Source organism: Nocardia arseniciresistens, from assembly GCF_046764875.1.
Classification (GTDB): Bacteria; Actinomycetota; Actinomycetes; order Mycobacteriales; family Mycobacteriaceae; genus Nocardia; species Nocardia arseniciresistens.
This window is the reverse complement of the sequence record NZ_JBKORD010000030.1, coordinates 1-55566: the sequence shown is the minus strand read 5'-3', so window position 1 is coordinate 55566 and position 55566 is coordinate 1. Positions and strand designations below refer to the sequence as shown.

57 protein-coding genes, 1 tRNA gene, 1 rRNA gene and 2 pseudogenes are annotated in these 55566 nt (G+C 64.2%); 27 read left to right on the top strand and 34 right to left on the bottom strand.

All coding sequences use genetic code 11. The features are described 5' to 3' along the window. Positions 1-652 precede the first annotated feature (652 nt). Genes ACLMAJ_RS36825 through ACLMAJ_RS36815 form a run of 3 tightly spaced genes read left to right on the top strand, consistent with a single transcriptional unit; the run spans position 653 to position 3670 of the window. Positions 653-1366 carry a lysophospholipid acyltransferase family protein gene (locus ACLMAJ_RS36825; RefSeq protein WP_412018556.1) on the top strand — a complete coding sequence of 238 codons (714 nt, stop codon included), beginning with the start codon at positions 653-655 and terminating at the stop codon, positions 1364-1366. Continuing rightward, positions 1363-2148, top strand: a complete 786-nt coding sequence (locus tag ACLMAJ_RS36820; RefSeq protein ID WP_412018534.1) for a PIG-L deacetylase family protein — start codon at positions 1363-1365, stop codon at positions 2146-2148. The genes ACLMAJ_RS36825 and ACLMAJ_RS36820 overlap by 4 nt, the downstream gene beginning before the upstream one ends. Beyond that, entirely contained in the window at positions 2030-3670 is a 1641-nt protein-coding gene (locus tag ACLMAJ_RS36815; RefSeq protein ID WP_412018533.1) for a CocE/NonD family hydrolase, read from the top strand. Before ACLMAJ_RS36820 ends, ACLMAJ_RS36815 begins: the two co-directional genes overlap by 119 nt. Here ACLMAJ_RS36815 and ACLMAJ_RS36810 read toward each other — a convergent pair. Both ACLMAJ_RS36810 and ACLMAJ_RS36805 read right to left on the bottom strand, forming a co-directional pair. Further along, entirely contained in the window at positions 3600-4514 is a 915-nt protein-coding gene (locus ACLMAJ_RS36810) for a hypothetical protein (protein ID WP_412018532.1), read from the bottom strand. The genes ACLMAJ_RS36815 and ACLMAJ_RS36810 overlap by 71 nt on opposite strands. Next, positions 4511-5596 (bottom strand): glycosyltransferase family 4 protein, encoded by a 1086-nt coding sequence (locus tag ACLMAJ_RS36805; protein WP_412018555.1) that lies wholly within the window; start codon positions 5594-5596, stop codon positions 4511-4513. The genes ACLMAJ_RS36810 and ACLMAJ_RS36805 overlap by 4 nt, the downstream gene beginning before the upstream one ends. Before the next feature lie 108 nt (positions 5597-5704). Here ACLMAJ_RS36805 and ACLMAJ_RS36800 point away from each other — a divergent pair, with 108 nt between their 5' ends. Continuing rightward, positions 5705-6637 carry an alpha/beta fold hydrolase gene (locus ACLMAJ_RS36800; RefSeq protein ID WP_412018531.1) on the top strand — a complete coding sequence of 311 codons (933 nt, stop codon included), beginning with the start codon at positions 5705-5707 and terminating at the stop codon, positions 6635-6637. On the opposite strand, the gene ACLMAJ_RS36795 is transcribed toward ACLMAJ_RS36800, so the two are convergent. Then, on the bottom strand, positions 6566-6766 hold the full coding sequence (locus tag ACLMAJ_RS36795; RefSeq protein WP_412018530.1) for a hypothetical protein: 201 nt from the start codon (positions 6764-6766) through the stop codon (positions 6566-6568). The genes ACLMAJ_RS36800 and ACLMAJ_RS36795 overlap by 72 nt on opposite strands. Positions 6767-6833: 67 nt before the next feature. Here ACLMAJ_RS36795 and ACLMAJ_RS36790 point away from each other — a divergent pair, with 67 nt between their 5' ends. After that, the gene (locus ACLMAJ_RS36790; protein WP_412018529.1) at positions 6834-7190 is read left to right on the top strand and encodes a hypothetical protein; all 357 of its coding nucleotides are present in this window, start codon (positions 6834-6836) and stop codon (positions 7188-7190) included. A 202-nt stretch (positions 7191-7392) separates the two neighbouring features. Here ACLMAJ_RS36790 and ACLMAJ_RS36785 read toward each other — a convergent pair whose 3' ends face one another. Further along, positions 7393-7689, bottom strand: a complete 297-nt coding sequence (locus ACLMAJ_RS36785) for a DUF3761 domain-containing protein (protein WP_412018528.1) — start codon at positions 7687-7689, stop codon at positions 7393-7395. A 328-nt stretch (positions 7690-8017) separates the two neighbouring features. Between ACLMAJ_RS36785 and ACLMAJ_RS36780 the strand changes: the two genes are divergently transcribed. Further along, a complete protein-coding gene (locus ACLMAJ_RS36780; protein WP_412018527.1) occupies positions 8018-8224 on the top strand; it encodes a hypothetical protein in 207 nt (68 codons plus the stop codon). 324 nt (positions 8225-8548) lie between these two features. Here ACLMAJ_RS36780 and ACLMAJ_RS36775 read toward each other — a convergent pair whose 3' ends face one another. The 3 genes from ACLMAJ_RS36775 to ACLMAJ_RS36765 all read right to left on the bottom strand — a co-directional run bounded on the left by ACLMAJ_RS36775 (position 8549) and on the right by ACLMAJ_RS36765 (position 10548). After that, positions 8549-8749: a DUF6186 family protein gene (locus ACLMAJ_RS36775; protein ID WP_412018526.1), complete on the bottom strand. Its 201-nt coding sequence runs from the start codon at positions 8747-8749 to the stop codon at positions 8549-8551. Beyond that, positions 8746-9159 (bottom strand): hypothetical protein, encoded by a 414-nt coding sequence (locus ACLMAJ_RS36770; RefSeq protein WP_412018525.1) that lies wholly within the window; start codon positions 9157-9159, stop codon positions 8746-8748. The genes ACLMAJ_RS36775 and ACLMAJ_RS36770 overlap by 4 nt, the downstream gene beginning before the upstream one ends. Positions 9160-9294: 135 nt before the next feature. Then, positions 9295-10548 (bottom strand): GAF domain-containing protein, encoded by a 1254-nt coding sequence (locus tag ACLMAJ_RS36765; RefSeq protein WP_412018524.1) that lies wholly within the window; start codon positions 10546-10548, stop codon positions 9295-9297. Between the two features lie 225 nt (positions 10549-10773). Between ACLMAJ_RS36765 and ACLMAJ_RS36760 the strand changes: the two genes are divergently transcribed. The 5 genes from ACLMAJ_RS36760 (at position 10774) to ACLMAJ_RS36740 (ending at position 18431) form a co-directional block, all read left to right on the top strand. Beyond that, positions 10774-11577, top strand: coding sequence for an alpha/beta fold hydrolase (locus ACLMAJ_RS36760; protein WP_412018523.1), 804 nt, complete (start codon positions 10774-10776; stop codon positions 11575-11577). 967 nt (positions 11578-12544) lie between these two features. Then, the gene (locus ACLMAJ_RS36755) at positions 12545-13474 is read left to right on the top strand and encodes a site-specific integrase (protein ID WP_412018522.1); all 930 of its coding nucleotides are present in this window, start codon (positions 12545-12547) and stop codon (positions 13472-13474) included. A gap of 429 nt (positions 13475-13903) precedes the next feature. After that, positions 13904-14872 carry an HNH endonuclease gene (locus tag ACLMAJ_RS36750; RefSeq protein ID WP_412018521.1) on the top strand — a complete coding sequence of 323 codons (969 nt, stop codon included), beginning with the start codon at positions 13904-13906 and terminating at the stop codon, positions 14870-14872. Between the two features lie 1580 nt (positions 14873-16452). Beyond that, positions 16453-17034 carry a hypothetical protein gene (locus ACLMAJ_RS36745; protein ID WP_412018520.1) on the top strand — a complete coding sequence of 194 codons (582 nt, stop codon included), beginning with the start codon at positions 16453-16455 and terminating at the stop codon, positions 17032-17034. Then, positions 17031-18431, top strand: coding sequence for a hypothetical protein (locus tag ACLMAJ_RS36740; protein WP_412018519.1), 1401 nt, complete (start codon positions 17031-17033; stop codon positions 18429-18431). The genes ACLMAJ_RS36745 and ACLMAJ_RS36740 overlap by 4 nt, the downstream gene beginning before the upstream one ends. Before the next feature lie 229 nt (positions 18432-18660). Here the strand turns inward: ACLMAJ_RS36740 and ACLMAJ_RS36735 are convergent, their stop codons facing one another. Next, positions 18661-19020, bottom strand: a complete 360-nt coding sequence (locus ACLMAJ_RS36735) for a nucleotide pyrophosphohydrolase (RefSeq protein ID WP_412018518.1) — start codon at positions 19018-19020, stop codon at positions 18661-18663. 257 nt (positions 19021-19277) lie between these two features. On the opposite strand from ACLMAJ_RS36735, the gene ACLMAJ_RS36730 reads away from it, so the two are divergent. Together ACLMAJ_RS36730 and ACLMAJ_RS36725 are read left to right on the top strand one after the other, a co-directional pair. Further along, positions 19278-20117, top strand: a complete 840-nt coding sequence (locus ACLMAJ_RS36730) for a protein NO VEIN domain-containing protein (RefSeq protein ID WP_412018517.1) — start codon at positions 19278-19280, stop codon at positions 20115-20117. Between the two features lie 89 nt (positions 20118-20206). Further along, positions 20207-20746 (top strand): HD domain-containing protein, encoded by a 540-nt coding sequence (locus ACLMAJ_RS36725; protein WP_412018516.1) that lies wholly within the window; start codon positions 20207-20209, stop codon positions 20744-20746. Here ACLMAJ_RS36725 and ACLMAJ_RS36720 read toward each other — a convergent pair. Further along, positions 20734-21201: an NUDIX hydrolase gene (locus tag ACLMAJ_RS36720; protein ID WP_412018515.1), complete on the bottom strand. Its 468-nt coding sequence runs from the start codon at positions 21199-21201 to the stop codon at positions 20734-20736. The two genes, ACLMAJ_RS36725 and ACLMAJ_RS36720, sit on opposite strands and share 13 nt — an antisense overlap. Beyond that, positions 21198-21899 (bottom strand): DUF5919 domain-containing protein, encoded by a 702-nt coding sequence (locus tag ACLMAJ_RS36715; protein ID WP_412018514.1) that lies wholly within the window; start codon positions 21897-21899, stop codon positions 21198-21200. Before ACLMAJ_RS36715 ends, ACLMAJ_RS36720 begins: the two co-directional genes overlap by 4 nt. A 110-nt stretch (positions 21900-22009) precedes the next feature. Here ACLMAJ_RS36715 and ACLMAJ_RS36710 point away from each other — a divergent pair, with 110 nt between their 5' ends. Genes ACLMAJ_RS36710 through ACLMAJ_RS36655 form a run of 12 tightly spaced genes read left to right on the top strand, consistent with a single transcriptional unit; the run spans position 22010 to position 30032 of the window. Next, on the top strand, positions 22010-22576 hold the full coding sequence (locus tag ACLMAJ_RS36710; protein WP_412018513.1) for a hypothetical protein: 567 nt from the start codon (positions 22010-22012) through the stop codon (positions 22574-22576). After that, a complete protein-coding gene (locus ACLMAJ_RS36705) occupies positions 22576-23175 on the top strand; it encodes a DUF2637 domain-containing protein (RefSeq protein WP_412018512.1) in 600 nt (199 codons plus the stop codon). Before ACLMAJ_RS36710 ends, ACLMAJ_RS36705 begins: the two co-directional genes overlap by 1 nt. Then, positions 23175-23423 (top strand): hypothetical protein, encoded by a 249-nt coding sequence (locus ACLMAJ_RS36700; RefSeq protein ID WP_412018511.1) that lies wholly within the window; start codon positions 23175-23177, stop codon positions 23421-23423. Before ACLMAJ_RS36705 ends, ACLMAJ_RS36700 begins: the two co-directional genes overlap by 1 nt. After that, positions 23423-24739 (top strand): FtsK/SpoIIIE domain-containing protein, encoded by a 1317-nt coding sequence (locus tag ACLMAJ_RS36695; protein ID WP_412018510.1) that lies wholly within the window; start codon positions 23423-23425, stop codon positions 24737-24739. The genes ACLMAJ_RS36700 and ACLMAJ_RS36695 overlap by 1 nt, the downstream gene beginning before the upstream one ends. Beyond that, positions 24736-25038 (top strand): hypothetical protein, encoded by a 303-nt coding sequence (locus tag ACLMAJ_RS36690; protein ID WP_412018509.1) that lies wholly within the window; start codon positions 24736-24738, stop codon positions 25036-25038. Before ACLMAJ_RS36695 ends, ACLMAJ_RS36690 begins: the two co-directional genes overlap by 4 nt. Then, positions 25035-25208, top strand: a complete 174-nt coding sequence (locus ACLMAJ_RS36685) for a hypothetical protein (RefSeq protein WP_412018508.1) — start codon at positions 25035-25037, stop codon at positions 25206-25208. The genes ACLMAJ_RS36690 and ACLMAJ_RS36685 overlap by 4 nt, the downstream gene beginning before the upstream one ends. Beyond that, positions 25205-25603: a hypothetical protein gene (locus ACLMAJ_RS36680; RefSeq protein ID WP_412018507.1), complete on the top strand. Its 399-nt coding sequence runs from the start codon at positions 25205-25207 to the stop codon at positions 25601-25603. Before ACLMAJ_RS36685 ends, ACLMAJ_RS36680 begins: the two co-directional genes overlap by 4 nt. After that, positions 25600-26280 (top strand): class I SAM-dependent methyltransferase, encoded by a 681-nt coding sequence (locus tag ACLMAJ_RS36675; RefSeq protein ID WP_412018506.1) that lies wholly within the window; start codon positions 25600-25602, stop codon positions 26278-26280. The genes ACLMAJ_RS36680 and ACLMAJ_RS36675 overlap by 4 nt, the downstream gene beginning before the upstream one ends. Next, entirely contained in the window at positions 26280-26906 is a 627-nt protein-coding gene (locus ACLMAJ_RS36670; protein WP_412018505.1) for a hypothetical protein, read from the top strand. The genes ACLMAJ_RS36675 and ACLMAJ_RS36670 overlap by 1 nt, the downstream gene beginning before the upstream one ends. Further along, on the top strand, positions 26906-28597 hold the full coding sequence (locus ACLMAJ_RS36665) for a replication initiator (protein ID WP_412018504.1): 1692 nt from the start codon (positions 26906-26908) through the stop codon (positions 28595-28597). The genes ACLMAJ_RS36670 and ACLMAJ_RS36665 overlap by 1 nt, the downstream gene beginning before the upstream one ends. 11 nt (positions 28598-28608) lie before the next feature. Beyond that, positions 28609-28827 carry a helix-turn-helix transcriptional regulator gene (locus ACLMAJ_RS36660; protein ID WP_412018503.1) on the top strand — a complete coding sequence of 73 codons (219 nt, stop codon included), beginning with the start codon at positions 28609-28611 and terminating at the stop codon, positions 28825-28827. Beyond that, positions 28827-30032: a tyrosine-type recombinase/integrase gene (locus ACLMAJ_RS36655; RefSeq protein WP_412018502.1), complete on the top strand. Its 1206-nt coding sequence runs from the start codon at positions 28827-28829 to the stop codon at positions 30030-30032. Before ACLMAJ_RS36660 ends, ACLMAJ_RS36655 begins: the two co-directional genes overlap by 1 nt. A gap of 46 nt (positions 30033-30078) precedes the next feature. Here the strand turns inward: ACLMAJ_RS36655 and ACLMAJ_RS36650 are convergent. From ACLMAJ_RS36650 to ACLMAJ_RS36635, 4 genes are all read right to left on the bottom strand, one after another. Beyond that, positions 30079-30152, bottom strand: a tRNA-Pro gene (locus ACLMAJ_RS36650). A gap of 94 nt (positions 30153-30246) precedes the next feature. After that, complete coding sequence (locus tag ACLMAJ_RS36645; RefSeq protein WP_412018501.1) at positions 30247-31005, bottom strand: acyl-[acyl-carrier-protein] thioesterase; 759 nt, start codon at positions 31003-31005, stop codon at positions 30247-30249. Between the two features lie 543 nt (positions 31006-31548). Further along, positions 31549-32394: an NmrA family NAD(P)-binding protein gene (locus tag ACLMAJ_RS36640; RefSeq protein ID WP_412018500.1), complete on the bottom strand. Its 846-nt coding sequence runs from the start codon at positions 32392-32394 to the stop codon at positions 31549-31551. 196 nt (positions 32395-32590) lie between these two features. Continuing rightward, positions 32591-33109, bottom strand: a complete 519-nt coding sequence (locus tag ACLMAJ_RS36635) for a L,D-transpeptidase (protein WP_412018499.1) — start codon at positions 33107-33109, stop codon at positions 32591-32593. A 456-nt stretch (positions 33110-33565) separates the two neighbouring features. Between ACLMAJ_RS36635 and ACLMAJ_RS36630 the strand changes: the two genes are divergently transcribed. After that, positions 33566-34294: a DUF998 domain-containing protein gene (locus ACLMAJ_RS36630; protein ID WP_412018498.1), complete on the top strand. Its 729-nt coding sequence runs from the start codon at positions 33566-33568 to the stop codon at positions 34292-34294. A 38-nt stretch (positions 34295-34332) separates the two neighbouring features. On the opposite strand, the gene der is transcribed toward ACLMAJ_RS36630, so the two are convergent. The 12 genes and pseudogenes from der to steA form a co-directional block, all read right to left on the bottom strand. Then, positions 34333-35748, bottom strand: coding sequence for a ribosome biogenesis GTPase Der (der, locus tag ACLMAJ_RS36625; RefSeq protein ID WP_412018497.1), 1416 nt, complete (start codon positions 35746-35748; stop codon positions 34333-34335). Next, positions 35745-36422, bottom strand: coding sequence for a (d)CMP kinase (cmk, locus tag ACLMAJ_RS36620; protein WP_412018554.1), 678 nt, complete (start codon positions 36420-36422; stop codon positions 35745-35747). Before cmk ends, der begins: the two co-directional genes overlap by 4 nt. A gap of 65 nt (positions 36423-36487) precedes the next feature. Continuing rightward, positions 36488-37480, bottom strand: a pseudogene (locus tag ACLMAJ_RS36615) (pseudouridine synthase); the annotation flags it as partial. 852 nt (positions 37481-38332) lie between these two features. Further along, positions 38333-39139 (bottom strand): SMC-Scp complex subunit ScpB, encoded by an 807-nt coding sequence (scpB, locus tag ACLMAJ_RS36610; RefSeq protein WP_412018553.1) that lies wholly within the window; start codon positions 39137-39139, stop codon positions 38333-38335. 20 nt (positions 39140-39159) lie between these two features. Next, positions 39160-40074 carry a segregation and condensation protein A gene (locus ACLMAJ_RS36605; protein WP_412018496.1) on the bottom strand — a complete coding sequence of 305 codons (915 nt, stop codon included), beginning with the start codon at positions 40072-40074 and terminating at the stop codon, positions 39160-39162. Then, on the bottom strand, positions 40071-40946 hold the full coding sequence (locus ACLMAJ_RS36600; protein WP_412018552.1) for a ParA family protein: 876 nt from the start codon (positions 40944-40946) through the stop codon (positions 40071-40073). The genes ACLMAJ_RS36605 and ACLMAJ_RS36600 overlap by 4 nt, the downstream gene beginning before the upstream one ends. A 276-nt stretch (positions 40947-41222) precedes the next feature. Further along, complete coding sequence (locus ACLMAJ_RS36595) at positions 41223-41687, bottom strand: cupin domain-containing protein (protein WP_412018495.1); 465 nt, start codon at positions 41685-41687, stop codon at positions 41223-41225. 182 nt (positions 41688-41869) lie between these two features. Next, complete coding sequence (gene xerD, locus ACLMAJ_RS36590; protein ID WP_412018494.1) at positions 41870-42829, bottom strand: site-specific tyrosine recombinase XerD; 960 nt, start codon at positions 42827-42829, stop codon at positions 41870-41872. 14 nt (positions 42830-42843) lie between these two features. Beyond that, on the bottom strand, positions 42844-43503 hold the full coding sequence (locus ACLMAJ_RS36585) for an NUDIX domain-containing protein (RefSeq protein WP_412018493.1): 660 nt from the start codon (positions 43501-43503) through the stop codon (positions 42844-42846). Then, entirely contained in the window at positions 43503-45224 is a 1722-nt protein-coding gene (locus tag ACLMAJ_RS36580; RefSeq protein ID WP_412018492.1) for a CTP synthase, read from the bottom strand. Before ACLMAJ_RS36580 ends, ACLMAJ_RS36585 begins: the two co-directional genes overlap by 1 nt. Before the next feature lie 230 nt (positions 45225-45454). After that, positions 45455-46399 (bottom strand): copper transporter, encoded by a 945-nt coding sequence (locus ACLMAJ_RS36575; RefSeq protein ID WP_412018491.1) that lies wholly within the window; start codon positions 46397-46399, stop codon positions 45455-45457. Further along, the gene (gene steA / locus ACLMAJ_RS36570) at positions 46396-47610 is read right to left on the bottom strand and encodes a putative cytokinetic ring protein SteA (RefSeq protein WP_412018490.1); all 1215 of its coding nucleotides are present in this window, start codon (positions 47608-47610) and stop codon (positions 46396-46398) included. The genes ACLMAJ_RS36575 and steA overlap by 4 nt, the downstream gene beginning before the upstream one ends. A gap of 223 nt (positions 47611-47833) precedes the next feature. Here steA and ACLMAJ_RS36565 point away from each other — a divergent pair, with 223 nt between their 5' ends. After that, complete coding sequence (locus ACLMAJ_RS36565; protein ID WP_412018489.1) at positions 47834-48253, top strand: SRPBCC family protein; 420 nt, start codon at positions 47834-47836, stop codon at positions 48251-48253. Positions 48254-48298: 45 nt separating this feature from the next. Here ACLMAJ_RS36565 and recN read toward each other — a convergent pair whose 3' ends face one another. The 8 genes and pseudogenes from recN to rrf all read right to left on the bottom strand — a co-directional run. Further along, positions 48299-50068, bottom strand: a complete 1770-nt coding sequence (gene recN / locus ACLMAJ_RS36560; protein ID WP_412018488.1) for a DNA repair protein RecN — start codon at positions 50066-50068, stop codon at positions 48299-48301. Beyond that, positions 50046-51056 (bottom strand): NAD kinase, encoded by a 1011-nt coding sequence (locus ACLMAJ_RS36555; protein WP_412018487.1) that lies wholly within the window; start codon positions 51054-51056, stop codon positions 50046-50048. Before ACLMAJ_RS36555 ends, recN begins: the two co-directional genes overlap by 23 nt. Beyond that, positions 51053-51874, bottom strand: a complete 822-nt coding sequence (locus tag ACLMAJ_RS36550; protein ID WP_412018486.1) for a TlyA family RNA methyltransferase — start codon at positions 51872-51874, stop codon at positions 51053-51055. The genes ACLMAJ_RS36555 and ACLMAJ_RS36550 overlap by 4 nt, the downstream gene beginning before the upstream one ends. Position 51875: 1 nt before the next feature. Continuing rightward, the gene (locus ACLMAJ_RS36545; RefSeq protein WP_412018485.1) at positions 51876-52172 is read right to left on the bottom strand and encodes a hypothetical protein; all 297 of its coding nucleotides are present in this window, start codon (positions 52170-52172) and stop codon (positions 51876-51878) included. Positions 52173-52185: 13 nt separating this feature from the next. Further along, entirely contained in the window at positions 52186-53109 is a 924-nt protein-coding gene (locus ACLMAJ_RS36540; RefSeq protein ID WP_412018484.1) for an HAD-IIA family hydrolase, read from the bottom strand. A 72-nt stretch (positions 53110-53181) separates the two neighbouring features. After that, positions 53182-53496, bottom strand: a complete 315-nt coding sequence (locus tag ACLMAJ_RS36535) for a MepB family protein (RefSeq protein WP_412018483.1) — start codon at positions 53494-53496, stop codon at positions 53182-53184. Between the two features lie 247 nt (positions 53497-53743). After that, a pseudogene (locus ACLMAJ_RS36530) lies at positions 53744-54724 on the bottom strand (tetratricopeptide repeat protein); the annotation flags it as partial. Positions 54725-55453: 729 nt separating this feature from the next. Then, positions 55454-55566, bottom strand: a 5S ribosomal RNA gene (gene rrf, locus ACLMAJ_RS36525); the annotation flags it as partial.

Here is a 55566-nt window from a genome sequence, read left to right as displayed (position 1 = left end):
GGGAGCGCACCAGCCGCGAGAAGCGCGCCAAGGTGCTGGCCGTCCTGGACTCCGCCTTGACGATTAAGGGGTCGAGGAGCATCGAGCCGAAATGTACCGGCAAGCGATTGCGACCGGTGCCATCCGATTTTCGGCGTGCTCGTATGCCCCCAGATGTCACGGATGTGTGGGCGACGGGCGGGCTCGGACGGCGGCGTCAGTTGGCCCAATCGGTCGCAAGGACCGAGGCGCGTTCTGCGGCGAATCGCGGGTGGCCACCGACGATGTCGGCGAGGACCAGTGCGGGATTTCGCGCAGCAGCTCGTTAAATGCTTCAACCCGGCCGGTGTCCGTGATGCCCATACGGCAGCGCCGCACTGCATCTGAAGCCTTTGGTGGACAGTCGTTTGGATGACAACTGATCTACCAGAGGCTTCCCCATGTCCGCGCGGGACTCTACCCAATCCTCCAGGCCCCCTGGTGTATGTCGAGCTGAGAATGAAAAATGCCCACTGGCCGACACGGCGTTCGCCGCCGACGCCGCAGGCCGTTCCGGTCCGTACGGCGATAGCCGTCCGGCAGCACCGAGCGCATGACCCCGGCATGCTCGGTGCCGGTCCGTAGCGGCTAAATTCGAATTGTGAATGAAATCGTTTATCCTGTTGCGGTTTCCATGGTGAAGGCCGGTCAGCGCGTATTGCGCCTGCGGACTCGGATAGTCGATGAATCACACCTGCCTCGTGTCGGAGGTGCGGTGGTGGCCAGCAATCACGTGTCGTATTTGGACCCTTTCGCTATCGCGCTTGCTGCGGACAAGGTGGGCCGGGTGGCTAGGTTCCTCTCGACGCAGGAGCATTTCGACCATCGTGTGTATGGCGCTGCGATGCGCAGTATGCGGCACATCGCAGTGGGTTCCGGCGGTGATGGCGAGGCTTACCGCGCCGCGACCGCCGCGCTCGACGCAGGGGAACTCATCGGGGTGTTTCCGGAAGCGACGATCGCGCGATCGTTCACCGTCCAGCGGTTGCGGACGGGAGCAGCACGGTTGGCGGCAGGGTCAGGGGTGCCACTGGTGCCCGTGGCTGTATGGGGCACGCAGCGGCTGTGGACCACGCACCACCGTGAGCTCAATCAGCAGGGTCTACCACTCACGGTGATCGTGGGTGAGCCGATGTTCCCCGCGGCTGACGACGACCCGGACTACATCACCATCCAGCTGCGTGACTGTATAAAGGATCTTTTGGACCGAGCACAGCGGGAGTACCCCCACTCCGGGACGGGACAGTGGTGGCAACCCCGTCATCTCGGCGGGTCCGCACTCACCCCGGCCGAGGCTGTGGCCCTGGACGCTGCGGAGAATGACGCACGGGATCGGCGCGAAGCGTGACATCCCAAACCCCCGTCGAGTGGCTCGGCGCGCCGGATACACCGTGGGTCTTCGTGCACGCCCATCCCGACGACGAATCACTGTTGACGGCGGGAACGATGCGCAGGGTCAGCGAGGCCGGACGGCGCACGGTCGTCGTGTTCGCGACCGATGGCGCCGCGGGACTTGCGGATTCGCCACCAGGTCCGCAGCTCGCAGCGCGTCGCGAGGCGGAGGCATTGGCATCAGCCGCAGTCCTGGGATGCGACCGGGTGGAATTCCTGGGGTATGCGGATTCCGGACTCGACGGTGACGTGCCAGGCGGCTTCTGCGGCGTACCTGTCGCCCAGGCGGCCGAGCGGCTTGCCGCACTCTTGATCGAGGAACGGGCCGGGGTGGTCACTTCCTATGACGCATCCGGAGGTTACGGACATCCCGATCACGTGCAGGTTCATCAGGTGGTTGCGGCGGCGGCGCGGCAGGCTGCCACACCGTTGTTGCTGGAGGCGACAGTCGATCGCGATCAGCTACTGAGGGTATTGCGCTTGGTAAATGCTGTCGGATTGTTGCCCACAGGGGTAGCGATGGATCGGTTCAGCACGAGCTTTGTTCCCGGCGCGGACATCACCCACCGGGTTGACGTGCGACGCTATGCGAGCGTCAAGCGCGCCAGCATGATGGCCCATGCCAGCCAGGCGGGTGGCGGTGATGGCTTGCGTACCCTGCGTTTGCTGCGGCGGCTACCGATGCCGTTGTTTCGACGGATCTGCGGCACGGAATGGTTTGTCCAGCGTGATGTTTGACCTCCGCATAGAGAGAGACCTGTCCGTTCCGATGCCGGATGGTGAACGCCTGCTCGCCGACCGGTACCACCGTGCGTCGAGTGCACCCGGACCGACCATCCTGGTGCGATCCCCGATGGGACGTCGACCGCTTGGCATCATCTATGGATTGTATTTCGCGCGCGCAGGATTTCAGGTCGTGGTGCAGGACGGCCGCTCGGCCGAGGATGTGTTACCGCTGAGCACCGAGCGTGCCGACGGGTTGGCGACGATCGAGTGGCTTCGCGGTCAGGTGTGGTTCGACGGACGGTTGGCGTTGCATGGAATGAGCGCGATAGGGTTCGCACACTGGGCTATTGCGGCCGACACCCCCGAATTGCGTGCTGTTTCAGTTCATGTCGCGGCCTCATCGGTTGCCGACACGATCTTCACAGGCGGCTCGACTGCGCTGGAGTCCGTGCTGATCTGGTGTTCAAATCACAGCTTCATCACCGCGCTGCGGGCGCCCCGTAGGGCGCGCCGGGCGATCGCGTCGGGCCGCCCGGCCGCGGAGTTGGATGTGCTGACCGGTGGTCGAACGGTCTCCTTCTATCAAGCCGTGATCGCCGACATCGGTGCGGGCAGCCAGTTGCGGAAACTTCTCGACCACGGTCGTGAACCCGCGAAGTGCGCCGGAATCCCAGTGCATCTGGTCGGCGGCTGGTACGACATCTTCCTGCCGGGCCTCGTCCGCGACTATGCCGCCTTGAGTGCGGCTGGTGGTGCGCCGCGACTCACCATCGGACCATGGGGGCATTACAACCTCCGCCAGTTCGTCGTCGCGAATCGTGAAGCCCGGCAGTGGTTTCACGCCCACCTGCGTGGAGGTGAGGATCGCCCGTCTCCCCGGCCCGTTCGCCTGTTCGTCACCGGGGTCCGGCGCTGGCGCGAATACGCTTCCTGGCCTCCACCCGGAACCAGTCCAGTGCGGTGGCACTTGCGCGAGTTCGGGCGGCTGTCGCGTGTGTCTGCTGAGCAGGCGGGGAGCGATCATTTTCGATACGACCCTGCGGACCCCACGCCCGCTCCCCGTGGTCCCGTGATCGTCGGGTTCTCGCGGCCACAGGACTGCCGGCAGATCGAAAGTCGGCCCGACCTGCTGACCTACACCAGCGACCCGCTTGACGCACCGCTCGAGATCATCGGAACGGTGGTCGCCGAGCTTCGGTTGCGCATAGCCACCGCACATCCGCCGCGCGGGCGTGCCGTCTCCGATGTCGTCGTGCGCATGTGCGACGTTCATCCCGGTGGGCGATCATTCAACATCTGCGAAGGCGTACGGCGGGTCGAGCCACCAACCGACGAGGACGATATCCGGGTCGAGTTGTGGCCGATCGCGCACCGGTTCGCCACCGGACATCAGCTGCGCGTGCAGGTGTGCGGAGCAGCGGTTCCGCGCTACATGCGGCAGCCGGACCCGGCCACCTACGAGCTCATTCGCGACCCGAGCGGTCCTTCGTCCCTGATTCTGCCGACGGTCCCCACCGGTCTCGGAACGTGCTGAGGGCGACGGCCTCGTTACGGCCGGACCTGTTCACTGTGTGGTGCAGCGCGCCTACGAACGCGCCCGCCGCCTCGATCGGCACCCCGCGTATCGGTATCACCAACCGCGGCACACCCCGGCGCGCCAGGTGCCCGGAGATCCACACATCGTCCTGCCATCGCATTTCCGGCGGCCAGCCGTCGAAATCGTGGACATCGTCGTCCAGCGCTCCGGGCGGGATCAGATATCCCCACATCCCCATCAGCACATCGACTGTGGTGGCCTCGGGCACCGCGGTTCCGTATACGTGTCCGAAATAGCGTGGGTCGCGGTCGAACCGCACGCTCGATCCCCGCACTCCCACAGCGGCTTTCGGCTCCACGCGATGCGCCGCGAGCAGATCCGCAACGAACGTATCCGGATAGATCGCGTCATCGTCGACCACCACGATGACGGCGTCCGGCTCGGCCAGCAGCGTGGGCAGCAGTTTTGTCGCTGGGCCCAGATCCGTACAGCGCAGCACTTCCACGCCCGACGGCAGTGTCGGCGGTTGCGGGTAGGGGTCACCTGTGCGTAGCGAGTGCCGCGGCCAGGTAAGTACCACCCGATCGGCGGGTTCGGTCTGGTCGAGCAGGCTGCGCAGCACCGGACCCAGGTACTGCACACGGTGCGGCACAGTCGACAACGTGATGATCACGCGCTCGGCGCGGGCAGGCACCGTGCGCGTCGGCGGATCCCGGCGCAACAGCCGTACGGCCCGCGAGAGGTCGTGCGCAAAACCGCTGATCGTCGTGTTGACGAACCGTTTTCGGAGATGTTCGGCGTTGCTCCAGCCGATGCGGGCGACATGTGTTAGCGAGATCATCTGAGCGCGTCCTCCCTGCGGGCCGGACCTACCACGACGCGCCGTGCGGCATCGTCGTAGCAGGTACGCAGCCGATCCAGTACGACAGGCCAACTGAATTCGGCAGGGGGTACGGCTCGATTATGGGCGCTGATGCGATCGCGCAACGTCCGTCGCCGGCCCAGCGATACCAGTGCGGTGACGAGGTCCTCGGTGGAGCTGCCCAGCAGACCCTCGCGGCCATCCTCGACGAAATCTGCTACGCCGGTGCCGGATCGAGCGATCACCGGGACACCGGCCGTTCGAGCCTCCAAGGTCGCCAACCCGAAGGCCTCGCGACGTGTGACATTCAGGTACACATCCGCCGACGCCAAGATCTCGCGCACCGCCCAATGATCCTGCGAACCCACCAGATGCACCCACTCAGCCATGCCATGCCTGCGCAGATAGCGGAGCATCGCACCGCGGCGCGGGCCCGAGCCGACGATCGTGGCGCGCACCCGCACCTCTCCGGCAAGCCGGTCATGCGCCAGCCGCAGCACCTCGAGCAGCTTCAACGGTTGCCTGCGCGTAACCAGCCTGCCTACCGAAACGACATGCAGACCGGTGCCACTCGTGGACGGCACCCTCCACAGATCAGGTGTCACCGCGTTGGGCACTACGACGGGGGTACTGGACAACGCCCGCCCGACCTGGTCGGCGACGACTGTACTCACCGCCGTGAACACCATGCCGTCGTGCCAGCCGGCCAGCCGCCCGAGCAGGCTGTAGCAGGCCCGGACCGGAGGATCCCACATGCTGTGCACCGTGATCACGAGCGGGATACACAACCGAAGCGCGTGGTGCGCGGAGTACACCGCCAGCGGTGACGCCACACTCACGTGTATGTGCACGACGCTGGGCTGCAGTCGCCGAAGTATCCTGCGCACGCCGGTCATTCGACGTGGCCGGTGGACCTGGAACGGCAGATCCGAGTCACTGCCGCCGACGGTCGCGGTGATGACGTGAACTTCCTCGCCGACAGCGGCCTGTGCGCGAGCCAGGGACTCGACCAGCACCTCGATGCCCCCGATGCGGGGCGCGAAAACATCGGTCAGATGCACTATCAACGTTTGCCCCGTGCCACAGTAAGTCCCCCTGGTGTCGACAACATTCGGAAGAATAGTTCTGGCCTACAAGGAATGTCGGAACTTGACGCATAATCCTCGGGCATGGATGAGATGCGGATCATCACCGAGGACGGCGTCGGCCTGCATGTCGAACTCGACGGAGACCCGGCCGGTCTGTACACCCTCCTCTTCGTCAACGGCATCAATACCGGCTTGATCTATTGGGGCCGCCAGCGCGCGACTCTCGCCGACCTGGGCCGCATCGTGCTGTTCGACCACCGTGGGCACGGCCGCTCCGACGAACCGGCGACCGGCCGTGCCACGGTCGCGCAGCTAGGGCGTGACATCGGAACGGTCATCGACGCTGTTGCATCCGAGCGTCCAGTAGTGATCGTCGCGCACTCACTGGGAGGGATGGCGGTGTCCGCCTTGGCCGAACAGCGTCCTGAGCTGTTCGGACGCCAGGTGGCCGGAGTCGCACTCCTGGACTGTGTTCCCCGAGGGTGGGGTGGAATTGCCTTGCGTCTACCTGATTTCGCCGTCGGTCCGGTGGTGCGGATGCTCTGGTGGGCGATACCCCCGTTGCGTCGTCTGCTCACCGACATTAGCGAACGCCGACACCCTGAACTCGCCGGACGTCGGACTGCGCCGACCAGGTGCACGCCGTTCGTCTCGCTACATCGGGCCCGCAGGCTGATTGCTTCCCTGCGAACGATGACGTTGCTGTCATTGCTGGCCGATGTGTCGACCTGTGACCACAGCGCTGGTCTGTCGGCTCTCGGGGGCGCACGGGTCCTAGTCATCGCGGGCGCCCAAGACCGCATGATTCCTTTGCGACACAAGGTGCGCGCCGCTGCCCGGATACCCGGTGCTGAGCTGGTGATCGTGGCCGACGCCGGTCACCTCAGCTCGATCGTCAAACCGGCCGAAGTCGATGGGCATCTGCGCGCCTTCATCAGCGCATTACCGGTCCCGCACGTACAGGTGAACGGCCAAGGGGGCGAAGATGATCGCGATCACGCCGATGCCGAGTAGGCACCAGCCGAGCTCACTGTCCACGGTGCCGTGGTTCATCGCATTCCGGCAGGCATCGATCAGATGAGTGACCGGATTGATCCGGACGAACGTCCGCATCCACTCCCAGCCGGGGAGGTTCTTGGGCATCACCAGCATGCTGGACAGAAATGTCAACGGTGCCCGTGATCACCATGGACATGGGCTGGTGACAGTCGTGTTGGCGGTGGTCGCGGTGCTGAAGGGCAAGGACTTCACGTTGACCGGTGGTGCACTCGTCGCCTTGTACGTCGCGATGCTCGCTTTGCTTGGATCCGCCGTTCTGGCTGTTCTCACCGGGGTCAGCTGGCGGTATCGCGTCACGTCCACCGATTCGATGCGGGCGATGCTGGTCGACCACTGGATCGACAGCGAAGTGGACGCCCGGTACATATCGGCGTACTGCAACCTGGAGACGGTCGAGTCGCTCCGGGCAGGCACCTCCCTCAAGGCTCATCTGCTGCTGGGTGCTGCGGCAATGCAGGTTCTGTCGATTCTGGCGATGGCTACCAGTGCGCTTATCCTCGTGGCGTAACGCCCTATCCCGCCTTGGACGGACCGTGTCAGCTGAAGTACCTGAGGTTGCCGTACAGATGTCAGAAACGCCTCAGCCGAGAGACCGTCTACAGCTACCTGCGGGCCGAGGCAGCCACCGCTTGATGGCCCGATCCTGATCACGCTGAGGGCGCTGCACGCTGCGCGCAGAGGATTCCGGGCCGGGACCTCACGTTCCGGGGTTACGGCAGGGCAACCAACCAGCGGGCAACACCGCCGTGGTGCGAGCAGGTGCCCCTGCGGTGTCGGCTGGAGCTGTAGGTGCCGTCCTCGCACTGGGCGGTCGCCCCGTCGGGGGCGGCGGTAGCCTGCCCTGGGCGCGGGACACAGACACGGTCGACGTTTGCGTATTCGCCTGCGCCGCAAGCGATCAGGGCCGGAGCGGCGGTGGCATGCGGAGCCAAAACCGAAGCCACACCCACGCAGGCGGCGAACAGCCAGGTCGCGAGTGCGGCTCGACGGGCCGGCGGTTTGCTCATTCCGGTAAGACCTCGGAGGCCGGCGTGGCCATGTCGTGGGCTGTACAACAAGAGGCCGACAAGGACTGTTGGACAGCACTACTTTTCGACACGTTTATCGACAGGCGGCGGGTTCGGTCGACCGGGGCTTCCGGACCACACCACGCCGTGGCGGTGGAGCGTCGGAGAACCGAAGCTGCGCTCAAACAGTCACCGTTGCCGATGGCCTGCTGCGGTCGGACATCCCTCAGGGTCGATCCACCCCCGCTCCAGCCGTCTCCCGAGCTGGTGACCGGCAATAGTGGGCAATCAGGATCAAGATCGGCAACCGATCGCGAGAATTGAAGTCATGTCGACCGGGGTAGTTTCAACGTTGATTATGGGCCTGCTGCCACTATTCGGCGCGGGGCTCGGCGCATCGGCAACGCTTATGGTGCAACGGAGTTCGGCGCGTGCAGCGAAGCTCGAGTTCCGCGCGGAGAGTCGCCTTGCCCGCAGAGAGGAGGTGAATTCAGCGATCATCGACTACTTCGAGACAACGCAGCGACTGCACTGAGAGCTCGATATCCGCGAGCGTGGAGGTACCCCCGCCGATACGAAGCCGCTTATCGAAGGCGTTTGGCTAGCAGAGAAGCGGGTCGAGATCATCTGCTCAGACGCTTTGCGGGACCGCGTAGTTGCTCATGCCCGGGGATTGCACGACGCCGTGCGGGACCCTGCGACCTACCCTGACTGGTGGGCTCATGGCTCGTCGCTCCAATGCGACCTCATGGCAGAAGCAAAGGCGGAGCTGATACCGAAGCACGATTGGTGAATGCGTTCAGCAGACACATCCAGCCAGCGGGAGGTTTCGCCTGCGCCAGCATCGTCTCGACTGCCCCTACCGCGCGAGAAAGTGCCAGCCGACCCACGCCCACACGAGCACAGCGGCAATCCTCGCCACCCGGGTGCAGGTGAGGTACGCGATCGTTTCCCCCACGGGCGCGACCAGATCCCGGCGCACATGCGTGACCACGACCACGCCGAGGGTAACCACCAGCACCAGCACGAACCCGACGATGACGAGCACCCGATCGCTCATCTCGACACCAGCCACCAGCCGGCACCCAGCCACACCAGCCATCCGGCGAACCGCAAAGGCCACTGCTCCAGTGCCGGATCCAGCAGTGTCGACAATGTCGGGTGTACGTCACTCGGCCGCGTCCAATCCGATTGCCGCGCAAAGGCATACACTTCCCACACCGACGCCGTGACCAGCAGCATCGACCAGACGGCCACTCCGCGCCGCAGCCGGGCGGTACGTGGAATCTGCTCGGGCCGCGCGTGGAACGCCCGCACCGAAACCACGACCACCGGCACCACCACCAGCACGGTTGCCGACCAACTGAACGGTCGGGTGGCGGCCCCACCCGCCGCCAGCACAGCACCGACGGCCAGCAGCGGCGCCCGCCGCCGGAATGGTCGCGCTGAGAGCGCCGGTTCCCCTGTCACGTGGGCAGAATAAGTCCCTGAGTGCCGGATTCGGGCATGTATCGGTGGGGGTGTCGACAGTATGACCTCAGCCTGTCGATTACTTCTAGTCGGGCAATTTGCAGGAGCTTCCTGTTCTGTCGCCGGCCCCGGCCGCTACTCCGCCGGACGATCGGGCATCAGCCGGTTGTGGAGTCGCTGTCGTATCCGCCGAATGCCGGGGGCCTGTGATCGCGGTAGTAGCGGGCCTGGATATCTGCTCCGTAGATCACCCACAGCGCCGTTCGCGACGTCTGCTTCCAGTTGCTGGAAATCGGTACGGATTCGGCTGTCCAGGCGGTACGGATCCGACGAGAGGCGATAGCCGACGATTCGTCGAAGCCGGGTGAGCTCCGCGCGCACCGTCACTGTTTTTCCGGCGTTCCCGTACAGCTCTTCGGCCAATGCCGCCGCAGTCAGTCCATCAGGGTTGGCGAGAAGGAGCACCACAAGCTCGCTGTGCCGGAGACTGAGCTCATGGACGACCCCATCCATCCACAGCACGGCGCGGTTACGGCCCAGCGAGGTCACCTGTGGGGCTTGTCGGCCGGAAGCTTGGTCCGGCAGGGCATAGACGGAGAACGGTCCGCCGCCTGGCGAGAGTCGTTCGACAACGACCCGACGTCCGTCGGGTAGTTCGGTTTCGCCCTCTATCACGGGTACTGGCCAGACAGCAGGCAGCCAACTCGACGGAGCGGCATCCAACAACTTCCCCTCTTGCGAGATCAGAGCCCAGTGGCCGCCGACACGATTGAGGACGCGGTCTCGGTAGCGGGTAAGTATCTCGGCATGACGTTGCCGGGCGAGATCACGCAGATGCGCCTCCGCGAGTCGCGCTGCCGTGGTAATCAGCGGCAGGGCAAGCGAATTCATGTTCCGGAGCTTGCAGGTGACGTCGACGACACCGATCACCGCACCAGTGACCGGGTCTCTGACGGGTGCCGCGGTGCAGGTGAAGTCCGCGGCGACCGACAGGTAGTGCTCGGTTCCGCGAACTTGGAAGGGTCTGCTGAGGGCCAAGGCCGTGCCGACACCATTGGTACCGGCTTCGGCTTCGTGCCATCGTGCTCCTTCGACAAGGTTTGCTCGTTCCGCCACCCGGCGAGTAGTGGGATCACCCTGTACCCACAGCAGATGGCCGTCGGCGTCGCCACCGAACAACACGTGCCCCGGCTCGAACGCCGCACTCTCCAGGCTCGCGAACAGTATCGGCCATACCGAAGCCATCTGATGGTCCCTGCGCCAGGTCCGGACCTCGTCTTCGGCCAAACCGACGTCGGGCAGATGCCGGTCCGGATGCAGACCTCGACGTTGCGCACGATCCCATGAGGCGCGCACGTCTGCACGCATCAAATGCGTCTGCCCTGTCACCAAATGTGTTCGCCTCGTGGTATTCCGGTCGATTCGGAGGGTTCCCGCCGGTCGCCGTGTCAGGGCGTTCATAGGGCTCGAAACAAGAGTAAGCACTTCGCCATGGCTCTGACAACGGGTCATCTCGCTGCAACCCTGATGCAACCCCTGCTCTCCACCTTGGCCTTGCGACTGCAGGCGCGCCATTGTGTGAGAGCACTTCTTCTCACGAACTGGAGGTCGTTGATGCCGTACCTGGAACTGCCGGATGGTGTGCCGATGTACTACGAGGATCACGGTGCCGGTCGTCCCGTCGTGCTTATTCACGGCTGGACGATGAACACCACCTTCTGGGCACAGAACGTGCCTGCATTGTCGGAGGGGAATCGGGTAATCAATGTCGATCTTCGTGGGCACGGTGCCTCCGGGAAAACCGACGACGGCCACACCCTGGCGCAGTACGCGCGTGACATCCGTAGCCTGCTCCACCATCTCTCGCTCGAGGACGTGTCCCTGGTGGGGTGGTCGATGGGCACCGCGGTGATACTCGCCTACATTCAACAATTCGGGTGTGCGGAGCTGCGGTCGGTGACCTTCGTAGATCAGTCACCGCGTTTCCTCGACTCGGCGGGGTGGGAGTTCCCGCTGCAAGGTGGCTACTCCCAGAGCGACCTCGCCGTGTTCGTGCAGGCGGTGAAGCACGCCCGCCCGTCGGTGATCAAGCCGTTCATCGCCGCCTGCTTCGCCGAAACACCGCCCGACGAGGTGATCGACGCCGTGTATGCGGAGACGACGAAAATGTCGACGTCGGCGGCGTGCGCCATTTGGTACGACATGGCCTTCGCGGACTTCCGGTCGGTCCTGCCCGAGGTCACCGTGCCCGCACTGCTGATCTACGGCGCGCACAGCAAAATCTTCCCCGGTCCACTCGAGGAATGGCTCGCAGTTCAGCTTCCGGCTGCGAAGGCGGTGCGGTTCGAGCACAGCGGTCATGCGCCGTTCTCCGAGGAACCGGAGCGCTTCAACGAAGTTCTCTCCGATTTCCTTTGAAGAGTAGGCACAAGACAAATTCCGCCGGCGATCCTGCGATGCAGATCGGCGTGGATGAGCCGGAATGGTCTGGGCTGGAGGGTGTTCCAGGCTCCGTCGAAGGGCTCGAACGGGTCGACCGGCACCTGTAGTCGCTGACACAGGCGGGCGAACGGTCCGCGATGGTCTCGATACACCCGTCGGGTGGTATCCCACAGTCGGCGCGCGAACCGGGCGGGGTCGTCGTCGAGCCCCTCGGGTGTCGACGGGAGCGCGCTGCGTGGGATCGTCCGTAGTTGTGAAAACAGCCGGGCTACGTCGGTCGGCACATGGTCCGGGACAAGGTGTCCGCACGGGGCGAGTCGGTCGAGGACTGCTCCGTCGACGTACTCGTGGATTTGATAGGCAGGTTTGGTCGATTCCCAGTGCAGTCGCGGAGCCACGGTCACGAACGGGGCGATCGCCGTCAGGACCGCGGCCTCAGGCCATTGGCGGTAGTCCACCTCAGCGCCGTCGATGGGAATGCGAACATTGACCGCCTCCGTGGCACCGATGACGACACGGACGTTGCGGTTGCAGAACCCGCTGGCGCTCTCGATTGGGTGGCGGCCTGACGGAAGTACACGTCGGGATCGGACCGCAGGGTCGATGCTCGCGAATCTGGAATGTTCCCCGCAACTTTCACGGGTGTCCGCCGGCATGCGGAGTGGAGTCGACGGCACGCGCATGCATCGGTAAACCTTGGTCGGCGCTCAGCCGCAGATACTGGCCGCTGCTGTGTAGCTACCAGCGTAAGTAGAAGTCGGTCAGGCTATCGTCAGCGACCAACCCGACATGCGGAATCGCGCTCGTGGCCGCCCAATCGATGATTCGATCCACCACCCGGACACCGATTCCGCACCGTTGGAACTGCGGCGTCACCTGGCGGACAGTAGTTATTCGATAACTGCACTATTCCCTTCAGGGGCAGTGTCGGCCTGACAGCCTCATGTCGCAAGTCGCTGAGCTGATCGGTCGACACCCCGAAGGAATCTCGGCAGCACGTATCAAGACGGCGTTCCCGGACAACGACGTACACACCTGTCTGTCCGGTCTTATCCGATCCGGTCGGGTCACCCGCCCACGTCGCGCCGTGTACGTCCTGGCGATCAACGCACAGACCGATCCGGTAGCGAGCGGCGTCAAGCCCGTGACGGTTCGTTCCACGCTGACCACCTTCGGCATGGTCGTACAGCCCTTCGTCGACCAGGGAGCCTTGCCGCGCAACGTCATCGCATTCGTGGAACGCCCCACCGATGACATCAACGAAGATGACGACGACGAACAGGCAAAGTCGTGGACGGTAGAGGAAGTCGAGACGTTCCGCGAAGCGGTGCGCAACGAACGGCTCTACGCCTGCTGGCTGTTGAGCTGCTACGGGGCGCGGCGGTCCGAAGTCCTCGGCGTGCGATGGACGCGGTTCGATGCAACCGCACTGAAGGTACGCCGGGGGCGTGTCGCCATCGGTAAGGAGACCGAGGAGAACCTACCGAAGTCCAGGCGCAGCCATCGCGATCTTCCGCCGCCCTCCGATCTAGCGGAAGCGCTCGACAAGTTGAAGGTGCTCCAGCAGGCCGAGTGCGCGGCACTCGGCATCCCCTGGACCGACGATCGTCTGATCGCGGTCTACGAGACGGGAGTGCCGATCCGGCCGGAATATCACTCGGATATGTTCCAGCGGCTCAGGCAGCGGGCCGGGCTGCGCCGCATCCCGCTGAAGGGGCTGCGGAACACGAGCGTGTCGCTCATGTTGAAGTTGGGGATCCCGGTGCACATCGTGGCTGCCTGGTATGGCCACGGCTCTGCGTTATCGCTGGGGGTCTACAGCGACGCACAACCCGAGGACTTGCGCGCGGCGGGCGCTGCCCTGTTCGGATGATCTGTAAACGCCCGCTCCCGCGTGTTGGCACGTTCTTGGCACGCTCACATGCCTGAGAACATCTCACGGAGAGCGGAAACCGCCTCTGACCTTGTCGGGATGACAGGATTTGAACCTGCGACCACTTGACCCCCAGGTCGGTCGGGGTGACATATTCGCAGTTCAAGTGTCATTTTGGGAAGTTCGCGAATGAACGGTCACCTGCGGGTCGTGAGGGTTCGGGTATAGCGTGTGGTCCCGTTCTGGTCCCGCTCCCTCGACTGGCCACTGCCTCGCCGTTTGGTGTCGTCCGAACCCCGAACTCGCGAACCAGAAGCGAAGGACTGCCGCCGAAAAGCGCCGTCAGGATTATGTCGGATCCCATGTGCATACTGGGGATTCGATTGGCTGATCGTGCTGGTTGGGACTCGAAAGCGGTGATGGAGAGCAATGCCGAAGGACAAGTTGTCGTCGCTGTCGGGAGACGGGGTTCGGCCGGCGTGGTTGGTGATGTCGAAGTCGGACTACCGCCGACTGGGCGGTGGAAGCAAATATGACGACGACCCGGCACGCCACTACAGCTGGGACAGCACGGTGCCCAATCATGGTCGAGTCCAAGCCGGCGACATCGTGGTGCTATGGAATGAAGTTGAGTCCCTCGGTGTATCGGTGATCGAACGAATTGTCGAGGGTCAGGCGGTCAAGCGTCGTGGCCGATGCCCAACCGAGTCGTGCCAGTCCACCAACTACGAGCCGCGCAAGACGATGCGGCCGGTATACCGCTGTTACGAATGCGAGACCAAGTTCGACGATCCGACGTTCGAGGACGTGGAGGTCAAGACTTTCCGATCGACGCACGGGCAGGCGTGGGTGGATCTGTTTGGTGAACTGTCGGCAAAGGAGCTGCGCGCGCTGTGTGTGAAACCGCGCTCGCAGAACAGCTTCCGGTTGCTTCGCTGGGATGCGTTCCGAGCCGCGGTGACGGGGGCAAAGGGAGGTGAGGCGTTTGGTCCGCTGGATTCGACGGTTCGCCAGATTCAAGGTGGACACACAACGCGACCGACCCGGGTTCGATTGGGACAAAGGGAATTTCGCCAGGCCCTACTGGCTAAATACGGGCCGCGCTGTGCGTTCACTGGAGACCTACCCGATTCCGTCCTGGACGCGTGCCATCTCTACAGCTACGCGAAGGTGGGCAAGCATCACGAACACGGCGGCGTACTGCTGCGACGCGACCTGCACACCCTGTTCGATCTTGGCAAGATCGCCGTCGACCAGAACGACCTGATCGACGTATGCGAACCGTACAGAGACTTCCCGACTTACAGTGCCCTGCACCAGAAGTCGCTCGCTGTCGCTGTCAGCCCCGTACAGCGCGAGTGGTTCGAGTTGCATTGGACAGAGCACCGCAGGCCCTGATCTCCGCATCCGGATACGCCGCCGTGTCTAACTCCCAAGCCGATTGAGTTCCTCGTTTCGTGATGCTCCAAGTCCGAACGTGCGACGATCGCGTCCGTGAAAGGTAGCGATGTGCTCACGTTTCTCGGACCCATCGTTTTGGGAGTCCTCGCCCTTCTAACGGCCGTTCTAACGCCATACGCGAAGATGAAGCTTGAGCTCCGCGACAAACGGGCACAGATTCGTGCCGACCTTGAGCTATTGGATCAACTGCCAGAGAAGATGTATGGCCGCGACGTCCTGACCAGCAGTATCGACCGACGAGTTCGGTCCCTGGCTATGTCTTCGTTGCCTCGCGCATGGCAACACAACCGCCAGCGACGTCAACAACGCAACGGGCTAACGGTTGTGCTGTATGGCGCACTTGCGGTGCTCATTTGGCAATGGGTCGTGGCGTGGTGGATCGCTGATACGTCGAGTCGTCGGATTGGGGCAGCGATATTGGTTGCCCTGGCCCTGGCTGTCCTCTTGCTGGCGCAACGACTGCGGGACAGGTTGGACGATGAGGAGACAACGGACCTACGTGACGAGGAACTTGCGCAACTGAGGGAAGTCGGGCGGCAGATGCACGTTGAGTTCGATCGACGTGTCGCCATTCAAGAACGTCTACTGAGCGAGCTGAGGGCCGGAGACGGTGCAGGTCCTTCCGAGAGGGAGAGCACGTCGGAGGTGCCGGCTGGAGCCCAGCGTTCCGAGGGGGACGACCGGTCAGCAGAGCGAGAGCCCAACAGAAGTCGAAGGCTTTCTTTGCCACCCTGGCGCATGTCCCCGTCATTTTTGCTTCGATCCGTGCGTCGGCATGGCGGATAGGTCACCTATCCGCAGCTTCCGCAGGTTTGGGGACTTCCCTTCCCCTGCTTCCTCATACCGGCCATCCCTGAGCGGAGGGAGGTCGTGTCAAGGGCGCTCTTTCCCTTGACTCGTCCGAGTGAGGTCAGAAAATTGGGCCATGAGGAGGCAGGGATCTACGCAACCCCGTGCAGCCACCTCGACAAGGCGCCGGCCGATTCCCGGCTGTCGTTTACGGGTCGGGACCACAGCCAGTCACCCCGTCAGGGAGTCCGCGGCTTGAATCCTGGCTTCGGAGGTAGGCCGGGGACGGCTGGTGTCGTGCCCAGCACTGCCCGGTGAACGAAAAAGCGGCCCGAGTTGAGTAGTCCGCGTGCTACCACGTCGCGAAAGCGGATGCCAGAACATGCGAACAGGGCCAGAATGCGCCCCGGTGGCCCGATGTGCCGCCGCCGCGCCGACGCGCCCGGTGGCCGCCAGCGCAGCCAGGCCGCCGGTTGCGCGTCGTAGCGCGGCGGCGGCGCATCGCGCCGCCGGGGCGCTCTTGATCCTGTATGGCGAAATTCGGCAACAATCCGCATCCGCACCTGTGACGATGAGTTGCCGTTACGTAGCCTGCGGGCTACGTGGTCGTGTTTCAGCGCCGAGGTTGGCACCGCGTGACCGGCGACTGTGCCGAAGTAGCGTGCGGCTGCGCGTCTTTCGCTTGCGTTTCGTCGGCCTCTGGGGTGGAAACTGTGTATTTTATTACTATGCCGAGAGAAGCGTCACAGGAGAAGGGGCGTGTCGGAGCTCGGACCGCTCAAAGGTGGCTTGAGGCAACGACATTCATTGAGTTGCCCTGGAACTCGTACAAGCACGAAGCTCAGTGCGAGATCGAGTGTCTCGGTGATTCCATCAAGATGTTTGACCTGGCGGGCTACTTCCTTACGGAAGAGCGCACTCCGGTGTCCGTAGAGGTCAAGAATGTGGATAGCGAGGATCATCTTAGGGAAAAGTTTCACGAATTCTTGGCTGTTGCTTACAGCTCCACCGCTAGGCGGAAGCTCAAGAAGAGAGCCGACGACAAGCGCGAGTTTATGTGGGTTTCGTGGCATCCATTTGGTCCGATGAGCAGATGGGCAAAACTTTCGTCAACCGAAGAAATCGAATTATCATTGACCGAATATCCGAAACTTCTCGACGGACAGGTAGTTGATACTTCAATCCTTCAAGAGGTGTCGAAGCGCATCTGGGTACTGACATTCAATCAGAGGCAAGAAACGTTGAGCCTGGATGCAGAAGAACTTGACAAGGTAATGGCGGCATTGTCGAGAAAGAGGACCACGCTGTGACGTTCACTTCCGCACTTCGCACCGCGATGGACACAACCGATGGGATTGCCTACATTGACCGAGTAAAAGCCGTAGTGCGTAGTCAACTTCAGGAACTTGACAGCACTGCGAAGATCGAAGATACACTTTACTACAACCACAGCGCGATTCCCGACTTCGTATTAAGCTGGCCCGGAGAGCGTGGTAAGCGTCGAGTATACTTGCGGGATTCGTACAGTTCGATCCTGGCGGGTGACGATACAAGTTACCTCAAAAAATTGGAACCGGTATTGCTAGCTCTCGATAGCGCAGACGGCGCTCAAGAGGTTGAGCAAATAAATTTACGGACTTCTCCAGGCGCATCGGCTAGAACCCTTGTCACGGATGTGGATGCTGTTGAAGTTATAGCCGGGGGAGAATCCCCTGCGTCTTCGTCACCGCTGAATAGCCTAGTTCGTGCCAATTTTGTCCGCGGCGGGAGGGGGTACGTCGATCATGATCGAGCTGAGCGGCTGGTGGAGGGACCTGAAACCATGTCGCCAGATCGCTTGGATGATATTGCCGGGTTGATCTCGGAGAACTTCGTTGAAGATGCCGCCGCTCGTATTACCCGAACTGCGCAACTAATAGAATTCGCGCTGCGAGGAAGACCTAACGACGTGGAGTCGTGGTCAGTGGTTGGCGGCAGACTGTCGCTTGCGGAAATACGGCATCTCCTGCCATGGCTATTAGCGCAGCCGGAAGCGGCGGAAAACGGGGCATTCTGGCGCTATGTGGGTTCATTGATGACCTTTGATGAGCTTGAACAGATACGAGAATCCATTGCGGATATCGATGTTTCGCCATTGATACGAGCGAATTCTGATGTATGGGAAGCCAATTGGGCGTACCTGGGTGCGTCTAGAGCAGTCGATCATAACGATGTCGATCCTCGCGATGCTCGGTGGTCATTCGATTCTGGTCGGTTGGGAGTCGATCTTGGTATGCAGCGAATTATCATTGCCAAGAACGGACGTCTAATACGTGCCCGGGAAAATTTGTCAGCTGCATCTTGGGACGAACTGAGAGTTGCGCTTTCTCGATATCAATTGGCAAGTATTTCACTGCGTGGGATTCGTCGATCTATTGTAGTGGATGCAGTTGAAAGTACCGACGTTCGACAAGATGTAGAAGACATATCCAACTCTGTTGAGGACCGTTATTACGTTTCTGGAACTACCGTTAGAGTACCTTCCCGAACCGCAGAAGATGGTTACACGGATCTCGTCGTGGATTTCGGTGGTAGTGTTGTTCATGCCCAAGGCGGTGCAACTATTCAAGATTTGACCGAGATTGCATTGCTGGTGCTGAATTACCGCTCTACAATTCCGTCGGGTGATCTTGGCAGGGTAATTGGTAGTAGCTCGCATGACACCTAGCTGCGAGGGAGTGTCGGAACGTTAATTGCACGGTAGGTCCGAGAAAAGTGTGGTGCGGAGCCATGAACTGTCTGCTGTAAGACGTCTGTGCTGGGTGGTTCAAAATGTTAGTCGTCGACCTTGTCGTAGTCATCGTCCATGCAAGACAGTTTGAACTCCGCGCCGACTCGGTGCTCCCGGATTTCGAACTGCGGACTGGCGACGGAGGTTCGACGGTCGCAGACTGAGGTCACCCATTGTCTAGGTCGGAGTACTTCACGGCCCGACCGCGCGCCTTGTCCGGCGGGTATCGCTTTCCGTTGGTCAGTATCTTCGCCTCAGCTGCCGCTTGCAGGTCTATGCCCAGGACGTCAGCCAGTCGTAGTAGGTAGAGGAAGACATCGGCGATCTCTTCCTCAACCCGTGATCGCCCCACCGCGTCGTGCGTGATCATCGCGCTTTCCTCGGCGGTGAGCCACTGGAAGAGCTCCGAAAGTTCGCCGACCTCGCCGATCAGCGCCATGACGAGATTCTTCGGTGTGTGGAAGCGTTCCCACTCTCGTTCGGCTGCGAATTCCACGAGCATGCGCTGAAGTCGATCGATTGCCATGGATACGTTGTAACAGGTGCATTGGGGCAGTCGCCCGCAGAATGCTGGATCGCTCGAGCCGGACCAGCACGATCCCCAATCCGCACGCCGAGACCGCGCTGGGCTCGGGGCAAGCCGGGTGGGTGTGTCGACGGGCCCGCGTGATGTTGACGAGGTTTCGATAGTGAAGGCAGTCGATGCGACCGTCACCCGTGTGCGCTTTTTCGGCGTCGGTGTGGTCGAGTGCCTTGTCGGTGGCTTCCTGCATCATGTAGCGCATGCCGGAGTATGTATTCTCGTTGCACCACAAAGACTCTCGAAACTGGGAGATCTGCAAGAGTGAGAGCTTGATCGGCGTCAGAGGAAGTCGCCATGCGCAGACGAGGGCTCAACAGGTCCAGTTCGGCGATACCGTATATGTATGGCGTGGCGGAGGAGCCTCCCGGCGCGGCTCCGGTCTGATCGCGAAACTATCGGTTGCGGGGCCCGCGCATCGTGCGGTTAACCCTCCCTGGCCGGATCCCGAGTTGTATACCTTTGTCATTCCCATCGCGAACGTGCTTGAGTTGGCGACACCAGTACCTGACCGGTTTCCGAGCAACCGGGAAGGCACGCGGTTCCGCGTCCAGAATTCCGCAGTCCAGCAGGGACTTCAGATCATCTCATCAGAATCTGCTGCGCTCATGGAGGCATGCTTCGTTAGCGAGGGGCTCATTGAGCCTCCGCAGCAGTTGGCAGTTTCGACCTCGAGCGGAGGTTGGTCCACCGACCAGGCACTGATCCGCAGGGTAGAACGGGCCGCAATCGAGGCTGCACGTCAGCAACTTCAGGCAGACGGATGGTACGAAATTAGAGACTGCCAGCAGGACGGATGTGGTTATGACTTGCTCTACGGCCGCGGTACTGAGGAGCTACTGGTCGAGGTGAAAGGAACTGCGGGCGGTGCGAAGCGTTTTGTTTTGACCCGCCTCGAACATCAAGTGTTGTCGTCAGATCCGCGGGCGCGTGTGTACCTCGTGCTCGACGCTCTGGGAGCAGCACCTAGGGGTGAGGTCCTTGACTGGAGGGCAGTGTCCGCTTTGGGGATCCTTGCGGACCGATGGCGAGTTGGGGGCTAACCGCCAGTAAGCCCCGCCGACCGGAGGTCAGATTAAGGGCTCTCGACTGACCGATCGATGCGTTTCGGCGCTGCCGATACCGTGGACTCATGACCCAAGACCTCGTTAGCTGGGCGGCGGAACTCGCACATGAGTACCTGCGCATGTTGCCGCGTCGGTTACGGCACGTCGAAGGCGTAGCGCGACGTGCGGCGCTGGCGGGAGGTGTCGTCGACGATCCAGTGGTATTGGTTGCTGCGGCCTGGCTGCATGACGTGGGGTACGCGCCGAACCTGGTCCGGACAGGGTTTCATCCGGTCGACGGTGCTGAGTTCCTTCGGCAGATAGGCGCGTCTGACCGGCTGTGTGCCCTCGTCGCGAACCATTCGTGTGCCTGCGTGGAAGCACGGAACCGCGGGGTTGTCCTCCATTGGGTGGACGAGCGGACGCCGCTGCGTGATGCGCTCTGGTGGGCGGACATGACCACCACCCCGGACGGCGCGGACGTGACCCTGGCCGAACGTCTGACGGACGTGTATCACCGATATGGAGAGACCAATGTGGTCACGCGGTCCGTGCGGGAAGCTGAACCAGCGTTACGCGAGGCCGTTGACCTGACTGAAGGTCGGTTGCGGCTTCAGGTGAAATAGGGCTCTTCGGGCAGGCGCAATCCGCGTTGGATTCTCTCCCTGATCGACGGATGGACATCGAGCTCCGAGATCTCCTCGGGAGAGACCCACCGCACCGCCTTGGACTCCGAGCTGGTCGAAGGTGTCCCGCCGATCGGTTCCGCGGCGAAGCAGATCGAGAATTCCTGTCGAACCTCGCCGTCGCCATAGGCGATGACGTGATGTGGGTCCGAGAAGATCCCGACGATTCCGACGGGGCGGACCTGAATGCCGGTTTCCTCGGCTACTTCTCGCACGACCGCATCGGCAACCGTCTCCCCGACCTCCATTCCTCCACCGGGAATCGAGTACTTGTCGTTGTCAGTGCGGTGGATCATGAGGATTCGTCCATCGGCATCTTGGACGAATGCGCTCACCGCAACTTTGAGGCTGTTCGCCTCTGGTGCTTCGGGGTCGTTGAAGTAGTCGGTCCTCATGCCACGCTCGCCTGTAGATCGGAAGGCTTCGAGCCTGCCCAAACCTGTTCGAAGCTGGTCAGATACGTCTCGAAGAGATCGCCGCCCGCTAATCGGCGAAGGTGCATCGCAGGTGCGTAGGCCCCTGGCTGTCCGTAAACGTGCATGTTGACGATCATCTCGTCGTCGAACCGAAATATGGAGTTGTACAGCGTGGTGTCGTGGTAATGGAGGTCAACGCCGTCGATCGAGGCCAGCGGCGTGATAAGGGAGAGAGCATTGCGGATGCGCGCCGAAACGGTGCCGTCGGCGAGACGTTCCTCACTGCTCCGCTTCGTCGCCTCGTCAGCTGCTGGATTGCCGAACAGCAATCGAATCGACGTGCCGTTCACGGCCTTCTGCTTGATCTTTCGGGTGAACGACGGGTCCTCAGCGAGGAACAGTCCAGCGAGAACGAGGATCTCGATTCGATCGTTTGCGCTATCGAGAAGCCTGCCCCAGAGGTCGGCAGGCACGGAACTCCGATGGGGAAAGACCCTTACGACCTCAGATTCAGCGATCGCTGAACGTCGTTCTGGGGCAACAGCATCCGGCCACAGGTAGTTCTCGGTCTCCTTGACCATGGAAGCGACAGCGTGTCGGTGCCGAGGGTACGGAACGCGCCCCTTGGTGATCCACCGCTCGACGGTCTTCTGATCGACACCGGTCGCGTCGGCCACCTGGTCGATGTTCACGCCGTTTCGAAGCAGTGCTTCGCGGAGTCGTTCGTTAGCCATTTCATCTCCCAGGACGAGTAGGGACGACTTAATTCTAAGTGAGACGTCCCTAGATGTCCACCTATGTGGTCTATGTGTCCCGCCAATTCTTGGAAAGTACTGGTCAGCAAGGGATTTCAATTACCGAAATGACACAAGACAACAAGGAGTTGACAGCAATGGCATTGAAGGATGTGTGGTTCACCCCGGAGTTCGGCGTCGCGTTCCCGAAGGGCGTGTTCCTGCTGGGTGCGGTTCAAGCGGTTACGGAGTTCAGTACCGATCGCAACGCACCGAAGCGTCAGAAGGTCGATCTCGACGACGACGGCAACGGTACCGGCAAGCGCATGTGGAAGGGCACAGTCACTGATCCGACCGCCCTGAACGCGAAGCAAGCGAGCTTCGATGTGGTGTTCATCGCGGATGTGCAGCCTGTACCAGCTGCTGCGGAGATCGTGCCCGGCATGACTCCGATCGAGTTGGAGGGTTTGCAGATCAAGCCGAAGGTCGCGGGTTCGGGTGAGTTCAAGTCGATCGGCTGGAACGTCAGGGCTACCGGTATCAAGGGCGACAACTCGGGTTCCAAGCAGGCTCCGGCTGATCCGGGTGCTGCTCGTCCCGCCGGTTCTAAGGCGGCGTGATGAATGCGGCGGATCAGTCGGCGGGGATGGTTTGGGCGCGCTGGTCCGCCGTCATCATCATCGTCATCATCGGGACAGCGGCGTTCGTCCTGAGCTTCGCGGCGTTGCGTGATCTGGCGATTCTTGCCAACACTCCGAAGCAATGGGCATGGCTGTTCCCGGTCATCGTGGACGGCACCATCATCCAGGCAACCATCTCCGCCCTGGTCCTGGCTGCCAGTCCCGAACGACGCTGGTTCCTCTGGGTCCTCGGAACCGGCGCAATGGTCTCGATCGCCGGCAACTCATTGCACGCGGTCGCGGCCGGTCGAATCCTGCCCTGGTGGGCATCAGCACTGGTCGCAGCTATCGCCCCGATCTCGCTACTGGTCGATACACACGGCCTGGCGGTGCTTTTCCGTGCCGCACAACATGTTTCGGCTCCTGAACTGGTGTCGGAGCCGGTTGTCGAGCAAGCCGCCGTAGAGCGCGCACCCGAGCCGGTGCATGCGTCTACAGCGCGGATTCATCCGGTGCCGTCCGCGCCAGTGCAAACCATTCGTAACTCGCGACCGGTGCAGCAGATGCTTCCGATCGCTGTCCCTGTTGGGGGTGCATGATGACCGTTTTCGATCCTAACTCCGACCATCTCGGCGGTCCGATCGCCGGTGGGCTGCGCAACGTGAAATACATTCCGGCGCAACGTTTCCAGCCGGTTGAATCCACTGCTGGAGTGTCGTTCCTGGTGGGCGGTGTCGAGGTGTGCCTGAGTGTCGCGGATGCTCGATCCCTCTCCCACGTCCTGCCCAACGTGCTGGCTGAACATTCCGTTGCTCTGGCGTTCGCGCCGCTCGGGGCGGTGGCGTGATGTCGACGACTTCGCTTCTGGTCTCGTGCGGCTCGATCGCTGCTGCCGGTGTGATGGCCTACTGGCGGCAACTGGGCGCACCGCGGCTTCGCCCGATGACTGCCGAGCAGTTCGCCGCCCAAGCTCCACCGGAGCTCCGGACCGCGGTGTTCGTGATCGAGGACCGGGCGCAAACCAATCTCATGTTCGGCGCGCTGGGTTTGGGTGCCAACGATGACGGATTCCCTCGTGTGGATGCCTACTACTACGTCGATCACGGCTTGAGTGTGGATGTCCAGATGTTGGGCGGTCAGTCGATCAACGACTGGACCAATGAAGCCACCCTGGATGCGATGTCGCATTACCTGGGTGTGGAGCAGGTGACCGCGCGATCACCTGAGCCGGGATTCATCCGCTTGGAGGTGCGGGTTTTCGACACCCTCGCCGCCTCGGCAGCGTTGCCGAGCTCGGTCCCCAATGACGTGGACCTCCGAGCGGTCCCGGTCGGTATCACCGAAACCGGCGAGATCGCCACCATCCCGATCCTGGGCACGCATGGCTTGTGTGTGGGCGCTACCGGGTCCGGTAAAGGCAGTGTCGCCTACTCGATCCTGGCCGCGCTCGGTCCCTTGATTCGTGACGGTCTGGTGGACGTGTACTGCATCGACCCGAAGGGCGGAATCGAGTTCGGTCCCGCCAAGGACCTGTTCGTGAAGTTCGCCTACCAAACCGCCGAAGACATCCTCGTCGTGCTGAAAGAAGCGATCGCGGTGATGCGGCAACGGCAGGCGAAACTCCTCGCGGCGGGACTGCGCAAGCACACACCCACCAAGGACGAGCCGCTGATCCTCATCCTTCTCGACGAAGCAGCCGCTTTGGCTTCCTACGCCGACCGTGAGGTCCGCACCGCGTTCGAAGAACTCAATGGCTTGTTGTTGACCCAGGCACGTGCGACCGCGGTCAGCATGTTCGCCTTCGTGCAGGACCCGTCCAAAGAGAACATGCCGCAACGGCAGCTGTACCCGGTCCGGATCGGGCTTCGTCTCACCGAACCTACCCAGGTCGCGATGGTGTTCGGTGCCGGCGCCCGTGAGCGTGGCGCCCACTGCGACAAGATCTCTGACACCACACCAGGTGTCGGCTACATCGAACAAGACGGCTCCACCGCGCTGACCCGGGTGCGGTTCTACTGGGTCGACGACAACGATATCGCCGCCATGGTCCGCGCTTACGCGCCACGGCACGAAATCGTCATTCCCGCTGATGATTTCGACGATTTCGACCCGTCCACCTTCGACCCGGATGACTTGGGTGATGAAGGTCCGGTGGCGGCATGAGGACAGGGTTCGTCATGGAGTGCCACGTGGTCATCTACTGCGACGGCTGCGGAGACCTCTACTCCGAGAACGGCTCCGAGGGCATCTGCTTCAACTCGGTACACCAGGCCGTGGGCTACCTCAACGCCAGATCCGCTGGCGTCGGCTGGCTCTACGACGGCGACAAGGTCCTGTGCGATGGCTGCATCGCGGTCACCCGGTGTACCGAGCAGGGCCATTCCTTCCCCACTTTCCCGAAGTCGCTTCGCTCCCACACCTGCACGGTGTGCGGCATCCACGAATCCGAGGTTCTGTCATGACGTCCCGCCGAAACGACATCGACGCCGCTGTGCATATCCGGTCGGTTCGTCGCTGCCACCTCGAACGCTCCGGCCTGGACTCGGTCACTGTGGCTGTTCATCTGCTGGTCGAAACCGGTGACGCTCCCGGCTGGGATGCGGCTATCGACGAAGAGGACTGGGCGGCATGAGCATCGAATCACCTCCGAATGTGCCGGAGTTCTTCTACCTCCTCAACCCGAAACAACTCCGACCCGGCGACATCGTCCACGAACTCAACGGCCTGCCGCTGCGTGATGGGCCGATGGCCATCCGTGAAATCAAAACCGCGGTCGTCAGGCACGGCAGGCGAACTCGGGAATGCCTCGAACTGGTACCCGAAGACCCCTCGCGTGGTTCGCAATTCATCTACGACGTGCAAGTGAAAGTCGCTCGCGAAGCCCGCCCCGGCCGCGTCAATCCGATCGTCACCGCCGCTGCCGCCTCGCTCAACAAACCCAAGACGCGGCGCCGGACGAAGGACCTGTCTCAGCCCTGTCAGGGGCAGCTGCCGTTGTTCGATCTGCCCGAAGGGAGAAGGCCGTGAACCGCACACTCCGGCTGTTTGATTTGTTCTCGTGCGCTGGTGGTGCCGCGAAGGGTTACCGCGGTGCGGGTTTCGAGGTCGTCGGCGTCGATATCGTCGCTCAACCGCGCTACCCCTTCGAACATCATGTCGCTGACGCCCTGGAGTTCCTGGCTGCCCGCGGTGAGGAATTCGACGTCATCCACGCCTCACCGCCGTGCCAGCACTACAGCCCGTTGCACGCTCTGGCTCCGCATCTGGAGTACCCGGACCTTGTCGCGGTGACTCGCTCGGCACTGGAGGTCCTGGGGAAGCCGTATGTGATCGAGAACGTCATGGCCGCTCCGCTGGACCGCGCCCGTTCGATCACGTTGTGCGGTGGCATGTTCGGGCTGCGCACCTACCGGCATCGCCGATTCGAATCCAACATCTCGCTACGTCCCGCGACCCATCCGAAGCACGTGGCTCGTACCGCCACCTCTCGGCGGCGTGAACGGTGGGCACAAGGCTGGCACATCTCGGTGACCGGTGATGTCGGCCGCTACGTCGGACCCGAAGCCATGGGCATCGACTGGATGACCGGCGACGAACTGTGCCAAGCGATCCCACCCGCCTACACCCAACACATCGGTCACCAACTGCGTGACCACCTCACTGATCCCTCCGGCCGTCTGGCCCTGTCCGAGGCGGTGGCCTGATGACCACGAAGAACAACCAGCACGACCCGTTCGATCTGATCGGCTTGGCGGTACTGAACACGGTGTGGTCCACGATGCTCGGTATCGGTGTGGCGGTGTGGTGGGCTGTCCTGTTCCCGATGGTGTCGATCCCGCTGTTGGCGGCGGCCGCGGTTGGTGTGGTGTTGGGTTGGGTGTGGGGTGTCGTGGTGGTCGGGGTGTCCATCTCGGGGATGGTGCTGTGGCGCCGCAGGAGTCCGCAGACCTTCGAGCAGTGGATCACCTCACGAGCACGCACCCGATGCTTCACCTGGTTCCGGTACCGGCGTCGCTGGGCGAAACTGTTGACCGCCTGCAACCTCACCATCGCTCGTGAGGATCGGACGTTCGTTCCGCGGCTGCTGTCGGTGGAGATCGGCGAGACCGTCGACCGCCTCAAAGTGCGGATGCTCGAAGGCCATTGCCCCGCTGACTGGGAGAACCGCACCGATCACCTGACCCATGCGTTTCGTGCTCAGGAGTGCCGGACCTCGATCATCGGTCCCGGCCTCGTACAGCTGGTCTTCCGCCGCTCGGATTCGCTCGCTGAAACTGTCGCACTTCCGCGTATTGATGGCGGGCAGCGTTGGGGCAAGGAGGCTGCGTGATGACCGAGCCTGCTATCGATACCCCGGTCCGGGAAACCGCTGCTGACCGTCGTGCGAAACCATCATTTCTGGAGGTGGCGCAAGCGACCGCCGAGAAGTTCGACGTCTGCAAACGACCGATCCCGATGCGCGTCTACGACCCGAAAACCCTGTCCGAGACCTACATTGCGGCGCCATGTAAATCCACGGTCGCTTCGGTGTGCCCGGCATGCGCGAAAGCCGCTCGCCAGTTGCGCGTCACCCAGTGCTACGACGGCTGGCATCTCGAAGCCGAACCAGTCGTCGAGAAGACCGATCCGACGCAGCAGCAATCCGAGTTGCTCACCGCCCGTGCGGTGTTGTTCGACGACTACCAGAACGCGAAGACCGACAGTGATCATCCGTTGATGGATGGCATCCGCGAAGTCGTTGACTCGTTGGATCGGGAACTGCGTGACTCTGGTCTGCGCGGCAAATTCCCGGCCCTGGACGCGAAACCGAAGAGGCGCCGCACCCGTTCGACCAAGCGTCGTCAGGACATGCCGGACTTGCCGCGGCGCAAGGTGGGTCGCAAGACGGTCGGGCGGGAGTATGCGGGCAAATATCGGCCCTCGATGATGCTGACCTTCACCCTGCCCTCTTACGGTGCGGTGCATTCCGATGGTGCGGTGAACAGCAAAGGCGAACCATGCGGTGACGGTTCACCTCGCAACCCGAACACCTACGACTACGCCGGTGCGGCTCGCGACATCATCCACTTCACCTCGCTGTTCGACCGCCTCAAGCAGAACTTGCGTCGCGCGGTGGGCTGGAATGTGCAGTACTACGCGGTCGTGGAACCGCAGCGCCGCGGCGCCCCGCACATCCACATGCTCATTCGCGGCACCATCCCCCGCGAGATCGTCAAGCAGGTAGCAGCGGCAACCTACTTTCAGGTGTGGTGGCCCCATCACGACCACGAGGTCTACCGCGACGGACACATGCCGGTATGGGACCACCAAGGGCAACGGTTCGTCGATCCCGGTACCGCGCAACCGCTTCCGACGTTCGACGAAGCGCAAGACCTCCTGTCCACGGTCGATGACCTGGAGCCAGCGCATGTGGTGAAGTTCGGTAATCAGATGGACCCGAAAGACATTCGCGGTGTTCTCGGCAACTCCGAAGAAGCCGCCCGGACCGTCGGCTACGTCACCAAGTACCTGACGAAGTCGATCGCCGAGGTCCTCGAACCGCAGACTTCGCGTGCTGCCGCGCACTACGACCGGTTGCATGCCGAGCTTCAGCACACGCCGTGTTCGGAGACGTGCGCGGTGTGGTTGCGCTATGGGATCGCCCCGAAAGGTGCCAACGAGAAGACCGTCCCTGGTCGCTGCCGCGGCAAAGCGCATCGCCGCGACACCCTCGGCCTGCCCGGTCAGCGGGTCCTGCCTTCCGAGCAGTGGTCGGGTAAAACGCTGCCGGACTACCGCGCCGATCGTGCCGAGTTCGTTCGGCAACTCCTCGCCAGGGTCGGAATGGTCAAAGCCGACACCTCACATTTGCAGGTGAGCCCGGTCGAACCCGGTGACCATTCGGTGCCACCGCGTGAGCATCTGATCATGGCGGCGATCTCCCAACGCACCAAATGGCGAGCGGAATACACCAACGCCCTGTTAGCGGCTGATCCGCCAGGGCCACCAGAAGTTTCGGCAACCGCCCTGACAGCGGCTTAGGTGGGATGGTCATGAACAATCGACTGGTCGACGGCAAGTTGTACACGACGGCTGAACTTGCGAATCTGCTCGGCGTGGATGCGTCCAGCTTGCGCCGGTGGCGTACATCGAATCCGCCCTGCGGTCCCGCCTATGTGCGTGTGTCGCCACGGGTCGTGAAGTACAGCTCGGAGGATATCGAAAAGTGGCTGCGCGATCGGCGAACCGACCCGTCCTCAGCGGCGGCGTGATGGCAGAGTCCATCAATCTCCCTGTGGGCATACGCCTTTCAGCGGATATCGAAGAACGCGCGGACTACGGCAAGCGGCCGTTCAAAGCACGGGTGCGGTGGATCGACCCAGCTACCAAGAAACGGCCCTCGATATCTGAGCCGTTTGCGACGCGGGAGGAAGCGGGAGAGTGGATTGCCCGCCTGCAACGGAAAGCGGCACAGGGCATAGATCCGAAATCCGCGCTCATGCGGCTCGGAGAGTACGGCGACGCGAACATGGAGCTGGCGCTGCGGGGGTTGGAGAAGAAGACCAGGGATCCCTATCTCGCCGGGTGGCGCAAACGCGTTGTCCCAACGTTGGGGCATCTTTCGGCCGCGATGATCACGGCAGGGGCCATAGATCGTGCCGTGGTCGGATGGATCAGCGATGGCGTGAGCAAGTCGACGGTGAAGAACAGTCTCGCTGTGCTGGTGCGGGTGATGGAGCAGGCAGTGCGAGATGAGATCCGGGAGAAGAACCCGGCGCATATTCGCGGGTGGCAGAAGCTGTATCAGCAGATCGAAGACGAACTCGATGACCCGCGTTCGTTGGCGCTGCCCAATTGGACCGTACTGGTCACCCTCGCCGATGCCTTGGTGGAACGTTCGGCAGATCGGTACCGCGGCTGGGGTGACGTCGTGATCTTCGCCGGGTGCACCGCCTCACGGATCGGAGAAGTGTCCGGGTGCCGAGTCGGCGATATCGACACCAAGACTTGGACCTGGCAGGTTCGTCGGCAGACAACGCCATCGCCGGGCGGGATGGATGACAAGGGCACTAAGGGGAACCGGGCAAGGTATGTGCCGCTGATCGAGGAAGTTCGCGAGCTGATATCCGAGCGGCTCGACATGATCGGCCGAGAAAATCTCGACGCCCGATTGTTCCGGGGTCCCCGCGGTGGCCGTATTGCGACCGGTGTCCTTCGGGATGCGACGCATTGGGATGAGGTGGTGGCAAAGCTGGGTTATGAGCATCTGCGGCGGCACGATCTTCGGCACACCGGTCTGACGTGGATGGCCGATGCTGGGGTGAGCCTGCATGTACTCCAGAAGATCGCCGGTCATGCCGACAGCCGGACAACTGAGAAGTACTTGCATCCGGATCGGCGGGAGATCACCGGTGCCGGGGACAAGCTCTCCGAACACCTTCGGTCCCGTTCTGGTCCCGTTCTCCGAGTGGTCTAATGACCAAAATCCCCTTCCGACCCAGGTCAGAAGGGGATTTCTTTTGTCGGGATGACAGGATTTGAACCTGCGACCACTTGACCCCCAGTCAAGTGCGCTACCAAGCTGCGCCACATCCCGGTTGCGTCCGCGTGCGGGCGCTCGAAAAGATTACCTCAGAGAGGGGTGAGACGCCGAATCGCCTGGTTGGCGGCGTGGTGGGGTGGGTGGGGAATTACAGCGGTGTCACTTGGGCTACGGCTCGGGGGTCGCCGGAGACGGCGAACCAGACGCCAAGAGACTGGCCGGCGCGGCGGGAGATGAGGCGGACTTTGTCGCCGGTTTTGAGGGGTTTGGCGTATTCGATGACGGTGCGGTGGGGGCCGGACACCAGGTCGGTGTGGTCGGCGAGGAATTCCTCCAGGGCGCTGAGGTAGACGGCGTTGTTGACGTGGTCCAGCCAGTCGATGTCGGTGACGCGGAGGGGGAAGGGTAGTTCGTGGACGTCGGGCTCGTCCTGGGCCGGGATGGGGTCGGTGAGTGCTGGTTTCCAGCGGAGGCGATGTTCGGAAGTGTTGGCGAGCATGGGGGCCATGAAGCGGTCGCTCATGCGGGCGGGAACGCCGGATTCGGTGCCGAAATGGATCAGGAAAGCTTCGGTTTCGACGAGTCCGCCGTGGCTACCGGAGATTTGGACGCGCATGTTGCACCAGCGGTTGGACAATGCGGAGCACCAGCGGCGGAGGGTGACGTGTTCGCCGAATTCGATGGGCTTCATGACATCGATGACGGTGCGGCGGACTACCCAGCCACGGTGGGTGTCGCCATCTTCGACCGCGTCGAGGTGATCGAAGCCGATGTCTTGGAGGTAGCGGGCAATGGCGTCGAGGCGCAGGCGTTGGTCGTTGTCGGTGTCGGCGAGGCGCACCGGCCAGTCCGTCTGGAACGGGGATCCGGTGGTGGGGAGTTCCGTCAGCACGCTGGGGATGACCATGAGCGAATAATGCCAGGTCGCGACGGTTCGCGCGTGCGCCGGGCCGACCGAGTCGCAGACAAGAGGCAGTTCGGCCAACACTCGCGCAGAGACATCGCGGCGACCCGCGCCCCGGCAGGCGACAGACTTATGTTTCCCTAAGGGGAGGTCGGATTCTTCTGAATCAGACTCCCCCGCCGACGCATCGGGTGGCCTGAACAAACACTGGCGCAATGATTTCCATGACTGAGGCCCACCATCAAGAACAGTCCGCACACCGGCGATGGGCTCGCTACCACCAGACCGTCGATATCCTCCCGCGACGGCCGACTGCTGGTGCGGATCACGCGACAGATCCGGGTAACGGGTCGCCATGGATGGGCGATGAATCCGTCATGCTGAACGCAGAGTTTGTCTTCGTAGCCATCGCCGCCGCCTTCGTAGCAGTTTCCGACCTCGTCGGTGGCGTTGCGGGTGCGCTTGGTTCATCCGGAAGGTAGATGTCGGGGGTCTGATGGCCCAGGCGCGCAGGAAGTACACCTGCCACACCTGGGCCGCCCCGGGTCAGACCTGCTTCCAGGCTCCCGCCGCGACGGCGTCACGAACATAGTCGGCGAAGTCGATCGGGTCGCGGCCGAGCAGGCGGCGAGCGGTGTCGGTCAACGTGGCGTTGCGGCCGTCGAGGAGGGTGGCGAAGATGTCGAGCATGCCTGCGACTTCCTCGGCCGGCATGCCGAACTCGGACTTCAGTACCGCGCCGAACTGCTCGGCGGTGACGGGGATGTACTGGACGTCTCTACCGGATTCCTTGGCGATGGTGTCGACCGCGTCGCCGAAGGTCAGTAGGCGGGGGCCGGTCAGTTCGTAGTTCTGGCCCGCGTGGCCGTCCTCGGACAGTGCGGCCGCCGCGATGTCGGCGAGGTCGCCGGAGTCGATGAAGGGCTCCGGTACCTGACCGGCTGGGAAAGCGACCGCGCCGCCGAACACCATGTCCGTGAAGACGCCCTCGTCGAAGTTCTGGTTGAACCACGCGGCTTGCAGGACTGTCCATTCGGCGCCGCTGTCGCGCACCGCCTGCTCGGCGGGGGCGGCCTGGTCCTCGCCGCGGGCGGACAGCAGCACCAGCCGCTGAACGCCGTTGGCTACGGCCAGTTCGCTGAAGGCCCGGATGGTGTCTCCGGCGCGGGGATCGCCGATGTCGGGGGTGTACATGAGAAACGCTGCCCGCACGCCCTCTAGCACCGGAGCCCAGGTGCTCCGGTCCTCCCAGTCGAACGGGGTCTTCGCGGAGCGGGAGCCGATGCGGACCGGGAATCCCTTGGCGGCCAAGCGATCTGCGACTCGGCGGCCAACCTTGCCGGTGCCCGCGGTGACGAGGATGGTGTCGGTGACGTTGTTCGTTGTTGTCATGCTCCCAGTCAAGCCGGGCGGGCGGCGGCCGACCATCGGCGAAAGACTCGGCTACATGTCCGTGCGTCTACGCCCCGAACTGGCGTCCGCATGAATACAGGCCCATAGCAGGACGTTCGTTATGCCTGCGGTACAACGAACGTCCTGTGCAGAAAGGTCCGCGTCGGGTTCTCGACCGAGTCGAGTCCGCCGCAGGTCAATTCACGACTTCGATTACATCACCGGGCGAGACATGGTTGTAAAGCGTCTCGGCACCCTCGGGGGTCATGCGTATGCAGCCATGCGACTGTTCTTCGGTCGGTCCGATATGAGTGGCAATATCACCGTTGAAGAACACCGCCCACTTCATCGGCACATTGTGCATCGTGCTCCAATGATCTTCACGCTTGAACGCGACGCGAAAGACGCCGGGAGGGGTTTCATATCCCGGCCTACCGTGCGAAATAGGCGTCGGGCCATAGGTCACCTTGCCGTTGTCCATCAGCCATGCCTGGTTGGTGGAGAGCTGCATGCAAACGCGGTCTGCCTCCCCGGTGCACGGCGCGACGACCGGGGCGGGAACGGGTGGGATCAGCGCTGGTACGCCCGGAATGTCTGGTCCGCCCGGCCATAATGGTTCGGCATTCGCGGGAGCCATGACTGCGAGTCCGGCCGATGCGACGCCGATGAAAACTGCCGATCTGGCCGTCCAACTGAGAAAACGCCTGTTGCTCATGGAGTTCTGACCTCTCTGCCATTGCCCACCACCCTGAGTGCCGTCTGCCAGAGCGTTGGGATCATCTCGTCGGCACAAGCTCCGAACCACCTGCAGGTGTTGAAGATCATTGTGAACCGTATTCCGGCTCGTTGGGATGCATTCCATTCAATCCATCACACGAATTGACTGATCGGGACCGATTATCGGGCAAATAGCGGCGAAAACCCGTGAAAAAATTCCGACTGGTCGGAGCTGGTTTGTTTATCGAATCGCGACCTGTTCGGGCATCGGTCGACAAGATCGCGCTACCGTGACGTTCGAGCGCGGACCGCGCTCGCGGCCCTGGCTCGTATCGCGGATAGGCACGACCGGAGGCCGGTTCCAGCGAGAGGAGCGAGTGATCTTGCGACCGAGAGCGGCCCTGCCGAGCAGATCCGAGTACACCAGAAGTTTGGTCGCGAAATCGTGCAGTCGATGACCCTGTCGAGTACACGAACGAAAGCCGGTGCGGCCCTTCTTATCCTGACGATCTCCTACTACCTCGTCGAACTGATCGTCGCCGCGCGATGGCCCGTGCCGCACGCATACAGCTGGTCGCAGCACATGATCAGCGACCTCGGCGTCCCCGAATGTATCGGCGGCATAAGGCAATACGGTGACAACGCACTCGAAGGCCGCTACATCTGCTCACCGTGGCACGCGCTGATGTCCGCCGAGTTCGTACTGCTCGGTGTCATGGTGCTCGCCGCCGCCGTCCTGCTGTCTCCGATGCTGCCGAAAACCCCACTCGGAAAGGCACTTCCGTACCTGGCCGCGATGAACTGTCTCAGCATGGTTCTCGTCGGAACCTTTCCGGGAAGCTCCGGCGAAATCACCGGCGGCAGCCGAGTTCGTGCCGTCTTACACCCGTTGGGCGCCTACCTGGAACTATTATCCGGCATCGCGATCATGGCGATAGTCGCTTATCTCTACCGCTCCTACCGCGGCTACACCGCGGTCACTCTCGCGCTGCTCGCCGTGAGCGCCGTCGGTGTGGTGGCCGGACTCGGCAGCTCACACCTGGGCATGGGCCCCGGAGCAGCCGAGCGACTCGCCATCGATCCATTCGTCTGGTGGCGGATCATCACCGGCGTCACACTGCTGATCGCACCCGTGCGACTCGCGACAGAGGGGCGCACGCCACACCGGCGTACGCCCCTCTGAAAGACCAACGGCGACAGATGTTTCAGTCGCCGTAGCGCTTACTTCTTACGATCCCGCTTTTCGCGGACGCGGACCGAAACCCGCACCGGCGAACCTTCGAAGCCGAACTCCTCACGCAGGCGGCGCTCGATGAAGCGTCGGTAGCCCGCCTCCAGGAAGCCGGTGGTGAACAGTACGAACGTCGGCGGTCGCGTTGTCGCCTGGGTGGCGAACATGACGCGGGGCAGGCGGCCGCCACGCATGGGCGGTGGTGTTGCCGCGACCACTTCCTTGAGCCAGTTGTTCAGGCGGCCGGTGGGGATACGCTTGTCCCAGGATTCCAGGGCGGTTTCCATCGCGGGGACGAGCTTTTGGACGGCGCGGCCGGTCTGGGCGGAGATGTTCACCCGCTGCGCCCACGGGACGCGGACCAGATCTCGATCGATTTCGCGATCGAGTTGCAGGCGGCGGTCCTCGTCGACCAGGTCCCACTTGTTGAAGGCGAGCACGAGCGCGCGACCGGAGTCGGCGACCATGCTGATCACCCGCAGGTCCTGTTCCGTGATCGGCTGCGAGGCGTCGACCAGCATCACAGCGACCTCGGAGGCCTCGAGTGCCGACTTTGTGCGCAGCGACGCGTAGAACTCCATGCCACTGGCATGGGAGACCTTGCGGCGCAGACCCGCGGTGTCGACGAACTTCCAGATCTTGCCGCCCAGATCGACGAGCGAGTCGACCGGGTCGACGGTGGTACCCGCGACGTCGTGGACCACTGAACGCTCATCGCCCGCCAGCTTGTTGAGCAGGCTGGACTTGCCGACATTGGGCTTGCCGACCAGCGAGACACGGCGCGGGCCGGTACCGCCGGTACCCTCGCGCGGGGTTTCCGGGAGGACGGCGAGGACCTCGTCGAGCAGGTCACCGGTTCCGCGACCGTGCGCGGCGGAGACCATGCGCGGTTCGCCGAGTCCGAGTGACCACAGCGCTGCGGCCTCGGATTCGATCTTCTGATCGTCGACCTTGTTGGCAACCAGGATCACCGGGATCTCGGAGCGACGCAGCTTCCTGGCCGCCGCTTCGTCGGTGGTGGTCGCACCGACCACCGCGTCCACCACGAGCAGAACAGCGTCGGCGGTACTCATGGCCAGCTCGGCCTGACGCGCCACCGACTGCTGCAATCCCTTGGCATCGGGCTCCCAGCCGCCGGTGTCCTGAACCAGGAATTTCCGGCCGGACCAGTTCGCCTCGTAGGACACCCGGTCCCTTGTGACACCGGGAATATCTTCCACGACCGCCTCGCGACGGCCGATGATCCGATTGACCAACGTCGACTTGCCGACGTTCGGGCGACCGACCACGGCAAGGGTCGGCATCGGGATGTGGGCGTCGAGCTCGAACTCACCGTCGAGCCCGGTCACCTCCCAATCGGATTCCTCGCTCCATACGCCGTCACCGGCGAGAACATCCTCGCTCACTGGGCACCTCCCGTCCGGCTCGTCGAAACCTGCTGACGCACAACGCGAAACAGCTCGTCGATAACTTCGTCCATGTTCATTTCACTGGTGTCGACCAGCACCGCGTCCTCGGCAGGGCGCAGCGGCGACACCTTCCTGGTGGAATCGAGGTTGTCCCGGCGCTGCACATCGGCGAGCACGGCCTCGAAGTCGTCGCCGCGACCTTCGCGGATGTTCTGCTGGTTGCGCCGCTCGGCGCGCGCCTCGGCCGAGGCGGTCAGATAGATCTTGGCATCCGCGTCCCGCAGTACGACGGTGCCGATATCGCGGCCTTCGACCACAATTCGCTGCGTGGTAGAGGTGATGTCGCGCTGCAAGGCGACCAACAGATCACGCACCTCCGACACCGCGGACACCGCGGAAACGGCCTTGGTGACGGCGTCGCCGCGGATCTCCGACGACACGTCGACGTCGTCGAGCAGGATGACTTCCCTGCTCGGGTCGGTGCCGATCGTCAGCGGCAACTCCTTGACCGCCGCAGCGATCGCAGCGGTGTCGGTCAGTTCGATGCCCGCACGCAGCACGCGCAGCGTCGCCACGCGGTACATCGCGCCGGTATCCAGGTAGCGAGCATTCAATCGGGTCGCAAGACGCCGCGAGACGCTGGATTTACCAGTGCCCGAAGGTCCGTCCATCGCGACGACAAGTGGCGAAGTGCCCGATATCTGCCCTGGGGCCTCGACCGGAATCTCCACACCGTTCACAACGACACCGCCTCATACAGTTTGCCGACTTCATCGCGACCGAGCACACGCAGCGTGCCAGGCCGTTGATCACCTAACGTCACCGGACCGATATTGGTGCGCACCAGCCGGGTGACCGGGTGGCCGACGGCATCGAGCAGTCGACGCACGATGTGCTTGCGCCCTTCGTGCAACACCAGTTTCACCAGAGAACGTCCCTCGCCCAGCTCGAGCACCTGGAACTTGTCGACCTTCGCAGGGCCGTCCTCGAGTTCGACGCCGTCCTTGAGCAGCTTGCCGATCGACTTGTTGACCTCGCCGTTCACCGTCGCCAGGTAGGTCTTGGGCGTCTCGAACGAGGGGTGCATGAGCCGGTGGGCGAGATCACCGTCATTGGTGAGCAGCAGCAGGCCCTCGGTGTCGGCGTCGAGCCTGCCGACGTGGAACAGCCGCTGTCCTGCCGCGATCCGCTCGGCGACAATATCGCCGACGCAGGGGCGCCCGAGATCGTCGGACATGGTCGACTGCCAGCCCCTCGGCTTGTTCAGCGCGATGTGGACCAGTTCCGCGCGCACCATGACGCGGGTTCCATCGACGCGCACAACCGCGGTCTCCGGGTTGATCCGCAGGCCCTGCTCGGTGACGATGGCACCGTCGACCTCGACGCGACCCTGGTCGATCATTTCCTCGGCGGCACGCCGCGAGGCGACACCCGCCTTGGCGAGCACCTTCTGCAACCGTTCGCCTTCGCCCGCAGGCAGTTTGACGTGACTGTCGGCGACGGTCTCGGTGTGCTGCCGCTTGGCGGGCTTGGCGTTGTTCAGCAGTGTCGGCGCGGCAACCTTGCGCTGCGGCTTCGCGCTCTTGGCCTTGCGCGGGGTCGTACCCGTTGCCGAAGACTGTGCGGGCCGACGCGCGGCGCCGCCGTCAGCGGAACCGCGGTAGCCGCCCTGCGACGAACCACGTTGCGCGGCACCACCTTGCGAGGACCCACGGTCACTTTGCGAGCCGCCGCGATAGCCGCCGCCCTGCGAGGAACCACTGTCGCCCTGCGTGCCGCCACGGTGCGAGGAACCACTATCGGCCTGCGAACCTCCGCGGTAACCGCCGCCTTGCGACGAGCCACGAGAACCACTGTCACCCTGCGAACTACCGCGATAGCCACCGCCCTGCGAGGACCCGCGATAACCACCTTCGCCCTGCGAAGAACCACGGTAGCCACCCCCCTGCGACGAACCACGTGAACCGGAACCGCCTTGCGACGAACCACGATAACCGCCGCCCTGCGACGAACCACGAGAACCACTGTCACCCTGCGAACTACCGCGATAGCCACCGCCCTGCGAGGACCCGCGATAACCACCTTCGCCCTGCGAGCCACCGCGATAGCCACCGCCCTGCGAGGAACCGCGATAACCACCCTCGCCCTGCGAAGAACCACGGTAGCCACCCCCCTGCGACGAACCACGTGAACCGGAACCGCCCTGCGACGAACCACGAGAACCGCCGTCACCCTGCGAACCTCCGCGGTAACCACCGCCCTGCGAGGACCCGCGGTAGCCGCCCTCACCCTGCGAACCTCCGCGGTAACCACCGCCCTGCGAGGACCCGCGGTAGCCGCCCTCACCCTGCGAACTCCCCCGCTGTCCGCCTTGCGAACCGCCGCGGGAACCCCCACTCTGTGAACCTCCACGTTCGCTTCCTCCCCAGGAAGCGCCGCGCTGTGTTGTTTCTCCCCGTTGTGCCGAACGGGCTCCTCGGGAGCCTGCGTCACGTCCTGCGCCCCCCTTGGTGGGCTGGTCACTGCGTTTTCTACGATCCGGTGTGCCATCTCGGCGAGCGGGCGTATTCATGTTGTCCTGTCAGTCCTCGGCGCCGAGGTCCAAATCGGCCTCGGCTGGTTTCCTCAGCCTGGTGTAACGGGGATCCGTTTCCAGGCTCTCGTTGATCTCATCGATCAGGTCGACGCCCGGAAGTAGGGGCGCCAGTGGCGGCAGATCCGTCAGCGACGGCAGTCCGATCCGTTCCAAGAACAGTTCGGTCGTGCAGTACTGCGTACCGTTGGTGTCCGGGTCGACCCCGGCTTCGGCGATCAATCCCCGAGCAAGCAGGGTTCGCATCACCCCATCGACGTTCACACCGCGCACCGCGCTGACCCTGGTTCGGGTCACCGGCTGACGGTATGCCACCACCGCCAGCGTTTCCAGTGCCGCCCGCGTCAATTTCGAGCGGGCGCCGTCGAGCAGCATCCGTTCCACATACGGTGCGTACTCGCTGCGAGTATAGAAGCGCCAGCCGTCCCCGACGAAACGCAGATCGATACCACTACCCCGTGCGGATAGTTCCGCCGACAGTTCCCGCAGTGTCCGATCCACCCGCGCTGTGGTGTCCGCCAACGCGTCGGCCAGCAGTTCTACCGGGGCCGGAGCGTCCACAATCAGCAGCACGGCCTCCAACGCCGACCGGAATTCGTCGTCATCGAGCGCCTCGGGGGTGAACTCCGCCACTGTGTCGTTCTCGGCGTCGTCCTCGGCCTCCCCGCCGGCAACCGCCGCGGCCTGTGAAGGGGTGTCATCGATCTCCGCACCCTCGCTCACGGACGCCCGGGCGGTACCCGTGGCCTCCCGCACGCTCTCGTTGACATCCTCGTCGCGCTCAGCCGTGTCCATGGGTCGCTCGCCGTGCTCGCTCACCCGTAGTCCTCCTCGATAGTCGCGGCGTCGACCGTCTGCACGGTGTCGACCTTCTCGTCGCCGGTCCAGCTGACCGAGAGCGGGCCGAGCGGGTCGGGCTGGTCGAACTCGATCGTTTTGCCTCGGTAGAGCTCGAGCAGGGCAAGGAAGCGGGCGACGATCTGGATCGGCACTTCGCAGTCGACGACGAGTTCACCGAAGCTCGTCCAGCCGCCCGGCCCACGCAGTTTCAGCATTTCGAGCACGATGGCCGCCTGCTCGACGACCGAAATGGCGTGCGAGTGCAGGTGGTCGAGCCCGACCTTGGGTATCGGACGAGGCCGGAAGGCCGCGGCGGCGATCGCGGCGAATTCGTGTGCGTCGACTCCCAGCGCAACCTCGGGCAATAGCGCGGCGAAGCGCTCCTCCAGCCCGACCGCGCGCGGGTAACGACGTTGCGCGACGGCCTCCAGCTCACCGAAAAGCTCGGCGACCTGTTTGAACGCGCGGTACTGGAGCAAACGGGCGAACAGCAGATCACGTGCCTCGAACAGCTCGAGGTCCTCGGCGTCGGTCATCTCCCCCGATGGCAGCAGCCTGGCCGCCTTGAGGTCGAGAAGCGTGGCCGCGACAACCAGGAATTCGGTGGTCTGGTCCAGGATCTTGTCCGCGCGCAACGCCTCCTGCCTGGCCCCGCCCCCGGAACTCACCGCCAGCGCCGCCGTCAACGCCTTCGTGTAGGCGATGAATTCATCGGTGACCTTGTGCAACGCCACCTCGGTGACGTCGAGCTTGCGCGAGCTGATCAGCGTGAGCAGCAGATCGAACGGTCCCTGAAAATTGCTCAGCCGCAGGTGAAACCCGGTCTGCGGTTCCGAGGTCTCCGGTGCGGCGGGATCGGACGGCGCGAGTTCGGCAGCGCCTCCCGTCACCGGCCCGACCGGTGGATGACTTCCCGCGCCATCGCCCGATATGCCTCGGCCCCAGCGGATTTCGACGCCCAGGTGGTGATAGGTTCCCCCGCGACGCTGGCATCGGGGAACCGGACGGTGCGCGAGATGGCCGTGTCGTAGACCAGATCGCCGAATACCTCGACAACACGCGCCATCACCTGGCGCGAATGCAGTAGCCGCGCGTCGAACATGGTCACCACAATGCCGTAGAGGCTCAACCTCGGATTGAGACGGTCGCGCACCTTCTCCACGGTGTCGTTGAGCAGCGCGAGCCCGCGCAGCGAGAAGTACTCGCACTCCATCGGGATGATCACGCCGTCCGAGCAGGCGAGCGCGTTCACCGTGAGCAGGCCCAGCGACGGCTGGCAGTCGATGAGGATGTAGTCGTAGCGGTCGCGGATCGGCTCCAGCGCGCGGGCCAGTGTCTGCTCCCGGCCGACCTCGTTGACCAGCTGGATCTCCGCCGCCGACAGGTCGATATTGCTCGGAAGCAGGTCGAGGTTCTCGACGCGAGTCGCCGTCAGCACATCGTCGATGCCCACCTTGGACCCGATGAGCAGGTTGTGCACCGTCAGATCGAGGTCGTGGTGAGCCACACCAAGTCCCGCGGACAGCGCACCCTGCGGGTCCAGATCGACCAGCAGCACCCGCCTGCCGAATTCCGCCAGCGCGGCGCCGAGGTTGATGGTTGAGGTCGTCTTGCCGACGCCGCCCTTCTGGTTGCACATGGCGACGATCAGGGCGTCGCCGTGTCGCTCGAGTGGGGTCGGGTCTGGAACCACACGCAGCGGCCGCCCGGTTGGACCGAGCGCCGCGTCCTCCGGGGCGGGTTCAGCGCCGTTGCCCCACAGCGTTTCTGCCGCGGCCGCCGAGTACGGAACCCGATGGGTACCCGTAAGCGGCTGCGCCCCAGCACTGACCGGCGGCTCTGCCGCACTGGCTGTCGTCACGATCCGCTGCTCCTTATACGTTCCTACCCGTTGCCTCGCCGAGCGTAGCGAGGCCGATCGGGCCCCGACCTCGCTTTCGTACGGTCCAGCACTCGAAAGAACGCTACCGCTTGACTGTGTCCAACTACCGCGCCTCAGCGCGGCGTGTTCGCAGTGAAAACGTTACCTCTCACTGTCTCACCGCCACTCGGGTCCGCCGTCGAAATGGACATCGAACCGGTCGTGCAGCTCGTCCATGCTGTCCCAATCAGCCTCGCCACGTGCGATGCGACCCAGTTGCCGGAAGTATTCGAACCGGACGATACCCGGTGTCAGCACCGCCAGGAACTCCGCAGGGCCATCCGCCGAGGCACCGAAAGCGTGCACGGTACCCGGTGGGACGACGACCAGGCCACCTGTGGACACCGATCGAAGTTCGCCGTCGACAAGGAATTCCATGGTCCCCGCCAAGACATAGAAAATTTCCGTCGACTTGGTGTGATGGTGTGGCCGTGTTCCATTCGCTCCCGCCTGTAGTACGAGCCGGTTGGCTCCGAACAGTCCGTCGGAGTTCTCACTGTCCTCCAGCAGTCGGAACGAGCCGCCACCTGGCAGCGACACCGCTTCGACGTCCGATTCGTGGACGATGAAAGCCTTTGTCATTCAACTCACCTCACATGCTCAGCCGACAACATGCCGAGCCGATGGAGCGCGACCCGACACGAGAGGTAACCGGACCGAGATTCTATTTTCTTCCGCGATTGGGTATCACCTGAGCGCACAGTCCAATTTCCGCTCGTGCCGAGTACGCCTGAGAGGCGCCGCATCCCAGATCTGGGGAACTACTAACGGGCGCGCGGGTGCGCTGTCGCCCACACCTCACGCAACGTGTTGACGGTGACCAAGGTGTAGATCTGCGTTGTCGTGACCGAAGCGTGCCCGAGCAGTTCCTGCACTACGCGCACATCGGCACCACCGTCGAGCAAATGTGTTGCGAACGAATGCCGCAGCGTGTGCGGTGACACCGCCGCACCGATACCCGCGCGCTCGGCGGCGGTCTGCAACACCTGCCAGGCCGTCTGCCGAGACAACCTGCCACCGCGCGCGTTCAGGAACAGCGCGCCCGCATTGCCTTTGCCGCGCGCGGCGAGTACGGGCCTACCGCGCACCAGGTAGGCGTCCACCGCGGCCAGAGCGGGCCTGCCGATCGGAACCATCCGCTGTTTACCGCCCTTGCCGTGCAACACGACCGCCCGGTCCTCGGTGTCGATGTCATCGACATCGAGCCCGACCATCTCCGAGATCCGTGCGCCGGTCGAATACAGCAGCTCGAGCAGCCCACGATCACGCAAACCACGCGGCCCGCCGTCCGTTCCGGCCGAGGCATCGGGACCATCGGCGTCCGTCGGCCCGCCGCCCGCGGCCTCGAGCAACCGCAGAACCTGGTCGTAGGGCAGCGCTTTGGGCAACCTGCGGCCCGGTGCGGGCGGTTTCACGGCATGAGCGACGTCGGCGGTTGTAATGCCCTCGGCCGCCGCGAAGCGGTGCAGTCCGCGCACGGCGATCAGCGCGCGGGCCACCGAGCTCGCCGCCAACGGCGGATGGTCGGCACTACCCGCCCGCAACGCCATGGTGAATTCGCCGACATCGGACTCGGCGACCGTATCGAGTCCGATGACACCGCGACCGGCGAGGAAATCTCGGTAGCGGTCGAGGTCCCTGCGATAGGCCCCGAGAGTATTGCGCGCGGCGCCGCGCTCGACCGCGAGATGGTCGAGATAGGCGTCGATCTCCCGCGCGAGCACCGGCCGGGGTCCCGTCAGCCTTCGGACTGCCGCTGCGACGCTTTGCGGCGCAGGAACGCGGTGGGCTGTCCCGGCCACGGCGCGTCCGCCGACCGTAGCTCGATACCACCTGCCCGCGCGGCCGCGAGCGCGAGTACACCGGCAACCGCCGTCGCGTTGACGATCTCGCCTGCCAGCGCGGCACGCACGGCCTCCTCGACCGGCATCCGGACCAGCTCCAGGTCGGCTTCCTCGTTCTCCGGCTCCGGCTGGTGGGTGTCGTAGAGATCCCGCGCGAAATAGACCCGCAGCGCCTCATCGGTGAAACCGGGTGACAGCGCGACATCCACCAGCACCGACCATTCCCGTGCGGCAAGGCCGGTCTCCTCGGCGAGCTCACGCTTGGCCGCTTCGAGCGGGTCTTCGCCGGGGAGATCGAGCAGCCCGGCGGGCAACTCGAGCAGCCGTGCGCCGATCGGGTGCCGGTACTGCCGGATCAGCACCACGTTGTCGTCGTCGTCGATCGCCGCGACCGCGACCGCACCGTGATGCTCGATCACCTCACGCTCGACGACCCGGCCACCCGGCATCGCCACCTGGTCGAGCCGCAGCGCGAGGATCGCGCCGCTGTAGACGGTCTTGCTCGACACCGTCTCGAAATCGTGGCTACCCGGCCCACCCCCGTGCTCGCTCATTACGATCCCTGATCCGCGTCCGCGAGCTCTTCGTCAGGAAGATCGACCGGAAGCCGCTCGGCCAGCTTGTATTTCAGCGCCGCCGCGACGAGCGCCGCGAACAGCGGGTGCGGGCGGGTCGGGCGACTCTTGAGCTCCGGGTGCGCCTGGGTGGCGACGAAGAACGGATGCTGGTCGGCGGGCAGCTCGACAAACTCCACCAGGTGCCCGTCCGGCGAGGTGCCGCTGAACCGGAGGCCGCTGGCGGCGATCTTGTCGCGGTAGGCGTTGTTCACCTCGTAGCGATGCCGATGCCGCTCGGAGACCTGATCGGTGCCGTATGCCTGCGCGACCACTGACCCCTTGGTCAGGGTTGCGGGGTAGGCGCCGAGGCGCATGGTGCCACCCAGATCGGCCTCACCAGCGATGACCTGCTGCTGGTCGGCCATGGTAGAGATCACCGGATGCGGTGTGTCCGGCTCGAATTCGGCCGAGTTCGCCTCAGCGAGACCGACCGAACGCGCGGCTTCGATCACGACGCATTGCAAACCGAGACACAGGCCGAGCAGCGGCAAACCCCTCGTCCGCGCGTAGCGGATTGCGCCGACCTTGCCCTCGATGCCACGGATACCGAACCCACCTGGGATCAGCACCGCATCCACATCGCGTAGCGCGGCCTGCGCGCCCGCCGGGGTCTCGCAGTCGTCGGACTGCACCCACCGGATGACGACCCTGGCGCGCGAGGCGAACCCGCCCGCGCGCAGCGCCTCGGTCACCGACAGGTAAGCGTCCGGCAGATCGACATACTTGCCGACCAGCGCGACCTCGACGGTCTCCCTCGGCGAGTGCACGCGATCGAGCAGATCGCCCCAGACGGTCCAGTCCACATCACGGAACGGCAGCCCGAGCTTGCGCACCACGTAGGCATCGAGGCCCTCGCGGTGCAGCACCTTCGGAATGTCGTAGATCGACGGCGCGTCCGGAGTGGAGATGCAGGCGTCGACGTCGACGTCGCACATCAGCGCGATCTTGCTCTTGAGACCCTGCGGCACATCACGATCGCAGCGCAGGATCAAAGCGTCGGGCTGAACACCGATGCTGCGCAACGCCGCCACCGAGTGCTGCGTCGGCTTGGTCTTGAGTTCGCCCGACGGCGCCAGGTACGGCACCAGCGACACGTGCAGGAAGAAGACATTCTCCCTGCCCACGTCGTGGCGCACCTGGCGCGCGGCCTCGAGGAAGGGTAGCGACTCGATGTCGCCGACCGTGCCGCCGATCTCGGTGATAACCACGTCGGGGACGTGGCCCTCCAGATCGGGGCCCGCCATCGCGAGGATGCGGCTCTTGATCTCGTCGGTGATGTGCGGGATGACCTGCACTGTGTCACCGAGATATTCGCCGCGCCGCTCCTTGGCGATCACCGACGAATACACCTGCCCCGTGGTCACATTCGCGTCCCCGGACAGATCCCTGTCAAGGAATCGTTCGTAGTGACCGACGTCCAGATCGGTCTCGGCACCGTCCTCCGTCACGAACACCTCTCCGTGTTGGAACGGATTCATGGTGCCGGGATCGACATTCAAGTACGGGTCGAGTTTCTGCATCGTGACGCGCAACCCGCGCGCCGTCAGCAACTGACCGAGGCTGGAGGCGGTAAGACCCTTACCCAATGAGGAGGCGACACCACCGCTGACGAAGATGTGTTTCGTCGCTGTTCGCGCCTGAATCCGTGTTTGACCCACGGGTCTTCACGGTAACACGAATTCGCTGTCCGATCACACGCCACGCACGTTTGCCGTCAGGTCGCTGCCGGGCGATCACGCGCGCACTGGGAAGTGTTCACTGCGTAGCCGCAGTGCGCATGCGCCGACGTGCGTCAGCACGCCGATTCACCCCGTCGACGACTGTGAGGGAGGTCGCCCGGATGCCGCCACGGTATCGCGGAGCAGCGCAATCATCGCCGCACACCGGTTCAGCCGGGCAGCGCGACGAGAGTGAGCGAATTCGCCTTGGTGCCGGTGCCGTAGCGGCCCGCGCCGCCCCCCAGCTGCTCGCTGAGGCCCAGGACTGTGGTGACGCGGCCGATGTCCCTGTCGAGGTTGTCGACGGTGGTCACGGTGGTAGCCAGGGCCGCATCGGAGCGGATGGCGGCGATGGGGCCCGGGTTGTCCGCTGCGCCGGAGCGTCCGGACAGAACCACGCCCGCGGCACGACCGCGCAGAGCGCCCGCGAAGCGGGCGATATTCGAACCCTGACCGTTCTCGCTGGAGCGGGCGCCGTCGCCGGTCACGACGACCGCGAGTTGCGCCGGGGCTACCGGGGTGTCGCCGTAGCCGAGGAAGCCGCCGCCGCGCAGCGTCTCCAACGCCAGGCTCAGCTCCTGCGGGGTGCTGCGAGGTTGCGAGTTCGCCTGATCGAGCAGCAGCACCAGGCCGAGCAGGTCGCCGGCCATGCTGCCCTGATCGACCGCGCCGCTGCGCAACTGGGCGCCTGCGGGGATGACGTTGGTAATGGTGGTGCGCAGCCGGTCACCCTCGGTGGTGTCGAGCAGGGCGTCGGTGAGTGCGATCCTGCCCGTCACCGTGGCACCGGAGGTATCGAAGCCCTTCGTGACGGCCTCGATGTCGGCGGGGTCGGCATCGGGGGTGGTGAACACCACGACGCTGCGGTCGGCCAGGGTGCCGCCGAGGATCCGGCCCGCCGAGCCCGCGATGAAACGGTCGGCCGCATCCAGCTCGTCGATTAGTCGGCGGTTCTGTTCGGAAATGGTGTCGACCTGCTTGCGCAGATCGGTCTTGTCCGCACGCAGTCCGTGCAACAGGTCCGCCGCTACCGTCTGCGAGCCGAGCACCACGCCGACGGCTAGTGCCAGGAAGACCGCGACAATCGAAATGACGTGCTGACGTAGCGGAATCATCGACGTACCTTGCCGACCAGGTCCTGCGCCCATAGCGCGAAGCGATTCCAGGTGTCGGCCGCCCAGTCGAGCATCTCGCTGCCCATGTGCGAGGCGAGCATCGCGACGATCACCGCGATGAGCGCGGCGAGCACGATCATCGCGATCGCGGTGCCGGACACGCGGTTTCGATACAGGGTGGCAACGGCCTTGGCGTCCATCAGCTTCGTTCCGACCTTGAGCCGGGTGAGGAACGTTGCCGGATTGCTGTCGCGGCGGCCACGGTCGAAGAAGTCGTCCAGCGATGCGGCGGCGCCCGCGGTCACGATCAGCGACGCGCCGTGGTGGTGGGCGAGCAGCAGCGCCAGGTCGGCGGGCGAGCCGGACGACGGGAAGGTCGTCGCCCCGATACCGAGATCTTGAATACGCTCCAGCCCCTTGGCATGGCCGTCGGTATCGGCGGGCAGGATCACCTCGGCACCGGATTTCAGTGTGGTGGTGGTGATTTCGTCCGGATCGCCGACGATCAGGTCGGGCCGATAGCCTTGCTTCATCAGGGTGTCCGCGGCGCGGCCGACACCGACCATGATCGGCGCGTACTCCTTGATGAAGGGCTTGAGCGCCTTCAACTCGTCGGCGTGGTCCGGACCGTCGGCCACCACGACCACATGCCGATGTTTCATCGACAGATCGAGTTCCGGAACGCCGATGCCGTCGATCAGCAACGCGCTCTCGGTGCGGAAGAATTCGATGGTGTTGCCCGCGAATGCTTCCAAATGATCGGCAAGACCGTTACGGGCCTCGATCATGCGGTCGGCAATGGCGGAATCGGTCAGTTCGATGCCCTCGACGAGAGCATCGGGCTCCTTCTTGGTCAGCTTGTCCGCGTAGACGATGCCCTCGTCGATGCGAACCTTTGTGCCGTCCTTGATTTTGCTGAAGGCATCCGAGCTCACCGTATCCAGCAGTAGTATCCCGTTGGCCACCAATACTTCCGGGCCGAGGTTCGGATAACGACCAGAGATCGACGGCGAGGTATTCACCACCGCGACCACCCCCGCTTCGACGAGCCGATCAGCCGTGAGCCGATCCAGATCCATCTCGTCCAGTACCACCACATCACCGGGCCCGACCCGTTTGAGCAGACGCCGAGTGTTGCGGTCGACCCGGGCGATGCCGGATAGCCCGGGCAACGTTTCGGTGTTCTTCGACAACAACGCCAACATCTTCATGGCCTCGATAGTGGCCGCCAACCCTCAACCATTGATGGAGGCGCGCCGAATCATCTACCACATTCGTCACTGTGATACCACAGACATGCCGTCACCGACACGCCGTGAACTGGACCTGGCTACCGGTCGTCGGATGCCTCGGCAACGCCGGACACGGGATCAACGGGGTTCGAGATAGTACCCGTATGCTTCCGGTCACAGATATCTCGTAGAGGAGACATTCATGGCCAGCACCACAGTCGACGCTGTAGTCGCCGCCCCGCGCGACGTCGTGTACCGGCTTTTCGCCGAGCGCGAGAGCATCAGCCCCTACCTTCCTGTCAACGTCAAGCTGACGAAACCCGGGTTGACCGAGCGCGAAGGCGTGGGCGCGCAGCACCTGATCGGCGTCGGCCCGCTCGGGGTCACCGAGGAGATCACCAAGCTGGTGCCGGGTGAGCGGATGGAATACAAGATCGTCAAAGGCGCTCCGGTGAAGCGGCACGTCGGTGTCGTTACCTTCACCGACGCCGACAACGGCACCCTGGTCTCTTACACAATGGAGTCCGAACCGAGCCTGCCGGTGCCGTCCAAGGTCCTGGAACTCGGTCTGCGCAACCTCATCAACCAGTTCATTCACGGTGCTCAGAAGGCCGTGCGCTGAGCTAGAAGCCATGCCTTCCGGGATCCGTACGGATCCCGGAAGGCATCAGGCCAGTGCGCGTTCGGAGCGCGCCGTCTCGAGCAGTTCCTCCGCGTGGGCTCGGCCGGTTTCGGTGTTATCGAGGCCAGCGAGCATGCGGGCCAACTCGATCACTCGCTCGTCTTTCGTGAGCGCGCGGACGCCGCTGTTGACCTTGCCCTCGCCATCGTCGGACTTGTCCACCACCAGATGGGTGTCGGCGAACGCCGCGACCTGCGGCAAGTGGGTCACCACAATCACCTGGTGAGTACGGGCGAGCCGGGCGAGTCTGCGGCCGATCTCCACCGCCGCGCGACCACCGACACCAGCGTCGACCTCGTCGAACACCATCGTCGCGCCGTGGTCCGAACTGGCGAGCACCACTTCGAGAGCCAACATCACCCGTGAGAGTTCACCGCCGGACGCGCTTTTACTCAAGGGCAGCGACTGCGCACCGGAGTGCGCCGACAGCCGGAACTCGACCTCGTCCACCCCGGACGATCCCGCGTGCACCTCTTGACCGTCGACCATCAGCGGCGCGGAATCCTGCGGGCTCGCAGGCACCGGGCGCACCTCGACCTCGAGACGCGCCTTGCCCATGGCCAGCCCACCGAGTTCGGCACTTACCGCGGAGCCGAGCTTGCTCGCCGACTTGGTCCGCGCCGCGGTCAGCTTGCTCGCCGCCACACGGACTCGTTCGGCGGCGATATCCACCTCGGCGGCCAGAGCCGTCAATGCCTCTTCGGAAACGTCGAGCGAGCCAAGGCGCGTGCGCGACTCCTGCGCCCACGCGATCACACCGTCGATGTCGGGCGCGTACTTGCGGGTGAGCGTCTTGAGTTCGGCCTGCCTGGTCAGCAGCGAGTCCAGTGCGCCGGGATCAGACGGCAGGTCCGAAAGATACCCGCTGAGTTCGGTGCTCAGATCGACCACCGCCGCGATGGCCTCCCCCAGCCGAGGCGCGAGCGCGGTCAGCGCGGGATCGTCGGCCGATTCCACGCGGGCGCGGGCCACCCCGAGCAATTCCAGTGCGCCGGAACTGTCTTCCGGAGCATCGGGTGACCCGGCCAGCGCGTCATGCGCCGTCACGGCCGCCTCGCGCAGCGAATCGAGGTCGCTCAGCCTGCGCACCTCGCCGACAATGCGGACGTCCTCACCGGGTTCCGGTGCGATGGCATCGATTTCGGTGAGCGAATACTTCAGCCTGTCGGCCTCCAGCGCGAGTTCCCTACTGCGCGCGGTACGTTCGATCAGCTCGGTGCGGGCATCGAGCCAGGACCTGCGCTGCACCTGATACTTGCGCAGCAGCGGCCCGACGGTGTCGACCGCGAACTGGTCGAGCGCGGAGAGCTGCTGGTCGGGGCGTTGCAGTCGCAGCTGGTCGTTCTGCCCGTGCACGGTCAGCAGTGAGGCGGTGAAATCGGCGAGCACCGAGGCGGGCACGCCGCGGCCACCGAGATGCGCACGGGAACGTCCGTCGCTGCCAACCGTCCGGATCGCGATGATACTGCCGTCGTCATCGGCTTCCGCCGCAGCCGATTCCAGCACCTGGCCGACCTCCGCGCGCGCGGCGGCATTGACATCATCGACGGTGAACCGCCCCTCCACCACCGCGCGAGTGGCACCGAGACGCACCCGGCCCGCATCCGCCCGCGCACCACTGAGCAGGTGCAGGCTGGTGACCACCATGGTCTTGCCCGCACCGGTCTCGCCGGTGAGAACCGTCAGTCCCTCGTGGAATTGCGCAGTGGCCGTGGAGATAACGCCAAGGCCATCAATCCTGATCTCTGTCAGCACGTGTGCTCTCCGTTCGCCGTCGGCCACGCCAGCCTGTCACGGGCAATTGGAATTTGCGCACCATCCGGTCGGCGAAGGGCGCGGAATCCAACCGCACCCAGCGCACCGGCACGGCGCCGCGGACGGCTTCGACCCGCCCGCCCTTCGGCAGCGCGAGAGTGCGCCTGCCGTCCAGGAAAACAATCGCATCATGGCCCGTGGCAACGGATTCCACCGCGATACGAGACTCCGGGCTCGTCACGAGCGGGCGCGCGAAAAGGGCATGCGCGTTGCTCGGGATCACCAGCAGCGCATCGAGTTCCGGCCACACCACCGGACCGCCCGCGGAAAACGCGTACGCGGTCGAACCGGTGGGGGTCGAGATCAGGATGCCGTCGCAACCGAACTGCGATACCGGACGCCCGTCGACCTCGAGCACCACCTCCAGCACGCCTATCCGCGAGGCGTTCTCGATGCTCGCTTCGTTCAACGCCCAGCCGGTTTCGACGATCTCGTCGTCTACTCGGACGGTGACGTCGATGGTCATCCTATTCTCGATGCGATAGTCCTTGCGGACCACCTGGGCCAGCGCCTCGTCCAGATGCTCCGCCTCGGCCTCGGTGAGAAAACCGATGCGGCCCAGGTTGATTCCCAGCACCGGCACCGCCGCGGGCCTGGCCAATTCGGCGGCGCGCAGGAACGTGCCGTCACCACCGAGAACCAGCACCATCTCGCAACCCACCGCCGCATCCGGGCAGTGCTCGACCACCCGGACCGGATAACCGCCCGGCGCTGCCACCGCCGAAGAGCCAGGCCCCGGGGCCTCACAATCGACATCGAGATCGAACCGGGTGCCTTCCGCCTCATCGGCGAGCACCCGCAAACCGATTCCCGCATCCGCGAAGATCTTGGCCACCCGATGGGCGGTTTCTATGATCTCCGCGCGGCCAGGATGCGAAACCAGCAGAATTTCCCGGCCACCCGACTCGGCCGGCGACTGCTCGTTCACTGTGGACCCTCCTCAATCGCACGCTCGACGAGAGCCGCGACCTGCTCGCCGTCGTACTCGAACTGCCCGTCTTTACGCAACCACAGAAAGTATTCGACATTGCCCGACGGTCCCGGCAGCGGGCTGGCCACTACCGCTCTGGTGCGTAGTCCCAACCCGGCGGCCACGGCCGCGACATCGCCCACCACTTCGGCCCGCAGGGCCGGATCCCGCACGACACCGCCGGAACCTACGCGCTCTTTACCCACCTCGAACTGGGGTTTCACCATAGGCAGCAGATCCGCGCCCTGCGCACAGCAGGCGGCGAGTGCGGGCAGCACCAGCCCGAGGGATATGAACGACAGATCGCCGACCACCAGCTCGACAGTGCCGCCGATAGATTCGGGAGTCACGCTTCGGACGTTGGTGCGGTCGAAAACACGTACTCGCTCGTCGTTCTGCAGCCGCCAGATCAGCTGGCCGTAACCCACGTCGACGGCGACGACCTCGCGCGCCCGTTCGGAAAGCAGCACGTCGGTGAATCCACCGGTGGACGCACCCGCATCCAGGCACCGCTTACCCGCGACCGTCAACCCCTCGGGTTCGAACGCGCGGAGCGCGCCGAGGAGCTTGTGCGCGCCACGCGAGGCCCACGACACCTCGTCGGGCTGGTCACGCACCAGCAACGGCGTGCCGGTTTCAACGGCGGTCGCAGGTTTCACCGCGACCGTTCCAGCTATCAGGACGCGGCCCGCGCCGATCAGCTCGACCGCGTGTTCCCGCGATCTCGCCAAACCGCGGCGAACCAGTTCGGCGTCCACTCGCGCGCGCCTGGCCACCTCAGATCTTGTCCACCGTAGCCAAGGCCTGGACAAGCACCTCGTGTGCCTGTTCCAGGATGCGAGCGCGCCGGGTGATGTCGGTGCCGGATTCGGCGCCTTCCGGCAGACCGGAGCGCGAATCGAGTTCGGCGAGCAGGCTGGCGACATCGGCGCGAATCCGCGCGGGGTCGGCCGGTTCCTGGCGCCCTTGTGCGCCAGGCAGATGCTGGCCCGGCAGCGGAGGCCCCTGGCGGGGTCCGTTCGCGCCGGGGCCGTTCATACCGGGTCCATACGGGCGGGGCATCGGAGTACTCATCGTGACATCAACGCTATCGGATTTCCGGACCGGACGCGCGCACCGTCACGGCTCGTCCCGGGTTGCGCCGCAAGCGTTCGGTCAACTCCGCCGCCAGGTCGGTCACGGCCGACTGTGTAGTAGCCGTATGGGGTTCGCTGTCCACGGGAGGGAAGTTCAGTGCATCCAGCGATTCCGAAACGTAGGTCGGGATCAGGTCCGCAGGGGCGTCGCGCAGCTCATCGAGCGTGCTCACACCGGTCAAGACGAGCAACGATTCGAGGCCGACACGATTGGCACCCTCGATATCGGTGTCGAGGCGATCCCCGACGACCAGAGCGCTACGCGTCCCGGCCCGCACCAGGGCGTCCTCCATCAGTGGCGCATACGGCTTGCCCGCCACCAGGGGCGTGCGACCGGAGGCGGCACACAGGGCGGCGACCATGGCACCGTTGCCCGGTGCGAGGCCGCGCTCGTTCGGCAGCGTCTTATCGGTATTGGCGGCGACCCACAGGGCGTCCGCGTTCAGCGCGTAGGCCGCCTCGGCCAGATCCGGCCACGCGGTGATGGGTGAATGTCCTTGTACGACAGCATCAGGGGCGGCGCCGTTGAAGCGGCGAACCGAACGCAGACCGACGGCATTCACCTCGGCGGCAAGGTCGTCGGTGCCGACGACCAACACACTCGCGCCTGCGTCGAGTCGTTCCGCGAGCAGCCGTGCCGCCGCCTGCGCGCTGGTCACGACATCGTCGGTCGTCGCGAGGAAACCGAGCTCGGCCAGGTGCTGGGCAACCGCATCCGGTCCCCGACTCGCATTGTTCGTGACGTACACGAGCCGTTGCGGCGCGCCGGAATCCGCGAGCGCCTCGGGGGCGCCCTCGATCACCTCGGGCCCGCGATACAGCGTGCCGTCCAGATCCAGCAGCAGGGCTTCGTAGCGATCTCGTAGCCGCTTCACACCACTCTCACTTCATGTCAACGTCGGCAGCCGTTGCCGAACTCCTCGCCCGTATACCGGATGCCCGGCGGTCTACTCCGCGGGGTCGACACGCGGCCGCGGTCCTCGCCGAGCACACCGCACACTACGCCCACAGCCCGACAGCGAAGGACGGCCATCGTAGTCACGCCGGTCACGAGAGGCCGTAGAGCAGCCGCGTACGAGAGTGTCCACAACCCCGTCTTCGGGCACATGCAGGAAATAGTCCAGCTGCCGTGTCTGCGTGGCCCGCGCCTGGCGGTTCGCGGTGTCCGCCCACGGCGGATAGACCCGAAATCCGCGCTTACCACCCGAACCATCAACCAAGACAATATCTTTCGTGCGTAACACAGTGTCAGGAAAGAACATTCGACAACGCACGCTAGCCGTGGAGCCGAACAATGCTCAGCTGCACTCGGCGTCCGGCACGACGATCAGATCCACAACGCACCGCAGCGGCATTCGGACGCCGGGCCCGCCCAGCCCGCACGGTTATATGCCCGCGCCCGGAAACGGGCCGTTCGCGAGAGCGGCCTGGGCCCGAGTCCGCCCACGAACCAACAGGGCTCACTACATTCGGTGGGCAACACGTCCGCACCGCCGGCCGATCTCCCACTCAGTGTTCGGCGTTGCCCGTCAGTTCGGCCGCGCGGTCCTCGGCGTCGGTTTCGTCGTCCACATCCGCGGAGGCGGCGTTGAGGAACCAGGTGAGGCCGTCGTCGGTCCGGCCCGCGGCGACGAGTGCGTCTGCGTAGGCGTAGAAGAGGCGCGCGGCCGAGGAACCGGTGCGAGACGGATCCAGATCGGAGGTTTGCAGGGTCACCACGGCCTGGTCGTACTGCCCGAGGTCCATGCGGGCGCCCGCGACCACGATGCGCAATTCGCTCGCCTCGTCGCCGCTCAGGGCACGAGCTTCGTCGCTGCGACCAAGTTCGATCGCGCGCTCGGGACGGCCGAGACCGCGTTCGCAGTCGGCCATGACCGCGAGCAGACCGGAGCCGCCGGACATGCGGCGAGCGGTACGCAGCTCTGAGAGAGCCTCGGCCCATTCCCCAGCGTGGTATGCGGTGACGCCCGCGGTTTCGCGAACCACCGCGACGCGGCCCGCGCGTTGACGTGCGGCACGAGCGTGCGCGAGCGCGAGGCTCGGGTCGTCGTCGATCAGCCGGGCTGCCATCACCAGGTGGCGTGCCACGGCTTCCGCATTGGTCTTGTCCAGGCTCAGCAGGTCACGACGAACCGCGGGTTCGAGATCGGAGGCCTGGATGTCGTCGGGCAGATCCGGCTCCTCGGGTCGCGGTGCACGGCGCTCCTGCGATTGGCCGCCACCCCCGGCGCGCGCACCTTCGCCACCGCGACGACGATCCTGCGACGGCCCATCACCACGCTGGAACGACCCGCGATCCGAGCCGCCACGATCACCGGACTGGCCGAAGCCGGAGCGCTGACTGGAGTCACTGCGCTTGAAACCACCGCGCTGCTCGGAATCGCTACGCCGATTGAAACCGCCACGATCACCCGAGTCGTTGCGCGAGCCGGAATCATCCCGGCGGTTGAAACCACCGCGATCACCGGAGCCGCTGCGCTGACCGGCATCACCGCCACGGCCGGAGCTGCCACGATCACCGGAATCACCACCGCCACGGTTGAATCCGTCGCGCTGGCTCGTGTCGCCGCCACGATTGAAACCGCCACGATCACCGGACTCGGCACCACGATTCGAACCACCGCGATCGCCTGACTCACTGCCACGGTTGAAGCCACCGCGCTGACCGGAATCGCTACGCCGATTGAAACCGCCACGATCACCCGAGTCGTTGCGCGAGCCGGAATCATCCCGGCGGTTGAAACCACCGCGTTCGTTGGAGCCGCTGCGTTGGCGGGAATCGCCGCCGCCGCGCTCATTCGAATCCTCGCGGCGCTTGAAGGCGCCTGCCGAGTCACCGCGCTGACCGGAGTCACCGCTACGTTTGAATCCGCCACGCTGCTCGGCGCCGCGCGGGGGCTCCTGGCGGTCGCCACCGGTGCGTTCGCGATCGGGGCGGCTCGGGGACGAGTCCCCGCCGCCGTCACGGGCCGGTCGATCACTGCCTTCGCCACGCTGGCCGGATCCAGAGGCGGGGGTGTCACGCCGGAAGGACTTCCGGTTGTCGTTCTGTTCCGACACGGTGATCCCCTTTCTAGTTCCGCAAGAGTGGTCGGGTGCCCCACAAATTGAATCACGTGTCGATGGTGGGGCATGGACGCGGAGGCCTGCACTGGGCACAGTAAGGTACCCAAACGCCGATAGGGGACCCAGAATCTGGGTCCCCTATCGTGAATGATGTTCCGGCGGTGTCCTACTCTCCCACACCCTGTCGAGTGCAGTACCATCGGCGCAGACAGGCTTAGCTTCCGGGTTCGGAATGGGACCGGGCGTTTCCCTGCCGCTATAGCCGC

What these genes read in the sequence shown, in the direction of transcription:
- ACLMAJ_RS36825 (WP_412018556.1), top strand. Translation starts at nt 653, where the DNA reads ATGGTGAAGGCCGGTCAGCGCGTATTGCGCCTGCGGACTCGGATAGTC.
- ACLMAJ_RS36815 (WP_412018533.1), top strand. Translation starts at nt 2,030, where the DNA reads ATGCCAGCCAGGCGGGTGGCGGTGATGGCTTGCGTACCCTGCGTTTGC.
- ACLMAJ_RS36810 (WP_412018532.1), bottom strand. Translation starts at nt 4,514, where the DNA reads ATGATCTCGCTAACACATGTCGCCCGCATCGGCTGGAGCAACGCCGAA.
- ACLMAJ_RS36800 (WP_412018531.1), top strand. Translation starts at nt 5,705, where the DNA reads ATGGATGAGATGCGGATCATCACCGAGGACGGCGTCGGCCTGCATGTC.
- ACLMAJ_RS36795 (WP_412018530.1), bottom strand. Translation starts at nt 6,766, where the DNA reads ATGCCCAAGAACCTCCCCGGCTGGGAGTGGATGCGGACGTTCGTCCGG.
- ACLMAJ_RS36785 (WP_412018528.1), bottom strand. Translation starts at nt 7,689, where the DNA reads ATGAGCAAACCGCCGGCCCGTCGAGCCGCACTCGCGACCTGGCTGTTC.
- ACLMAJ_RS36780 (WP_412018527.1), top strand. Translation starts at nt 8,018, where the DNA reads ATGTCGACCGGGGTAGTTTCAACGTTGATTATGGGCCTGCTGCCACTA.
- ACLMAJ_RS36775 (WP_412018526.1), bottom strand. Translation starts at nt 8,749, where the DNA reads ATGAGCGATCGGGTGCTCGTCATCGTCGGGTTCGTGCTGGTGCTGGTG.
- ACLMAJ_RS36760 (WP_412018523.1), top strand. Translation starts at nt 10,774, where the DNA reads ATGCCGTACCTGGAACTGCCGGATGGTGTGCCGATGTACTACGAGGAT.
- ACLMAJ_RS36755 (WP_412018522.1), top strand. Translation starts at nt 12,545, where the DNA reads ATGTCGCAAGTCGCTGAGCTGATCGGTCGACACCCCGAAGGAATCTCG.
- ACLMAJ_RS36750 (WP_412018521.1), top strand. Translation starts at nt 13,904, where the DNA reads ATGCCGAAGGACAAGTTGTCGTCGCTGTCGGGAGACGGGGTTCGGCCG.
- ACLMAJ_RS36745 (WP_412018520.1), top strand. Translation starts at nt 16,453, where the DNA reads ATGCCGAGAGAAGCGTCACAGGAGAAGGGGCGTGTCGGAGCTCGGACC.
- ACLMAJ_RS36735 (WP_412018518.1), bottom strand. Translation starts at nt 19,020, where the DNA reads ATGGCAATCGATCGACTTCAGCGCATGCTCGTGGAATTCGCAGCCGAA.
- ACLMAJ_RS36730 (WP_412018517.1), top strand. Translation starts at nt 19,278, where the DNA reads ATGCCGGAGTATGTATTCTCGTTGCACCACAAAGACTCTCGAAACTGG.
- ACLMAJ_RS36725 (WP_412018516.1), top strand. Translation starts at nt 20,207, where the DNA reads ATGACCCAAGACCTCGTTAGCTGGGCGGCGGAACTCGCACATGAGTAC.
- ACLMAJ_RS36720 (WP_412018515.1), bottom strand. Translation starts at nt 21,201, where the DNA reads ATGAGGACCGACTACTTCAACGACCCCGAAGCACCAGAGGCGAACAGC.
- ACLMAJ_RS36710 (WP_412018513.1), top strand. Translation starts at nt 22,010, where the DNA reads ATGTCCACCTATGTGGTCTATGTGTCCCGCCAATTCTTGGAAAGTACT.
- ACLMAJ_RS36705 (WP_412018512.1), top strand. Translation starts at nt 22,576, where the DNA reads ATGAATGCGGCGGATCAGTCGGCGGGGATGGTTTGGGCGCGCTGGTCC.
- ACLMAJ_RS36700 (WP_412018511.1), top strand. Translation starts at nt 23,175, where the DNA reads ATGACCGTTTTCGATCCTAACTCCGACCATCTCGGCGGTCCGATCGCC.
- ACLMAJ_RS36695 (WP_412018510.1), top strand. Translation starts at nt 23,423, where the DNA reads ATGTCGACGACTTCGCTTCTGGTCTCGTGCGGCTCGATCGCTGCTGCC.
- ACLMAJ_RS36690 (WP_412018509.1), top strand. Translation starts at nt 24,736, where the DNA reads ATGAGGACAGGGTTCGTCATGGAGTGCCACGTGGTCATCTACTGCGAC.
- ACLMAJ_RS36685 (WP_412018508.1), top strand. Translation starts at nt 25,035, where the DNA reads ATGACGTCCCGCCGAAACGACATCGACGCCGCTGTGCATATCCGGTCG.
- ACLMAJ_RS36680 (WP_412018507.1), top strand. Translation starts at nt 25,205, where the DNA reads ATGAGCATCGAATCACCTCCGAATGTGCCGGAGTTCTTCTACCTCCTC.
- ACLMAJ_RS36670 (WP_412018505.1), top strand. Translation starts at nt 26,280, where the DNA reads ATGACCACGAAGAACAACCAGCACGACCCGTTCGATCTGATCGGCTTG.
- ACLMAJ_RS36665 (WP_412018504.1), top strand. Translation starts at nt 26,906, where the DNA reads ATGACCGAGCCTGCTATCGATACCCCGGTCCGGGAAACCGCTGCTGAC.
- ACLMAJ_RS36660 (WP_412018503.1), top strand. Translation starts at nt 28,609, where the DNA reads ATGAACAATCGACTGGTCGACGGCAAGTTGTACACGACGGCTGAACTT.
- ACLMAJ_RS36655 (WP_412018502.1), top strand. Translation starts at nt 28,827, where the DNA reads ATGGCAGAGTCCATCAATCTCCCTGTGGGCATACGCCTTTCAGCGGAT.
- ACLMAJ_RS36645 (WP_412018501.1), bottom strand. Translation starts at nt 31,005, where the DNA reads ATGGTCATCCCCAGCGTGCTGACGGAACTCCCCACCACCGGATCCCCG.
- ACLMAJ_RS36640 (WP_412018500.1), bottom strand. Translation starts at nt 32,394, where the DNA reads ATGACAACAACGAACAACGTCACCGACACCATCCTCGTCACCGCGGGC.
- ACLMAJ_RS36635 (WP_412018499.1), bottom strand. Translation starts at nt 33,109, where the DNA reads ATGAGCAACAGGCGTTTTCTCAGTTGGACGGCCAGATCGGCAGTTTTC.
- ACLMAJ_RS36630 (WP_412018498.1), top strand. Translation starts at nt 33,566, where the DNA reads ATGACCCTGTCGAGTACACGAACGAAAGCCGGTGCGGCCCTTCTTATC.
- cmk (WP_412018554.1), bottom strand. Translation starts at nt 36,422, where the DNA reads ATGGACGGACCTTCGGGCACTGGTAAATCCAGCGTCTCGCGGCGTCTT.
- scpB (WP_412018553.1), bottom strand. Translation starts at nt 39,139, where the DNA reads ATGGACACGGCTGAGCGCGACGAGGATGTCAACGAGAGCGTGCGGGAG.
- ACLMAJ_RS36595 (WP_412018495.1), bottom strand. Translation starts at nt 41,687, where the DNA reads ATGACAAAGGCTTTCATCGTCCACGAATCGGACGTCGAAGCGGTGTCG.
- ACLMAJ_RS36585 (WP_412018493.1), bottom strand. Translation starts at nt 43,503, where the DNA reads ATGAGCGAGCACGGGGGTGGGCCGGGTAGCCACGATTTCGAGACGGTG.
- ACLMAJ_RS36575 (WP_412018491.1), bottom strand. Translation starts at nt 46,399, where the DNA reads ATGATTCCGCTACGTCAGCACGTCATTTCGATTGTCGCGGTCTTCCTG.
- steA (WP_412018490.1), bottom strand. Translation starts at nt 47,610, where the DNA reads ATGAAGATGTTGGCGTTGTTGTCGAAGAACACCGAAACGTTGCCCGGG.
- ACLMAJ_RS36565 (WP_412018489.1), top strand. Translation starts at nt 47,834, where the DNA reads ATGGCCAGCACCACAGTCGACGCTGTAGTCGCCGCCCCGCGCGACGTC.
- ACLMAJ_RS36545 (WP_412018485.1), bottom strand. Translation starts at nt 52,172, where the DNA reads ATGAGTACTCCGATGCCCCGCCCGTATGGACCCGGTATGAACGGCCCC.
- ACLMAJ_RS36535 (WP_412018483.1), bottom strand. Translation starts at nt 53,496, where the DNA reads ATGTTCTTTCCTGACACTGTGTTACGCACGAAAGATATTGTCTTGGTT.